Source organism: Streptomyces sp. NPDC004126 (assembly GCF_050275515.1).
Taxonomy (GTDB): Bacteria; Actinomycetota; Actinomycetes; order Streptomycetales; family Streptomycetaceae; genus Streptomyces.
Window position 1 is genome coordinate 1 of record NZ_JBNNPF010000047.1, and the last position, 53,060, is coordinate 53,060.

General features: G+C 75.2%; 49 protein-coding genes, 1 tRNA gene and 2 pseudogenes. 27 read left to right on the forward strand and 25 right to left on the reverse strand.

Annotated elements, in window-relative coordinates; translation table 11 throughout:
• Window positions 1–111 (forward strand): annotated as a pseudogene (locus ACQKM2_RS32040) (ABC transporter permease); the annotation flags it as partial.
• 7 nt (window positions 112–118) lie between these two features.
• Entirely contained in the window at window positions 119–880 is a 762-nt protein-coding gene (locus tag ACQKM2_RS32045; RefSeq protein ID WP_427715973.1) for a sirohydrochlorin chelatase, read from the forward strand.
• A gap of 35 nt (window positions 881–915) precedes the next feature.
• On the opposite strand, the gene ACQKM2_RS32050 is transcribed toward ACQKM2_RS32045, so the two are convergent.
• Window positions 916–1,917 carry a ketopantoate reductase family protein gene (locus ACQKM2_RS32050; protein WP_427715975.1) on the reverse strand — a complete coding sequence of 334 codons (1,002 nt, stop codon included), beginning with the start codon at window positions 1,915–1,917 and terminating at the stop codon, window positions 916–918.
• 44 nt (window positions 1,918–1,961) lie between these two features.
• Between ACQKM2_RS32050 and ACQKM2_RS32055 the strand changes: the two genes are divergently transcribed.
• Together ACQKM2_RS32055 and ACQKM2_RS32060 are read left to right on the forward strand one after the other, a co-directional pair.
• Complete coding sequence (locus ACQKM2_RS32055; RefSeq protein WP_427715977.1) at window positions 1,962–2,813, forward strand: aldo/keto reductase; 852 nt, start codon at window positions 1,962–1,964, stop codon at window positions 2,811–2,813.
• Between the two features lie 130 nt (window positions 2,814–2,943).
• Entirely contained in the window at window positions 2,944–4,473 is a 1,530-nt protein-coding gene (locus tag ACQKM2_RS32060; RefSeq protein WP_427715979.1) for an alpha/beta hydrolase, read from the forward strand.
• A 42-nt stretch (window positions 4,474–4,515) separates the two neighbouring features.
• Here ACQKM2_RS32060 and ACQKM2_RS32065 read toward each other — a convergent pair whose 3' ends face one another.
• On the reverse strand, window positions 4,516–5,073 hold the full coding sequence (locus ACQKM2_RS32065) for a DUF1697 domain-containing protein (protein WP_427715981.1): 558 nt from the start codon (window positions 5,071–5,073) through the stop codon (window positions 4,516–4,518).
• A 20-nt stretch (window positions 5,074–5,093) separates the two neighbouring features.
• Window positions 5,094–6,334: pseudogene (gene mgt / locus ACQKM2_RS32070) on the reverse strand (macrolide-inactivating glycosyltransferase).
• 152 nt (window positions 6,335–6,486) lie between these two features.
• Here mgt and ACQKM2_RS32075 point away from each other — a divergent pair.
• Complete coding sequence (locus tag ACQKM2_RS32075; RefSeq protein ID WP_427715983.1) at window positions 6,487–7,350, forward strand: phosphotransferase; 864 nt, start codon at window positions 6,487–6,489, stop codon at window positions 7,348–7,350.
• Between the two features lie 15 nt (window positions 7,351–7,365).
• On the opposite strand, the gene ACQKM2_RS32080 is transcribed toward ACQKM2_RS32075, so the two are convergent.
• Window positions 7,366–8,091, reverse strand: a complete 726-nt coding sequence (locus tag ACQKM2_RS32080) for an exonuclease domain-containing protein (protein ID WP_427715986.1) — start codon at window positions 8,089–8,091, stop codon at window positions 7,366–7,368.
• Between the two features lie 115 nt (window positions 8,092–8,206).
• Complete coding sequence (locus tag ACQKM2_RS32085; protein WP_427715988.1) at window positions 8,207–9,490, reverse strand: SAV2148 family HEPN domain-containing protein; 1,284 nt, start codon at window positions 9,488–9,490, stop codon at window positions 8,207–8,209.
• 317 nt (window positions 9,491–9,807) lie between these two features.
• Here ACQKM2_RS32085 and glgX point away from each other — a divergent pair, with 317 nt between their 5' ends.
• The gene (glgX, locus tag ACQKM2_RS32090) at window positions 9,808–11,922 is read left to right on the forward strand and encodes a glycogen debranching protein GlgX (RefSeq protein WP_427715991.1); all 2,115 of its coding nucleotides are present in this window, start codon (window positions 9,808–9,810) and stop codon (window positions 11,920–11,922) included.
• Here glgX and ACQKM2_RS32095 read toward each other — a convergent pair.
• Window positions 11,907–13,247 carry an MFS transporter gene (locus ACQKM2_RS32095; protein WP_427715994.1) on the reverse strand — a complete coding sequence of 447 codons (1,341 nt, stop codon included), beginning with the start codon at window positions 13,245–13,247 and terminating at the stop codon, window positions 11,907–11,909. The two genes, glgX and ACQKM2_RS32095, sit on opposite strands and share 16 nt — an antisense overlap.
• A gap of 82 nt (window positions 13,248–13,329) precedes the next feature.
• On the opposite strand from ACQKM2_RS32095, the gene treY reads away from it, so the two are divergent.
• A complete protein-coding gene (gene treY, locus ACQKM2_RS32100; protein WP_427715997.1) occupies window positions 13,330–15,597 on the forward strand; it encodes a malto-oligosyltrehalose synthase in 2,268 nt (755 codons plus the stop codon).
• 63 nt (window positions 15,598–15,660) lie between these two features.
• Here treY and ACQKM2_RS32105 read toward each other — a convergent pair whose 3' ends face one another.
• Both ACQKM2_RS32105 and ACQKM2_RS32110 read right to left on the reverse strand, forming a co-directional pair.
• Window positions 15,661–16,125 (reverse strand): RICIN domain-containing protein, encoded by a 465-nt coding sequence (locus ACQKM2_RS32105; RefSeq protein ID WP_427715998.1) that lies wholly within the window; start codon window positions 16,123–16,125, stop codon window positions 15,661–15,663.
• Between the two features lie 15 nt (window positions 16,126–16,140).
• Window positions 16,141–16,701 carry a hypothetical protein gene (locus ACQKM2_RS32110; RefSeq protein ID WP_427716001.1) on the reverse strand — a complete coding sequence of 187 codons (561 nt, stop codon included), beginning with the start codon at window positions 16,699–16,701 and terminating at the stop codon, window positions 16,141–16,143.
• Window positions 16,702–16,912: 211 nt separating this feature from the next.
• Between ACQKM2_RS32110 and ACQKM2_RS32115 the strand changes: the two genes are divergently transcribed.
• The 3 genes from ACQKM2_RS32115 to ACQKM2_RS32125 all read left to right on the forward strand — a co-directional run bounded on the left by ACQKM2_RS32115 (window position 16,913) and on the right by ACQKM2_RS32125 (window position 19,604).
• Window positions 16,913–17,698 carry an RICIN domain-containing protein gene (locus ACQKM2_RS32115; protein ID WP_427716002.1) on the forward strand — a complete coding sequence of 262 codons (786 nt, stop codon included), beginning with the start codon at window positions 16,913–16,915 and terminating at the stop codon, window positions 17,696–17,698.
• A 181-nt stretch (window positions 17,699–17,879) separates the two neighbouring features.
• Window positions 17,880–18,230, forward strand: coding sequence for a hypothetical protein (locus ACQKM2_RS32120; RefSeq protein WP_427716004.1), 351 nt, complete (start codon window positions 17,880–17,882; stop codon window positions 18,228–18,230).
• Between the two features lie 162 nt (window positions 18,231–18,392).
• Window positions 18,393–19,604, forward strand: a complete 1,212-nt coding sequence (locus ACQKM2_RS32125; RefSeq protein WP_427716005.1) for a M14 family zinc carboxypeptidase — start codon at window positions 18,393–18,395, stop codon at window positions 19,602–19,604.
• On the opposite strand, the gene ACQKM2_RS32130 is transcribed toward ACQKM2_RS32125, so the two are convergent.
• On the reverse strand, window positions 19,586–20,053 hold the full coding sequence (locus ACQKM2_RS32130; protein ID WP_427716007.1) for an N-acetyltransferase family protein: 468 nt from the start codon (window positions 20,051–20,053) through the stop codon (window positions 19,586–19,588). The two genes, ACQKM2_RS32125 and ACQKM2_RS32130, sit on opposite strands and share 19 nt — an antisense overlap.
• Before the next feature lie 58 nt (window positions 20,054–20,111).
• Window positions 20,112–20,684, reverse strand: coding sequence for an FHA domain-containing protein (locus tag ACQKM2_RS32135; protein ID WP_427716009.1), 573 nt, complete (start codon window positions 20,682–20,684; stop codon window positions 20,112–20,114).
• Between the two features lie 143 nt (window positions 20,685–20,827).
• Here ACQKM2_RS32135 and treZ point away from each other — a divergent pair, with 143 nt between their 5' ends.
• Window positions 20,828–22,579: a malto-oligosyltrehalose trehalohydrolase gene (gene treZ, locus ACQKM2_RS32140; RefSeq protein ID WP_427716011.1), complete on the forward strand. Its 1,752-nt coding sequence runs from the start codon at window positions 20,828–20,830 to the stop codon at window positions 22,577–22,579.
• A gap of 40 nt (window positions 22,580–22,619) precedes the next feature.
• Here the strand turns inward: treZ and ACQKM2_RS32145 are convergent, their stop codons facing one another.
• Window positions 22,620–23,771, reverse strand: a complete 1,152-nt coding sequence (locus ACQKM2_RS32145; protein ID WP_427716013.1) for a M24 family metallopeptidase — start codon at window positions 23,769–23,771, stop codon at window positions 22,620–22,622.
• Window positions 23,768–24,646 carry a LysR family transcriptional regulator gene (locus ACQKM2_RS32150; protein WP_427716016.1) on the reverse strand — a complete coding sequence of 293 codons (879 nt, stop codon included), beginning with the start codon at window positions 24,644–24,646 and terminating at the stop codon, window positions 23,768–23,770. Before ACQKM2_RS32150 ends, ACQKM2_RS32145 begins: the two co-directional genes overlap by 4 nt.
• Before the next feature lie 193 nt (window positions 24,647–24,839).
• On the opposite strand from ACQKM2_RS32150, the gene ACQKM2_RS32155 reads away from it, so the two are divergent.
• On the forward strand, window positions 24,840–25,604 hold the full coding sequence (locus tag ACQKM2_RS32155) for a CTP synthase C-terminal region-related (seleno)protein (RefSeq protein ID WP_427716085.1): 765 nt from the start codon (window positions 24,840–24,842) through the stop codon (window positions 25,602–25,604).
• Window positions 25,605–25,678: 74 nt separating this feature from the next.
• Window positions 25,679–25,751 (forward strand) — tRNA-His (locus ACQKM2_RS32160).
• A gap of 85 nt (window positions 25,752–25,836) precedes the next feature.
• Here the strand turns inward: ACQKM2_RS32160 and ACQKM2_RS32165 are convergent.
• The 4 genes from ACQKM2_RS32165 to ACQKM2_RS32180 all read right to left on the reverse strand — a co-directional run bounded on the left by ACQKM2_RS32165 (window position 25,837) and on the right by ACQKM2_RS32180 (window position 29,533).
• Window positions 25,837–26,592, reverse strand: a complete 756-nt coding sequence (locus ACQKM2_RS32165; protein ID WP_427716018.1) for an alpha/beta fold hydrolase — start codon at window positions 26,590–26,592, stop codon at window positions 25,837–25,839.
• 94 nt (window positions 26,593–26,686) lie between these two features.
• On the reverse strand, window positions 26,687–27,025 hold the full coding sequence (locus tag ACQKM2_RS32170) for an XRE family transcriptional regulator (RefSeq protein ID WP_427716020.1): 339 nt from the start codon (window positions 27,023–27,025) through the stop codon (window positions 26,687–26,689).
• Entirely contained in the window at window positions 27,022–27,399 is a 378-nt protein-coding gene (locus tag ACQKM2_RS32175) for a type II toxin-antitoxin system RelE/ParE family toxin (RefSeq protein WP_427716023.1), read from the reverse strand. The genes ACQKM2_RS32170 and ACQKM2_RS32175 overlap by 4 nt, the downstream gene beginning before the upstream one ends.
• A 73-nt stretch (window positions 27,400–27,472) precedes the next feature.
• Window positions 27,473–29,533: a phosphocholine-specific phospholipase C gene (locus ACQKM2_RS32180; protein WP_427716026.1), complete on the reverse strand. Its 2,061-nt coding sequence runs from the start codon at window positions 29,531–29,533 to the stop codon at window positions 27,473–27,475.
• A 331-nt stretch (window positions 29,534–29,864) separates the two neighbouring features.
• On the opposite strand from ACQKM2_RS32180, the gene ACQKM2_RS32185 reads away from it, so the two are divergent.
• A complete protein-coding gene (locus tag ACQKM2_RS32185) occupies window positions 29,865–32,102 on the forward strand; it encodes a GTPase-associated protein 1-related protein (protein WP_427716028.1) in 2,238 nt (745 codons plus the stop codon).
• Here the strand turns inward: ACQKM2_RS32185 and ACQKM2_RS32190 are convergent.
• Window positions 32,080–32,409: a hypothetical protein gene (locus ACQKM2_RS32190; protein ID WP_427716029.1), complete on the reverse strand. Its 330-nt coding sequence runs from the start codon at window positions 32,407–32,409 to the stop codon at window positions 32,080–32,082. The two genes, ACQKM2_RS32185 and ACQKM2_RS32190, sit on opposite strands and share 23 nt — an antisense overlap.
• Before the next feature lie 51 nt (window positions 32,410–32,460).
• Window positions 32,461–33,972, reverse strand: coding sequence for a hypothetical protein (locus ACQKM2_RS32195; protein WP_427716031.1), 1,512 nt, complete (start codon window positions 33,970–33,972; stop codon window positions 32,461–32,463).
• 178 nt (window positions 33,973–34,150) lie between these two features.
• Here ACQKM2_RS32195 and ACQKM2_RS32200 point away from each other — a divergent pair, with 178 nt between their 5' ends.
• The 6 genes from ACQKM2_RS32200 to ACQKM2_RS32225 are packed head-to-tail and all read left to right on the forward strand — an operon-like array spanning window position 34,151 to window position 40,136.
• Complete coding sequence (locus ACQKM2_RS32200; RefSeq protein ID WP_427716033.1) at window positions 34,151–35,173, forward strand: 3-oxoacyl-ACP synthase III family protein; 1,023 nt, start codon at window positions 34,151–34,153, stop codon at window positions 35,171–35,173.
• Window positions 35,170–35,916 (forward strand): glycosyltransferase family 2 protein, encoded by a 747-nt coding sequence (locus tag ACQKM2_RS32205; RefSeq protein ID WP_427716036.1) that lies wholly within the window; start codon window positions 35,170–35,172, stop codon window positions 35,914–35,916. Before ACQKM2_RS32200 ends, ACQKM2_RS32205 begins: the two co-directional genes overlap by 4 nt.
• Complete coding sequence (locus ACQKM2_RS32210; protein WP_427716038.1) at window positions 35,916–37,394, forward strand: AMP-binding protein; 1,479 nt, start codon at window positions 35,916–35,918, stop codon at window positions 37,392–37,394. Before ACQKM2_RS32205 ends, ACQKM2_RS32210 begins: the two co-directional genes overlap by 1 nt.
• Window positions 37,391–38,146: a glycosyltransferase family 2 protein gene (locus tag ACQKM2_RS32215; RefSeq protein ID WP_427716040.1), complete on the forward strand. Its 756-nt coding sequence runs from the start codon at window positions 37,391–37,393 to the stop codon at window positions 38,144–38,146. The genes ACQKM2_RS32210 and ACQKM2_RS32215 overlap by 4 nt, the downstream gene beginning before the upstream one ends.
• Entirely contained in the window at window positions 38,143–39,234 is a 1,092-nt protein-coding gene (locus ACQKM2_RS32220; protein WP_427716042.1) for a cytochrome P450, read from the forward strand. Before ACQKM2_RS32215 ends, ACQKM2_RS32220 begins: the two co-directional genes overlap by 4 nt.
• On the forward strand, window positions 39,231–40,136 hold the full coding sequence (locus ACQKM2_RS32225) for an NAD-dependent epimerase/dehydratase family protein (RefSeq protein WP_427716045.1): 906 nt from the start codon (window positions 39,231–39,233) through the stop codon (window positions 40,134–40,136). Before ACQKM2_RS32220 ends, ACQKM2_RS32225 begins: the two co-directional genes overlap by 4 nt.
• Here the strand turns inward: ACQKM2_RS32225 and msrB are convergent.
• From msrB to ACQKM2_RS32245, 4 genes are all read right to left on the reverse strand, one after another.
• A complete protein-coding gene (gene msrB, locus ACQKM2_RS32230) occupies window positions 40,117–40,524 on the reverse strand; it encodes a peptide-methionine (R)-S-oxide reductase MsrB (protein ID WP_427716047.1) in 408 nt (135 codons plus the stop codon). The genes ACQKM2_RS32225 and msrB overlap by 20 nt on opposite strands.
• A gap of 15 nt (window positions 40,525–40,539) precedes the next feature.
• Window positions 40,540–41,934 (reverse strand): UDP-N-acetylmuramate--L-alanine ligase, encoded by a 1,395-nt coding sequence (gene murC, locus ACQKM2_RS32235; protein WP_427716049.1) that lies wholly within the window; start codon window positions 41,932–41,934, stop codon window positions 40,540–40,542.
• Window positions 41,935–42,000: 66 nt separating this feature from the next.
• Entirely contained in the window at window positions 42,001–42,468 is a 468-nt protein-coding gene (locus ACQKM2_RS32240) for an indole-3-glycerol phosphate synthase (RefSeq protein ID WP_427716051.1), read from the reverse strand.
• A gap of 146 nt (window positions 42,469–42,614) precedes the next feature.
• Window positions 42,615–43,418 (reverse strand): pyrimidine reductase family protein, encoded by an 804-nt coding sequence (locus ACQKM2_RS32245; RefSeq protein WP_427716053.1) that lies wholly within the window; start codon window positions 43,416–43,418, stop codon window positions 42,615–42,617.
• A 36-nt stretch (window positions 43,419–43,454) separates the two neighbouring features.
• Here ACQKM2_RS32245 and zapE point away from each other — a divergent pair, with 36 nt between their 5' ends.
• The 5 genes from zapE (at window position 43,455) to ACQKM2_RS32270 (ending at window position 48,482) form a co-directional block, all read left to right on the forward strand.
• On the forward strand, window positions 43,455–44,561 hold the full coding sequence (gene zapE, locus ACQKM2_RS32250; RefSeq protein ID WP_427716055.1) for a cell division protein ZapE: 1,107 nt from the start codon (window positions 43,455–43,457) through the stop codon (window positions 44,559–44,561).
• Window positions 44,562–44,623: 62 nt separating this feature from the next.
• Window positions 44,624–45,049, forward strand: coding sequence for an OsmC family protein (locus ACQKM2_RS32255; RefSeq protein ID WP_427716058.1), 426 nt, complete (start codon window positions 44,624–44,626; stop codon window positions 45,047–45,049).
• 159 nt (window positions 45,050–45,208) lie between these two features.
• Window positions 45,209–46,549 carry an alkaline phosphatase PhoX gene (locus ACQKM2_RS32260; protein WP_427716060.1) on the forward strand — a complete coding sequence of 447 codons (1,341 nt, stop codon included), beginning with the start codon at window positions 45,209–45,211 and terminating at the stop codon, window positions 46,547–46,549.
• Between the two features lie 86 nt (window positions 46,550–46,635).
• Window positions 46,636–47,547: a polyphosphate kinase 2 family protein gene (locus ACQKM2_RS32265; RefSeq protein WP_427716061.1), complete on the forward strand. Its 912-nt coding sequence runs from the start codon at window positions 46,636–46,638 to the stop codon at window positions 47,545–47,547.
• A gap of 17 nt (window positions 47,548–47,564) precedes the next feature.
• Entirely contained in the window at window positions 47,565–48,482 is a 918-nt protein-coding gene (locus tag ACQKM2_RS32270; protein WP_427716063.1) for a polysaccharide deacetylase family protein, read from the forward strand.
• A 33-nt stretch (window positions 48,483–48,515) separates the two neighbouring features.
• On the opposite strand, the gene ACQKM2_RS32275 is transcribed toward ACQKM2_RS32270, so the two are convergent.
• The 3 genes from ACQKM2_RS32275 to ACQKM2_RS32285 are packed head-to-tail and all read right to left on the reverse strand — an operon-like array spanning window position 48,516 to window position 50,676.
• A complete protein-coding gene (locus ACQKM2_RS32275) occupies window positions 48,516–49,172 on the reverse strand; it encodes an ABC transporter (protein WP_427716066.1) in 657 nt (218 codons plus the stop codon).
• The gene (locus ACQKM2_RS32280; RefSeq protein WP_427716088.1) at window positions 49,169–50,005 is read right to left on the reverse strand and encodes an ATP-binding cassette domain-containing protein; all 837 of its coding nucleotides are present in this window, start codon (window positions 50,003–50,005) and stop codon (window positions 49,169–49,171) included. The genes ACQKM2_RS32275 and ACQKM2_RS32280 overlap by 4 nt, the downstream gene beginning before the upstream one ends.
• Window positions 50,002–50,676 (reverse strand): AIM24 family protein, encoded by a 675-nt coding sequence (locus ACQKM2_RS32285; RefSeq protein ID WP_427716068.1) that lies wholly within the window; start codon window positions 50,674–50,676, stop codon window positions 50,002–50,004. Before ACQKM2_RS32285 ends, ACQKM2_RS32280 begins: the two co-directional genes overlap by 4 nt.
• A gap of 71 nt (window positions 50,677–50,747) precedes the next feature.
• Here ACQKM2_RS32285 and ACQKM2_RS32290 point away from each other — a divergent pair, with 71 nt between their 5' ends.
• On the forward strand, window positions 50,748–51,497 hold the full coding sequence (locus ACQKM2_RS32290) for an aminoacyl-tRNA hydrolase (RefSeq protein WP_427716069.1): 750 nt from the start codon (window positions 50,748–50,750) through the stop codon (window positions 51,495–51,497).
• A gap of 154 nt (window positions 51,498–51,651) precedes the next feature.
• Entirely contained in the window at window positions 51,652–52,941 is a 1,290-nt protein-coding gene (locus tag ACQKM2_RS32295; RefSeq protein WP_427716071.1) for a DUF692 domain-containing protein, read from the forward strand.
• Window positions 52,942–53,060: the final 119 nt, after the last annotated feature.

Sequence of the window (53,060 nt, forward strand, 5' to 3'; positions counted from 1 at the left end):
TTCCTCGCGATCATCCTGATCCTGGTCGTGGGCATCGCCATCGACCTGCTGATCTTCAGCCCCGTCGAGCGCTGGGTCCTGCGCAGCCGCGGCCTCCTGGTCAAGAACTGAGCACCCGATGTCCCGCGCACTTCTGGTCATAGCCCACGGCAGCCGCGATCCGCGGCACGCGGCGACCGTGCACGCCCTCGTCGGGCGGGCCCGGTCGCTGCGGCCGGGGCTCCGGGTGGAGACGGCCTTCCTCGACTTCAACGGCCCGACCGTCTCCCAGTCCCTGGCCTCCCTGTACCTGTCGGGCGTCCGCGAGGTCGTGGCCCTGCCGCTGCTCCTCACCCGGGCCTTCCACGCGAAGGCCGACGTCCCGGCCGTCCTGGCGGAGTCGGCCGTCCGGCTCCCCGGCCTCTCGGTCCGGGTCGCGGACGTCCTGGGCCCCCACCCCCTGCTGGTGGCCTCCCTGGAGCGCCGCCTCGCCGAGGCCGGTCTCGGCCTCACCCCGGCGGACCGCGCGACGACCGGTGTCGTCCTCGCGTCCGCCGGCTCCACCGACCCGGAGGCGATCGCAGTGATCGCTGAAATCGCGCGGGAGTGGCGGCACACCGGTTGGTGCGCCGTGCGGCCTGCGTTCGCCTCCGCTGCCCTTCCCCGCACGGAGGACGCCGTACGCGCCCTGCGCGCGGAGAGCGTCCGCCGCGTGGCGGTCGCCCCGTACGTGATCGCCCCGGGCTTCCTCCCCGACCGCATCGCGGCGGGCGCCGAAGCGGCGGGCGCGGACCTGATCGCGCCCGTCCTGGGCGCCGCCCCCGAGCTGGCCCGCCTCCTGCTGCACCGCTACGACACCGCGGCCGCGGCCCGCGCCCCGCACGAGGCCCTCACGGCCTGAGGCGCCGCCCCCGCCACCGGGGACGGCGCGCCGCGTCAGCCGCGGGCCGCCGCCTCGTCGGCCAGGGAGGTCAGGTCGGCGATGGACATCGCGCCGGGCGGGAGCCCTTCGCGGGCGAAGATGTTCGCCGCGTGGCGCAGGACGTCGTTGACCGGGGTGGGCACGCCGTGGAGGCGGCCCAGCAGGGAGATCTCACCGTTGAGGTAGTCGGCCTCCACCGAGCCCGTGCCACGGGCCAGGCTCTGCCAGGAGGAGCCGCCGCGCACGCCCGCCGGCTGGTCGACCTTGCCGTCCCGGGCCGCCGCCTGCTCGGCCTCGCCGACGTAGCCGATGCCCGCCGCGTCGAAGGCGGCCTTGCCCTCGCGGACGGCCCGCAGCAGCAGGGCCGCCTTGGCCGGGTCCGGTTCGGGGCCGGTGGTCGCCTGGATGGCGTTGCCCAGGTTGCCGAGCAGCTTCGCGTACTTCCACCGCATCACGTCCTCGACGACGGGTGCCTCGAAGCCCGCACCGCCGAGGTCGGCGGCGATCGCCCGGATCCGCGCGTCGGACCCGCCGGCGGCCCGGCCCAGGTGCAGGATGCCGGTGAGCGGGGAGCACAGGGCCGAGACCACTCCCGGTTCCAGGAAGCTGGCGGGCAGCCAGACGCAGACCCCGTACACGCGCGAGAAGCGGCGGAGCGCGAGCCGTTCGCTCTCCACGCCGTTCTGCGCGCACAGCAGCGGCAGCCGCTGCGCGGCCGTGCCGCCGCCGGCGACCTCCGCGTCGCCCCACGCGTCCAGGGCGGCGATGGCGTCCTGGGTCTTGACCGTGAGCAGCAGTACGTCGTCCGGGCGCAGTTCGCCCAGCTCCGACGGGCCGGTGACCACGGGGAGCCGGTGGACGCGGGTGCCGTCGGCGGTGGTGAGCCGCAGTCCGTCCGCCTTCAGCGCCTCGGCGTGCGCGCCGCGCGCGACGAGGACGACCTCCCGGCCCGTCTCGGCGAGGCGCCCGCCGACGGTCGCGCCGATCGCTCCGGCGCCGATGATGATGTAACGCATGCCCCGAGCCTGACACACCCGTCGTGCCCGGCTACGGTCGGGCCATGACGAACTCGACGCTCCTGCTGGGCGGGGACCTGCCCGTCCACCGTCTCGGTCTCGGTACGGGCGGGCTGGTCGGTGCCGGCTACTGGGGGCCGCGCGGCAGCCGCGCCGACGCCCGGACGCTGCTGCGGGACGCGGTGGAGCGGGGCGTGACGCTGATCGACACCGCCGACAACTACGGGCCCGGCCTGGCCGAGGAGTTGGTCGCCGAGGCCCTGCACCCGTACGGGGAGCGGCTGGTGGTCGCGACGAAGGGCGGGGTGGTGCGCACCGGGCCGGACGAGTGGCACGTGGCGGGCCGTCCGGAGGAGTTGCGGCGGATGTGCGAGGCGAGCCTGCGGCGGCTGCGGCTGGAGCGGATCGACCTGTACCAGCTGCACCGCTTCGACCCGGCGGTGCCGATGGCCGAACAGCTGGGCGCGCTGGCGGAGTTGCGGGCGGAGGGGAAGATCCGGCACGTCGGCCTGGACACCGTGACGGCCGAGCAGCTGCTCCTGGCGGTGGAGTCGGTGCCGGTCGCGGCGGTGCAGAACCCGTTCAACCTGCGGGACCGGTCCTCCGCCGCCGTGCTGGCGCTGTGCGAGGCGCGGGGGATCGCCTTCCTGCCGTACTACCCGCTGGGCAGCGGGTCCCTGACCCGCGGGGGTGCGGCCGCCGTCGCGGAGGTGGCCGCCTCGCACGGGGCGACGCCGGGGCAGGTGGCGCTGGCGTGGCTGCTGCACCGCTCGCCGGTGCTGTGCCCGACGCCGGGCACCGGCTCCCCGGTGCACCTGGCGGAGAACCTGGCCGCGGCGTCGCTGTCCCTCTCGGACGGCGACCTGGCGCTGCTCGACGCGGTGGGGGCCGGGTAGGGCGTCCGCCGCCGGGTGGCACCGCCGCGGGGGCGGGCTACGCTGGAAGCGACGTGATCGCTGCGGGCTGGGTGCCGGGGGCCGGGGGCGGCAGCCCGCCGCCGGAGGCGGCCGACCCCCGGGAGGTGCCGTGCGCCCCGCCCTGTCGCTGTGCGCCGCCGCGCTCGTCGCCACCACGCTCGGGGCGGCCGGCTCGCCGCCGCCGGGTCCCGACGACCCGCGGCTCGCCCGGTTCTACGGGCAGCGGATCGCCTGGGGCCCGTGCCCCGCGTCGTTCGAGGACTCCATGCGCTGCGGGCGCCTCACGGTGCCGCTGGACTACGGGGACCCGGCCCGGGGCACGGTCGGCCTGGCGCTCACCCGCTTCCCGGCCACCGGACCGCACCGGCTCGGATCCCTGGTGCTGAACTACGGAGGGCCCGGCGGTCCCGGGGTCAGCGCCCTCGGGGAGCGGGTCCAGGACCTCGGCCGCACCGAGCGCTACCGGGACCTGGCCGAGTCGTACGACCTGGTCGCCTTCGACCCGCGCGGCGTCGGCGAGAGCGCGCCCATCAGCTGCGGCGGTGCCCTGCCGCTGAAGGACCCCGACTCCACCGACGGCGCCGCCCTGCTGCGCGGCACCGAGGCGGCCCAGCGCGCCTGCCGGGCGCGTTCGGGGCCCGTCCTGCCGTACGTGGGCACGGTCAACGTCGCCCGGGACCTGGACGTGCTGCGCCAGGCGCTCGGGGAGCGGAAGCTGAACTACCTCGGCTGGTCCTACGGCACGCGCATCGGTGTCGTGTACGCGGCGCAGTTCCCGGGGCGTACGGGGCGGATGGTGCTCGACGGGGTCGACACCCTCTCGGACTCCCTGGCCGACCAGGCGCTGGAGACGGCGCGGGGGCAGCAGCGCGCGTACGACGCCTTCCTCGACTGGTGCGCGGGCCTGCCGGGGTGCGTGTTCTCCGGGGTGACCCGGACGGAGGCGAACGAGCGGACCGCCGCGCTGGTCGCGGAGCTGGACGGCCGGCCGCTCGCGGCGAAGGGCGGTGCGAAGTTCGACGGGCAGGACCTGGCGCTGGCGCTGGAGAACAATCTGTACGGGCCCTCGCAGTGGCCCGCCCTGGCCCGGGGGCTGGGCGCGCTGGTGCGGGAGCGCGACCCCTCGGGGCTGCTGGAGTCCGCGGCTCCGGAGGAGGACAACGAGGCCGCCGCCTGGGCGGCGGTGAGCTGCGCCGACTATCCCGACCGGGGGGTCGGCGGCGACCCGGTGGCGTTCCAGCGGCAGCTGGACGCGCTGCGGCCGCGGTTCCTGGCCGCCTCGGAGGTCTTCGGGCCCGGCGAGCTGACCGAGATCGCCTACTGCCAGGGGTGGCCCGCGCCCACCGACCCCACGTCGGCGATCCACGGCGTCGAGGGGCCGCCGGTGCTGCTGGTGGGCGGCCGCGGCGATCCGGCCACCCCGTACCCGTGGACGGAGCAGACCGCGCGGGTGCTCGGCAATGCCGTCGTCCTGGACTACAAGGGCGAGGGGCACACCGGTTTCGGCCGGTCCCGGTGCGTGACCCAGTACGTGGAGCGGTACCTGCTGGAGGGCCGGCTGCCGCATTCGACGGCGGTGTGCCCGGCCGAGGGGATCGACGCCGAGGGCCACGAGGCCGTGGAGCCGTCGCGGCACTGATCCGGTCCGGGACGGTCCGGACCGGTCCGTCCCGGCCCGTGCTCACGGGCGGGTCAGCTCCACGAGTTTGACGACGGTGTTCCAGTTGCGGGTGGTGACGTCCAGGCCCTTGACGACGGCGGGCCGGGCGAGGGCCTCGCCCAGTTTGGAGCGGCCGAGGCCGTCCGGGGCGTAGAGGTAGAGGACGCGGTCCCCCAGCCGGTACTCCTCCGGGAGGTACGCGGCGCCGTCGAGCGCGGCGAAGCGCTCGGGGCCGGGCTGTTCGGAGAAGAAGGTGGCGTGGAGCTGCTTGCCCTCCAGTTCGGCCGCCGGGAAGGGGCAGGCCGCGGCGACGGCGGCGAGGTGGTCCCCGTCGACGACGAGGCAGGGCACCCGGAAGCCGAAGTGGGCCTCGATGGCCGCCTCCAGGCCCCGGGCGAGGGCGGTGGTGTCGGTCTCCGCGCTGCTGAAGACCGCGTTGCCGCTCTGCAGGTACGTCTGTACGCCGCCGTGGCCGAGGCCCTCCAGTACGGTGCGCAGCTCGGCCATCGGGACCTTCTTGTTCCCGCCGACGTTGATGCCGCGCAGGAGGGCGGCGTACTTCCTGGTGCTCTCTGTCATGGGCGCACCCTAGGCGGTGGCTATGACAGTTCGGCCTCGATGAGGTCGGCGGCCTGCCGCGTGCCGCCCTCGGCGGCCGTGCTGGCGCGGAGGGCTTCCGCGCGGACGGCTACCTCGGGGTCGGCGAGCAGGCCGAGGACGGCCTCGCGGAGGGTGGCGGCGTCGGCGTCCTCGGTGTCGACGCGGCGGGCGACGCCGAGGGCGGCGAGCATGTCGGCGTTGCCGAACTGGTCGACGGCCTGCGGTACGGCGACCATCGGGGTCGCGGTGGCCAGGCCTTCCTGGCTGCCGCCGGCGCCGGCGTGGGTGATGAAGGCGTCGGCCTGGCGCAGGATGTCCAGCTGGGGTACCCAGCGGTGGACCTCGATGTTGGCGGGTATCGGGCCCAGTTCCGCCTCGTCGGTGAACTTGCCGATCTGCAGGACGACGTGCCAGTCGGGGAGGTCGCCGAAGGCCTCGATGCAGGCACGGTAGAAGGCGGGCTGGTGGGTGAAGGCGGAGCCCAGGGAGACCAGGAGCACCTTCTTGCCCTCGGCGGCGGCCGGCCTCTCCCACGTGCCCTGTGTGGCCGAGCGGTCGCCCTGGCAGGCTCCGACGAAGGTGTGCACGGACCGGTCGACGCGGTCGGCGTTGGGCTGGAGGGCCTCGGGGATCAGGACGAGGCTGCGGCGCGGACGGCTCTGGAGGCGTTCGATCTGGCCGTCGAGGCCGTTCTCGGTGAGCCAGGCGGCGAACCTGGCGTAGTAGGCCTGCCCGCGCTCGGAGGACTTCAGCCCGGCGAACATCGGTTCTGCCACCTCCTCTTCGTACCCGTCCCAGGCGACGAGGTTCGGGGAGAGGGAGATGGCGGGCACGCCCCAGCGGTGGGCGAGGACGGGCGCCGGGTAGGAGGTGATGTCGTGGATGACGAGGTCCGGCTCGTCGCCCTCGAAGGCGGCGGCGAGCTGGGGGAGGACCTGGATGGCGTCGTTCAGGAAGGGCTCCAGGTTGTCGATGAGCTCGGTGCCCCAGGCCTCGGGCTCGTCCTCGGTGGGGAGGGTGGAGGTGTAGATCACGGGCGTGGCGCCGGTCTCCGCGACCTTCTCGGCGAAGGAGGCGGGGATGGCGTAGCTGACGCGGTGGCCCCGGGCGACGAGCTCCCGGATCACCTCGATGCTGGGGTTCACGTGCCCGTGGGCGGCGATGGAGAACATGGCGATGTGTGCGGGCTTGGCTGCCGAAGTCATGACCCGACCATAACGAGACGAGACGTCTCGTGCAATTGGAAAGCGGGCGGGCGGAGCCTCCTGCCCGGAAATCGACGACCTGGCCGATTCCCGCCCCCTCAAAGGCTGTCCAGGCCCTGGGTGCGAGACTGGGCGGACTCACGGTGATCACGAATCACGACCACCCGGCGAAGGACGAGACGAACGCATGGACGAGGCGCGGGCCAGGGACGTACTGGCGCAGGCGGGACTCTCGGGCACCGGGGCGGACCGCCCCGAGCTGCTCGCCTTCGGCGAGAACGCCGTCTTCGCGGTCGGCGGCCTGGTGGTCAAGGTGGGCCGCGAGGCGGCTCTGCTGGAACGGGCCGAACGGGAACTCGCGGTGGCCGGCTGGCTCGCGGAGGCCGGGATCCCCGCGGTCCGCGCCGCCGAACCCGAGCCGCGGCTGGTCGGCGGGCACCCGCTGACGGTCTGGCACCGGCTCCCGGACCCCCTGCGCCCGGCCGGACCCGAGGACCTCGCGGCGCTGCTGCGGCCGCTGCACGCGCTGCCCGCGCCCTCCTTCGCGCTGCCCGCGCGGGACCTGCTGGGCGGGGTCGAGCGGTGGCTCCGGCTGGCCGGCGACGCCGTCGACCCCGGGGACGCGGCGTACCTGCGCGCCCGGCGCGACGCCTACGCGGGCGAGGTCGCCGCGCTCACCCCGCACCTGGCCCCCGGCCCCGTCCACGGCGACGCCCTGCCGCGCAACGTGCACGTGGGCCCGGACGGGCCGGTCCTGGTGGACCTGGAGACCGTCTCCTCGGACCTGCGCGAACACGACCTCGTGGTGATGGCCCTGTCCCGCGACCGGTACGGGATGTCCGCCGCCGCCTACGAGGCCTTCACGGCGGCGTACGGCTGGGACGTCCGGGAGTGGGAGGGCTGCGCGGTCCTGCGCGGCGCCCGCGAGACGGCGAGCTGCGCCTGGGTCGCCCAGCACGCCCCCGCCAACCCGAAGGCCCTCGCCGAGTTCCGCCGCCGCGTGGCCTCCCTCCGCGAAGGCGACGCGGAAGCCCGCTGGCACCCCTTCTAGGCCGTGCCTCTCGGATCAGGCCGGGGCCGGGAGGAGGCCGCGCAGGGGCCAGGCCGTGTCGATCACCGCATCCGGGCTGCCCTGGCGGCGCAGGTAGGACTGGAAGTCACGGGCCCAGCGGGCGTGCCAGCCGCCCTGACGGTCGTGCAGCTCCGCCGGACTGAGCGCCGCGACCTGCGGGTGCCGGGCGGCTATCGCCCGGGCCACCTGGACCGCCGCCAGCGCGTCGGCCCCCGCGTCGTGCGCCGCGTCGAGGGTGACCCCGTACACCCCGCACACCGCCTCCAGCGTCCGCTTGCCGCGCCGGAAGCGGTCCACGGCCCGGTCTATCGTCAGCGGGTCCACCACCGGCCCGGTCTCGGGCCCGCCCAGCCGTTCGGCTAGCGAGGGCAGCCCGTACCGGGCCAGCTCGGCGGAGAGCAGCGTCAGGTCGAAGGCCGCGTTGTAGGCGACGACCACCGCGCCGCCGCGCCAGTGCTCCACCAGCGCCGCCGCGACCTCCTCGGCGACCTCCGCCGCCGGGCGGCCCTCGGCGACGGCCCGCTCGGTGCTGATCCCGTGGATCGCCGCGGCCTCCCCCGGGATCGGTATCCCCGGATCCGCGAGCCAGCCGCGCCTCGCGCGCACCTCGCCGCCCCGCACCTCGACCACCGCGGCCGTCACGATCCGCGACTCCCCCGGCTCCGTACCGGTCGTCTCCAGGTCGAACCCGACCAGCGCTCCCCCGTGCCACGCCTCCATGACGCGTCCCTCCCCCGTGTTTCCGGTCAACGCGTTTCAGCCTGCCACGCGCCACTGACACCCGGCCGGGGCACCCCCCGGGCTCCGGCCCGGACCCCGCCTGGTAGGCCCGGGGTCACGACACCGGCCGCGAGTCCTCCCACACCGACTCGAACTCCTCCCGGTACGTCTGGAACAGCCCGTGGTCGGCGTCCTTCGGCACGCCCCGCCCGCCCCCGCGCAGCACCAGCACCGGCGCCTCCATCCCCCGGGCCCGCCGCAGGTACGACTGGACCACCGCGATGCCCGAGGACTGCCCCTCCACCAGGTAGGCGGTGAAGCGCGGGGTCTCGTCGAAGACGTGGATGTCGAAGCGCGACGGGTCCTTCAGGCCCGCCCGCACCCGGCGCACGTGCAGGATGTTCATCTCCACCGACCGGCTCAGCTCGCCCTTGCGCAGCCCCAGCTCCCGCTCGCGCCGCTTGACCGCGCTGCTCGCCGGGTTCAGGAACAGCAGCCGCACCCGGCAGCCCGCCTCCGTCAGCCGGACGAGCCGGCGCCCCGAGAAGTTCTGCACCAGCAGGTTGAGGCCTATGCCGATGGCGTCCAGCCGCCGCGCACCCCCGAACAGGTCCTCCGCCGGCAGCTGCCGCTGCAGCCGCACCCGGTCCGGGTGGACCGAGATGACGTCCGCGTACCGGTCCCCCACCAGGTCCTCGACGGCGTCGATCGGCAGCCGGTCCGCCGAGGGGCTGCCCGAGCCGGCGCCCAGCACCTCCAGCAGCCGCGCCGAGGCGCGCTCCGCCTGCTCCAGCACCGCCCGCGACAGCGCCCGGTTGCGGGAGACCACGTTCCGCGTGACCTCCAGCTCGTCGAGGGCCAGCTCGATCTCGCGCCGGTCGTCGAAGTACGGCTCGAAGCACGGCCAGTGCTGGACCATCAGCTCCCGCAGCTGCGGCAGCGTCAGGAAGCTCAGCACGTTGTCGTCGGCCGGGTCGAGGAGGTAGCCCTTGCGCCGGCTGACCTCGCGCACGGCCACCGCCCGCTGCACCCACTCCTGCCCGGCGGGGCCGGCCGCGGCGACGACCCAGTCGTCACCGCCGTGCACCGGCTCGTAGACGGGCCGCAGCACGGCGCCGACCACCGACCGCAGCCGCTGCTCGATGAGATTCAGCCAGATGTACGCACGGCCCGCGCGCTGGGCCCGCGTACGGACCTCGCTCCACGCGTCCGCGCCCCAGTCCAGCTCCGCCCCGGCCCGCGCGTCGCCGGCCTCCCGCGGGGCCAGTGACACCGCCGCCCCGGCCGCCGCCGCGCCCGGCGCACCGCCGGACGTACCGCCGGGACCGCCCGCGGCGTCCACCGGGCCACCCTCGTGACCGCTGTCACCAGGGGGCAGCTCCAGACCTCCCGAGCTCACCCGTGCACCGCCTTCTGCGTCTGGACGCCCGTCTCCAGTGATCACGGAAGGGTACTCCGCGCACGCGGCCCGACGCAGCCCGAAGCCGTCCCATGTGACGTCAGGTCCCCTGGTCCGGCTGTCCGTTGACTCATTATGTGATGCCCGGACAGTCGGTTGACCCTCATATCAGCTCTCCGGTTCACCCGTCGGCAGCATTCCAAGTCCACGCGTGCGGACCCTCTTTCGGGGAAGATCTGGCAGAGACGTGAACGGGCCGGATCCAGCCGGATCGCGGACCGGACCGAGCCGGACCAGGATGGGAAGAGTCGTTAGCCATGCAAGTCTGGCCGGGGCAGGCGTATCCGCTGGGCGCCACGTACGACGGCGCGGGCACCAACTTCGCCGTCTACTCCGAGGTGGCCCGGCGCATCGAGCTGTGCCTGCTGCACGACGACGGCTCGGAGACAGCCGTCGAGCTGCGCGAGACGGACGCCTTCGTGCGCCACGCCTACCTGCCGGGGATCATGCCCGGCCAGCGGTACGGGTTCCGCGTGCACGGCCCGTACGAGCCCGAGCGCGGGCAGCGCTGCAACGCGGCGAAGCTGCTGCTGGACCCGTACGCGCGGGCCATCAGCGGGAAGGTGTCCTGGGGCGAGGAGGTGTACGGCTACCACTTCGGCCGGCCGGACTCCCGCAACGATCTGGACTCGGCGCCGCACACGATGAGTTCGGTCGTGGTGAACCCGTACTTCGACTGGGCCAACGACCGGCCGCCGCGCCACGAGTACCACCACACGGTGCTGTACGAGGCGCACGTGAAGGGCCTGACCATGCGCCACCCCGACCTCCCGGAGGAGCTGCGGGGCACGTACGGGGCGCTCGCGCACCCGGCGGTGATCGGGCACCTGGCGAAGCTCGGGGTGACGGCGCTGGAGCTGATGCCCGTCCACCAGTACGTCAACGACCACCGCCTGGTGAACGACGGGCTCAGCAACTACTGGGGCTACAACACCATCGGCTTCTTCGCCCCGCACAACGGCTACGCCTCCGGGGACCGGGGCCAGCAGGTGCTGGAGTTCAAGTCGGCGGTGCGGGCGCTGCACGAGGCCGGGATCGAGGTGATCCTCGACGTGGTCTACAACCACACCGCCGAGGGCAACCACCTGGGCCCGACGCTGTCCTTCCGGGGCCTCGACAACGCCTCGTACTACCGGCTCGCGGACGACCCCCGGCACTACACGGACACCACCGGCACCGGGAACTCGCTGCTGATGCGCTCCCCGCACGTCCTGCAGCTGATCATGGACTCGCTGCGGTACTGGGTGACCGAGATGCACGTGGACGGCTTCCGCTTCGACCTGGCGGCCACCCTGGCCCGGCAGTTCCACGAGGTGGACCGGCTGTCCTCGTTCTTCGACCTGGTGCAGCAGGACCCGGTGGTCAGCCAGGTGAAGCTGATCGCGGAGCCCTGGGACCTGGGCGAGGGCGGCTACCAGGTGGGGAACTTCCCGCCGCTGTGGACCGAGTGGAACGGCAAGTACCGCGACACGGTCCGGGACCTGTGGCGCGGGCAGCCGCGCACCCTCGCGGAGTTCGCGGGGCGGCTGACGGGCTCCTCCGACCTCTACCAGGACGACGGGCGGCGGCCGCTGGCCTCCATCAACTTCACCACCTGCCACGACGGCTTCACCCTGGGCGACCTGGTCTCGTACAACGAGAAGCACAACGAGGCCAACCGGGAGGGCAACCGGGACGGCGAGACCCACAACCGGTCCTGGAACTGCGGGGTCGAGGGGCCCACCGAGGACCCGGAGATCCGGGAGCTGCGCCGGCGGCAGATGCGGAACTTCACCGCGACCCTGATGCTGTCGCAGGGCGTGCCGATGCTCAGCCACGGCGACGAGTTCGGCCGCACCCAGGAGGGCAACAACAACGCCTACTGCCAGGACAACGAACTGTCCTGGGTGGCCTGGCCCGAGCCCGGCAAACCCCCGCCCTCGCTGCTGGAGTTCACCCGGCGGATGGTGTGGCTGCGCCGCGACCACCCGGTGTTCCGGCGGCGGCGGTTCTTCCACGGCCGGCCGGTGGAGGGCACGCACGACGAGCTCTCCGACATCGCCTGGTTCACCCCGCACGGCGAGGAGATGCGGGCGCGGGACTGGCAGGCGCAGCACGCGCGGGCGCTGACCGTGTTCCTCAACGGGGAGGCGATCTCCGAGCCGGGCACGCGCGGTGAGCGGATCACCGACGACTCGTTCCTGCTGATGTTCAACGCGGGCGCCGAACCGCAGGACTTCACCGTCCCGGCCGGCCACGGGGCGCACTGGCGGCTGGTCGTGGACACGGCGCGGGCGGAAGTACCGCCACCCGGCACCGGGCCGCAGTACGCGGCCGGGGACCGGGTGGCTCTGACGGGACGGTGTCTGGTGGTGCTTCAGCGGCCTGCGTAGCCGGTCCCCGAGCCTGCCGCCGAGTCCTCGGGGGAGCCGGTGCGCTGGGCCGGGATGAACAGCTTGGGAGCGGCCTGGGTCCGGGCCGGTTCCACGGCCCGGGCCTCCGCCCGGGCCTCGGGCCGGGCGGACGGCACCCGGGTGGCGAGGGCGATGGCCAGGCACAGCGCGGCCGCGCCCACCGCGACGGCGAAGGCGCCGGCGGGCCCGTACGACTCGGCGAGGCGGCCGGAGACGGCCAGCGCGGCGGCCTGCCCGGCCACCAGGGAGCTGGCGGCGAAGGCCATGGACTCGGCGAGCCGGGCGGGCTCGACCACCCGCTCGGTGAGCGCGAACGCGGTGATCAAGTGCGGGGCGTACGCGGCGCCGAGGACGGTGACGACCAGGTACAGCGGCCACAGGGTCTCGGTGAACAGCAGCGGCACGGAGAGGACCAGCGCGGCGCCGGTGGCCACCCGCCAGCGCAGCCGCAGTCCGAAGCGGGCGGGCAGCGCGCCGAGCGCGAGGCCGACGGCGGCGCTGACGACGCCCATGGCGGCGTACACGATGCCGGCCTGGCCGGGGACGCCCAACTGCGCGGTGAGCGAGGCGATTCCCGCCTGACAGGCGCCGAACATGGCGCCCTGGAGGGCGAGGGAGCCGCGTACGGCGTGCACCACGCGGGGCTGCCGGGCGCGCCGGGCTCCGGGGGCGCGCCGCGGGGCGGGGGCCCCGGCCGTGACGGCGGCGGTCGGGTGCAGGGCGTACGCGGTGCCGAAGGCGGCCACCAGGGCGGCGGCGCCGCCGAGGGCGACGGCGGGGTGCGCGACGAGCGCGGCGAGGCCGACGAGGGCCGGGCCGAAGACGAACGAGACCTCGTCGAGGGTGCCTTCGAGCGAGTGCACGGCGCCGACGGTCTTCTCGTCGGCCTTCGCACGGTGCGCGAGCGCGACGGAACGGGTGCGGGCGAGCGGTCCGATCAGCGGCACGGAGGCGCCGGTGACGGCGCCGATCGCGGCGAGCGGGGCGGTCGCGAGGCCGCCGAGGGCTCCGGCGACGAGGGCGGCGGTGGCGACGGCGTTGACGGCCGCCGCGGCGAGGACGACGGGCCGCTGGCCGTGGCGGTCGGCGAGCCGGCCGAGGAGGGGTCCGAAGACCACCTGGCCGGCGGAGAGGGTGCCGCCGACGATTCCGGCGGTGGCGAGCGAGCCGCTGGTCTCGGCGACCAGCAGGACGCTCCCGAACTGGGACATCGCGACGGGCAGTCGGGCGAAGAAGGAGACGAGCGGGAGTAGGGGCCCGGTCAGGGCGATGACGTGACGATAGGTGCTGACGGTTCCAACCACTTGATCGACACTAACGCGGCGCAGTCACCCGGATGCATTGGGTAATGGCACGGAATCGCGCGGGCTGGGTACGTACGTTCTCATGAGCCTGGGGTATTCAATCAGCCAATCGGAATCCGGTGTTCAGACGCCGGTCGTTCCGGCGTCGACCTACCGTGTCCAGCTGGGCCCGCGCTTCACGTTCGCGGCGGCCGGGGCAGCCGTACCGTACCTCTCCTCGCTCGGCGTGTCACACCTGCACCTGTCCCCCGTGCTGGAGGCGGTGCCGGGCTCGGAGCACGGGTACGACGTCACCGACCACGCGAGGGTACGGGCCGAGCTGGGCGGCGAGCGGGGCCTGCGCGCGCTCGCGGCGGCCGGCCGGGCGCACGGGCTCGGGCTGGTCCTGGACATCGTCCCGAACCACATGGCGGTCCCGGCGCCGCTGCGGCTCAACCGGCCCCTGTGGGAGGTGCTGCGGGAGGGGCCGCACTCGCCGTACGCGCGGTGGTTCGACATCGACTGGGAGGGCGGCGGGGGGCAGGTCCTGCTGCCGGTGCTGGGCGCGCGGGAGGAGGCGGGGAAGGGCCGGGTGGACCACGGGGCGGGGGTGCTGCGGTACGGGGCCCACGAGTTCCCGCTGCGGGCGGGCACCGCCTCGCTGCCGATGCCGGAGCTGCTGGCCGCGCAGTGGTACCGGGCTGCGTGGTGGCGCGAGGCCCGCACGGGGCTCAACTACCGCCGCTTCTTCACCATCTCCGACCTGATCGGGGTGCGGGTGGAGGACCCCGCCGTGTTCGCCGCGAGCCACGCGAAGGTGCTCCAGCTGGTGCGGGACGGGGTGGTGTCCGGCCTGCGGATCGACCACGTCGACGGGCTGGCGGACCCGGAGCAGTACCTGCGCCGGCTGCGGGCCGCGGCCGGGGACGGCTGCTGGGTGGTCGTGGAGAAGATCCTGGCCCGCCGGGAGCGGCTGCCGCAGTCCTGGCCGGTGGCCGGCACCACCGGGTACGACGCCCTGCACCGGATCGACGGGGTGTTCACCGACCCCGCGGGGGCGGGCCGGCTGGCCCGCGCGTACGGGGAGTCCGGCGGCGGCCCCGCTTCGTGGGAGGAGACCGCCGCGGCCGCGACGCGGGAGGTGCTGACCGTCGACCTGGCCGCCGAGCTGGCCCTGCTGGAACGCCGTGCCGGGCCGGAACTGGCCGGTGGTGTGCGGGAGTTGCTGATCGCCTCGCCGGAGTACCGGACGTACCCGGGCGGGCCGGGGCCGTCGGCGGACACCCTGGAGCGGGCCGCCGGGCGGGCGGGGGCGCGGGCGGTGGACGGCGTACGGGCGCTGCTGCTGCGGGACCCCGCCTTCGCGGCGCGCTTCGCCCAGACCTCGGCGGCCCTGCGCGCCAAGTCCCTGGAGGACCGGGCCTTCTACCGGTGGGCGCCCCTGCTGTCGGCCACCGAGGTGGGCGGGGAACCCGGGGACCCGGCGGTGTCGGCCGCCGAGTTCCACGCGTACTGCGCGGAGCTGGAACGGGACTGGCCCGCCTCCGGGACGGTGCTGTCCACGCACGACACGAAGCGCAGCGCGGACGTACGGGCCCGGATCGCGGTGCTGTCGCAGGCCCCGGAGGCGATGGGGGTGCCGGCCGTCCCGTCCGGGGCGGATCCGCGGCTGGCGTGGGCGGCCCGGCAGAGCGCGCTGGGGCTGGGCGGGGCGCCCGAGCGGGAGCCGCGGCTGGCGGCGGCCCTGCTGAAGGCCGCGCGGGAGGCGGGGGTGCACACCTCCTGGACCGACCCCGACGAGGCGTACGAGGCGCGGATCGCGGACCTGGTGCCCCGGGAGGCGGTGGAGCTCCCGCCGGACCTGGCGGAGGCGGCCCGCGCCAACGTGCTGGGGATGACCCTGCTGCACCTGGCGATGCCGGGGGTGCCGGAGGTGTACCAGGGCACCGAGTACGAGTACAGGGCGCTGGTCGACCCCGACAACCGCCGCCCGGCCGAGTTCCCCCGGGAGGCGCTGGCCGCCCTGGACGCCGGCGCCGCCCCGGCGGACCTCGCGCGGGAGAAGCTCGCGCTGACGGCGTCCCTGCTGCGGCTGCGCCGCGACCGGCCCGGGCTGTTCACCGGCTACGCCCCCCTGACGGCCCGGGGCCCGGCGGCCGGCCACTGCCTGGCCTTCACCCGCCCGCCCGGCCTGATCGCGGTGGCCACCCGCCTCTCCCACCGCCTGGCGACGACGGGCGGCTGGCGCGACACCGCCCTGGACCTGCCCCCGGGACGGTGGGGGCTGGTGGGGGGTGCCGCGTACGAGGGGCGGGTGGCGCTGGCGGAGCTGCTGGAGGGGCTGCCGGTGGCGGTGCTGGTGCGGGAGTAGACGACGGTCGGGCGCTCCGGCGGAGGGCCTGACCTCCGCCGGGGGAGGCCAGGCCCTTCGAGATCAGTGCCAGGTCTGGTAGGGGCTCTTCTGGGTGTGGGTACCGCACGGGAAGGTCCGCAGGTGGTGCTGGGGGCTGTCGTCCAGGCACAGGCCGGTCGCCTGGTTCCTGAACTCGACGGCGCCGTCCGGGTAGCGGTGGACGATCCAGCTCTCGTCCTTGGCCTTGTCACACGGCTGGGCCGAGGCGGTGCCGCGCGGGTGGTCGGTGAGGCAGAGGCCGGTCTTTCGGTTCCTCAGCTCGCGGGTGCCGTCGGCCCACTGGTGGACGTTCCACTTCTGGTGGTCGTTGCCGAGGCAGGCGTACGTGCGGACACCGGCGTCGCTGTCGTCCAGGCAGGCCGAGGTCGCGCCGTTGCGGAAGGTCTGGACGCTGTCGAGGGACGTGGCCCCGGCGGTGGTCGTCGCCGTGGACAGGGCGGTGGCGAGCAGGACGCCCGCCAGGAGGGTCGTACGGATGCGGCTCATGTCTGTGCTCCTCGGTCAGCCGGTGATGTTGACGGGGCGGTAGGCGTGGTAGCCGTCGCGGCCGTTCACGCCGTAGGAGTGCTGCTTCCAGCGCGTGCCGACGCCGCCCGCCTGCTCGTAGGACTTGTAGGCGGTGTGCGCGCCGTTGGCCCAGCCGTCGAAGATGACGACGTGGCGGAAGTCGGCGCTGTCGCTGTCGGCCTTGATGACCAGGTCGCCGGGGGCCAGGTCCTTCATCGCGATGCGGCGGGTGAAGCCGTCCTTCTTGAGGGAGACGGTGTTGGGGCCGGGCTTGCGCAGGCCGAGGGTCATGGAGACGTAGCCCGAGCAGTCCTGCCGGTAGCCGCCCTTCCAGTACTTCGTCTGGCTGTAGGGCACCGGGCGGCCGTTGTCGGCGGTCAGCCAGGTCTTGGCCCGGGCGATGACCTGTGCCCGGGTGACGCGGGGGGCGGCCTCCGCGGGGGCCTGGGTGGTGGTGGCCGCCGGGACCGCCGGCGCGGTCAGGGCGAGGGAGCCCAGGGAGAGGATGGTGGTCAACGCGGCGGTGGCCGCGCGGCGGGTGAGGTTCGCAAACATGCCCGTTCTCCGTTTTCTGGCAGGGGAATGCAGGGGAATGCGCCGGTCGGGCGCTGATGGGGTTCGCCGCTCACTCGACTGGGAGCCGGCTGGTGCCGAGTCTGCGGGGGGCCGGCGGGGCCTCGCAACGGTGTCCCGTTTGCTTCGCCGGAGTCGGGATCCCTAACCTTCTGACCTGCTGGGACATGACCATCCCGGGACAGGGGCGAGCATGGCGGACGTCGACGGGCGCAGCCCCGGGCAGCAACTGGGTGGTGCGCTGAGGGCTCTGCAGCAGCGGTCCGGGCGTACGCTGCGCTCGCTGGAGTCCGAGGTGATGATCAGCGACTCCTCGCTCTCCCGCTACCTGCGCGGCAGCACCGTCCCGCCGTGGAACACCGTCCGGGACCTGTGCCGGGCGCTGGGCGCCGACCCGGCGGAGTACCGGGCCCTGTGGGAGGCGGCCGACCGCAGCCAGCCCGCCCCGCCACCGACGCCCCCGCCCCCGGCCGCCCCGTGGTGGCGGGGCCGCTGGACCTGGCCGGCCGGTGCCGCCCTGGCCGGGCTGCTCCTGGGCGCCGGACTGTGCCGCCTCCTCCTGGTGCCGTCCGGGCAGACCCCGGCGGAGCCGCAGCCAGGGGCCGCGGCCGCCTCGCACGATGTGGTCCGGATCTTCGTCAACCGCTCCACGGGCAGCTGCCTGGACCACAGCCTCGACCAGGGCCTGCGCGCCTTCCCGCCCAACGGCATGAGCTACCAGCGCTGGACCTTCCACCCCCTCCAGGACGGCACCGGCACCCTCAGGAACCACGCCACCGGTGCCTGCCTGGAGGGCGACGACACGGGCCTCACCGCCCGCGCGTGCGGCAAGTCCCCGTCCCAGAAGTGGACGCTCACCGCCTGGCCCGACGCATCGGTGGAGCTCAAGAGCGCCGACACCGGCCAGTGCCTGGACGACAGCCCCGCCGGCCTCCACGCCCGCCCCTGCGACCGCTCGAACCGCCAGAAGTGGGGCTGACTTCCGCCTTGCCCGCACCCGCCCGCCGACCGGTGGCCGAGTGCCGGGAGGGGGACAGGGCCGTCCTGATCGGGTGCGCGCCGGCTTCCATGCGGCTGCTGCGGGCCGCCCTGGCTGGGGCCGACGGCTGAGGGTGTCCGGAAAGCGACCACACCCCAGCGGACTTCGTTAGGTTCGTTGCATGCCTTCTACACTTCTGATCGGTTATGAACCCCAGGCGATCCCCGGTATCGACGGATCAGCCCTCCAGGCGGCACTCGACGCGGAGATGGCCCGGTTCGGGGAGCACGGCATCGACGCCCACATGGAACTGGTCGTCCACGACGAGCAGGTCGAGTCCAACCTCGTCGCCGCGCTGACCAGGAAGCCGTGGGACGTGGTCATCGTCGGCGGCGGAATCCGCAAGTCCGAGCACCTGCTGCCGCTGTTCGAGCTCATCGTGAACCTGATCCCCCGCCACGCCCCGCAGGCCGCCATCGCGTTCAACTCCACGGTGGGGGAACTCCTGGAAGCAGCCCAGCGGCGGCTGTGAGCCCCCACAACGTCCAGGTGCGGACATCGGCCCCGGACAACGGCCGGCCGCCGAACCAGGACAAGCACGCGGCGATCCGACGCGGCACACACATTCGACCCCCGCGGAGAAGTAGCGGCCCGGTGTGGCGGGCATGGGCACCATGTGACCCTCCTCCCTGACATGCGCTACCCCACCCCGCACGAACTCGCCCTGGCAGGCCGGGCGCTGGCGGACGAGCACCCCGGGCGGGTGCGGATGCGGCAGGCCGGTGTCTCCCGGGGCGGGAGGCCGCTCTGGCTGCTCTCCGTCGACGGCCGGTGCGGCGGGCCCGGGGAGGTGCTCGTCGTCGCCGGAGCCCATGCCAACGAGCCCGTCGGCGGGGCGACCGCGCTGGACCTCGCCCGGCGGCTGGTCCGGGACGGGGACGGGGGCGGCGGGGCGGGCTGGCACTTCCTGCTCTGCGCCGACCCCGACGGCGCCGAGCTGCACCGCGCGCCGCTCCCCCGCTCACTGCTGGACTACCACCGCGGCTTCTACCGCCCGCCCGGGCCGGAGCAGCCCGAGTGGGCGCCGTCCTTACTGCCCCCGGACCGGCTCCCGCCCGAGACGCGCACCCTGACCGCGCTCCTGGACGAACTCCGGCCCGCCCTGCAGGTCTCCCTGCACGGTACGGACCTCGGCGGGTCCTGGGTGCAGCTGACGCGTGACGTGCCCGGGCTCGCCGAGCCCTTCGGGAAGTCGGCCGCCGAGCTGCGGATCCCGGTGGAGACCGGGGCCTCCGACGCGGCCGGCTGGGGTTCCCCCGGGCCCGGGATCTTCGTGATGCCGCGGGACGGGAGCGAGGACACCCGGCGCAGCACCTGGTGCCACCGCCACCACGGGACCACCGCGATCGTCGAGGTGCCCATGTGGGCCTCCGACCTGGTGGACGACCCCGCCCCGCACCCCGACCCGCGGGGCGCCCTGCGCGTGCTGGCGGAGCGGCTGACGGGTGAGGCGGCGCGGGTGGCGGGGCTGCGGGAGGGGATCCCGGGCGAGGGGCCCGGCGCCGCCGCGCTGCTGCGGGCGGTGGACTGGACGCTCGGGCTGATCCCGGACGTCGCCGCCGCGTGGACGGGACCCGGGGTGCCGGCCGGGGCCACCACGGCCTCCCTCGGCAGCCTCGACGCCTTCGGGCGGCGCCTGACGCTGCGCGCGGCGGCGATGCTGCTGCGCGTACTGCGGTGCCAGGCGCATCCGGCGGCGCCCGGCCTGGACCGCCTGACAACGCAATGGTGCGAGGAGTTCTCGGCCCGCTTCCGGGCGCGCTGGGTGCCGGTGGCCACGCAGGTGGAACACCAGTCCCGGACGGTCCTGGCCGCGTACCGCTGTCTTCAGACCGGCCAGGCGTAGCGGCGCTTGGGGCGGCCGGTGGCGCCGAGGCGGTCGTAGAAGCGGATCGCGCCCTCGTTCCAGTCGGGGGTCTGCCACTCGACGTGTTCGAGGCCGAGTTCGCGGGCGAGGCCGGCCACGGCGTCCATCAGGGCGGCGCCGAGGCCGTGGCCCCTGGCTTCCTCGGCGAGGTAGAGGCAGTCCATGTGGAGGTGGTGACGGGCGTCCCAGAACGCGAACTCCTCGGAGCAGGCGGCGTACCCGGCCACCGTGCCGTCGGGCGTCTCGGCGAGCAGCACCCACAGCCGGGCGTCCTCGGCGAACAGCAGGGGGCCGAGGCGGTCGGCCAGGCCGGCCGGGCGGGCGGCCGACTTCTCGTACGCGACGTGCTCGTGGATGAGCTCGACGAGGCGCGGGAGGTCTTCGGGGCGGGCGGGACGGACAGTGCGCACGATGCCGGTGTGATCCATGAGGCGCATCCTGCCGTGCCCCCGTCCGGGGCCGAAGGGCACCCCGCCCGGCCGCCGGTCAGTCCTGCGAGAGCCGGAAGCTCATCCGCCCGAACCCCACCTGGTCGCCCGGCCGTACGACCGCCGCGCCCGTCACCCGGCGCCCGTTGACGGTGGTGCCGTTGGTGGAGCCGAGATCCCGCAGCAGCCAGGTCCCGTCCCGCATGCTCAGCTCGGCGTGCGCCCGCGAGACGGTCTCGTGGCTGAGGCGCAGCCCGTTGCCCGGGTCGCGGCCGATCCGCAGGGGGCCGGCGGCCGGGTGGGGGAAGAGCAGCTTGGGCAGGCGCTCCACCTGCCAGGCCCGGCGCACCCCGGCGGAGACCGCCGACGCGCGGCCGACCCAGCCGAACAGCCGGTTGGTCCAGGGGGCTTCGGGTCCGAGCGGGCCCGGGCGCGTCTGGAGGTCTGCGAGGAGGGGTGCGAGGTCCTCCGAGCGGCGGGCGACCAGCGCGAGCTCCATGCGCCGCAGGAAGGTGTCGTGCGACAGCTTCCCGAGGGCCGCACCCTCCCTGAGCTGGCCCAGCGCCCGGTCCCGCTCCGCGTCGGTGAGCCGCGGGGCGGGGTAGGCGGGGAACTCGAAACTCGACGTCACAGGGTGATTGTCGGCCCGTCGGGTGCGGGGTGTCCAGAACTCCCCCGCCCGGCCCGGAATGATGGGCACGATACGGGCACCGTACGGGCACGATCACGCATGCTGGACACCGCCGGAGACGACCGGAGACGAGGGGACCGTCCGTGCAGTTCGAGGTGTGGGCACCGCTGACAGGTCGGGTCGCCATGCGACTGAACGACACCACCTACGACATGGCCCCCGATCCGGCCCCCGGCCGCTCCGGCTGGTGGGTCGTCGAGGCCCCGGCGGCCGACGGCGACCGGTACGGGTTCCGGCTCGGCGACGATCCGTCGGTGCGGCCAGATCCGCGCGGGCGGCGGCTGCCGGACGGTACGGAGGGCCTGTCGGCGGTGGTCGACCTCACGGCCCTCGCCCCCCACGTGCCCCCGCCGCACGTGCCGCTGCAGGACGCGGTCCTGTACGAGCTGCACGTCGGCACCTTCACCCCCGAGGGCACCTTCGAGGCCGCGGCGGCCCGCCTGGAGTACCTGGCCGGGCTGGGCGTGACGCACGTGGAGCTGATGCCGGTGTGCCCCTTCCCGGGCCGGCACGGCTGGGGGTACGACGGGGTGGCGCCGTGGGCGGTGCACGAGCCGTACGGGGGACCGGCGGGTCTGGCGGCGTTCGTGGAGGCCGCGCACACGGCCGGGCTCGGGGTGGTGCTGGACGTGGTCCTCAACCACCTCGGCCCCTCCGGCAACCACCTCCCGGACTTCGGGCCGTACTTCACCGACACGCACCACACGCCCTGGGGCGCGGCGGTGAACCTGGACGCGCCCGGCTCGGACGAGGTCCGGGCGTACCTGATCGGGAGCGCACTGGCCTGGCTGCGGGACTACCGGATCGACGGGCTGCGGCTGGACGCGGTGCACGCGCTGGCCGACGGGCGGGCGCTGTCCTTCCTGGAGGAGCTGTCGGCCGCCGTGGACGGGCTGGCGGCGGAGACCACGCGGCCGCTGTTCCTGATCGCCGAGTCCGACCAGTGCGACCCGCGGCTGACGACCCCGTGCGCGGCCGGCGGGCTGGGGATGCACGCGCAGTGGAACGACGACTTCCACCATGCGCTGCACTGTGCGCTGACCGGTGAATCGCAGGGCTACTACGCCGACTTCGCCGAGGCGCCGATCGGCGCCCTCGCCAAGACCCTGACGCGGGCGTTCTTCCACGACGGCACCTGGTCGTCCTTCCGGGGACGCACCCACGGCCGGCCCGTGGACCGCCGCCGCACCCCCGCGCACCGCTTCCTCGGCTACACGCAGACCCACGACCAGGTCGGCAACCGGGCGCTGGGCGACCGGCTGTCGGCCTCCTGCTCCCCCGGGCTGCTGGCGTGCGCGGCGACGCTGGCGTTGACGGGGCCGTTCGTGCCGATGCTGTTCATGGGCGAGGAGTGGGGGGCCGGCACGCCCTGGCAGTACTTCACCGACCACCCCGACCCGGAGCTGGCCGAGGAGGTGCGCAGCGGCCGGCGCCGGGAGTTCGCCGCGCACGGCTGGAAGGCCGAGGAGGTCCCCGATCCGCAGGACCCGGCGACGCGGGACCGGTCCTGCCTGGACTGGGCGGAACCGGAACGGGAGTCGCACGCCTGGCTGCTGGAGTGGTACCGGACCCTGATCCGGCTGCGCCGCACCCACCCGGACCTGCGTGACCCGGACCTGGCCGCGGTCCGGGTCGCGTACGACGAGGAGCGCCGCTGGCTGACGTTCCGGCGCGGGGAGGTGCGGGTGGTGGTGAACCTGTCGACGGAGTCGGTGACGGTGGCGCTGGGCCGCAACGGGGTGCGGGTGCTGGCGTCCTGGGAGCCGGTGGAGCATCCGGGTCCGGACGGGCGGATCCACGTACCGGGCGAGTCGGCGGTGGTACTCGGCCCGTAGCCGCGGCGGCCCGCCCGGCGACGGCCTACCCGACGACGGCCTACCCGACGATCGCCATCTCGCGCGGCGCGTTGTTCAGGCGGCGGCCCCCGTCCGCGGTGACGGTGACGATGTCCTCGATCCGGACGCCGAACCGGCCGGGCAGGTAGACGCCCGGCTCCACGGAGAAGCACATGCCGGGGACGAGGGGCTGTTCCTCGCCCTCGACCATGTACGGCGGTTCGTGGGTGGTGACGCCGATGCCGTGGCCGGTGCGGTGGATGAAGCGTTCGCCGTAGCCGAACTCGGTGATGACGGCGCGGGCGGCCCGGTCGACGTCCTGGCAGGTCGCGCCGGGCCTGACGGCGGCGAAGCCGGCCTGCTGGGCCTCGCGGACGATGTCGTGGATGCGCCGTTCCTCGGGGGTGGGCTCGCCGACGTGGACGGTGCGGGAGATGTCGGAGCCGTAGCCGTGCTTGAGGCCGCCGAAGTCGAGGACGACCATGTCGCCGTGCCGGATGACGCGTTCGCCGGCCTCGTGGTGCGGGTTGGCGCCGTTGGGGCCGGATCCGACGACGGTGAAGTCGACCTGGGAGTGGCCGTGTACGCGCAGCAGCCCGGCCAGGTCGGCGGCGACCTCGCTCTCGCGGCGCCCGGCGAAGGGGACGTGGAGGATCTGCGCGTAGGCGGCGTCGGCGGCGGCTCCGGCGGCCGCGAGGCGGGCCAGTTCCCGTTCGTCCTTGACGGCGCGGAGCATGGGCAGGGCGTCGGTGAGCGGGCTGTAGGTGGTGGCGGGCAACTCCCTCTGCAGGCCGAGCAGGTGCAGTGCCCAGGTGTTGTCGCTGACGCCGAAGCGGCCGCTGACGTCGAGGAGCGGCGCGGCCGCCCGGTAGGGGTCGTCGCCGTCGGTCCAGTCGCGCAGGGTCAGGGCGTCCGCGCCGGGTGCCTTCGCCGCGTCGGGGGCCTCCAGGGCGGGCACGACCAGCACGGGGTCCTGTCCGGCGGCGAGGACGAGCAGGGTGAGCCGTTCGGTCTCGGCGGTCGGGCGGTAGCCGGTGAGGTGGGTGAGGTCGGGGCCGGGGGCGATGAGGAGTCCGGCGAGTCCGGCGTCGGCGGCGCTCTGCGCGGCGGCGGCCATCCGGGCGGCGTAGTCGGCGGTGGTGAAGGCCTCGGGCTCGGCGTGGGCGGCCGGGTCGGGAGTCGGTGTGGTCATGAGGGGGATCCTGCCGTGAGGCGTGCGGCGAGCGCAGCGGCCGCGCCGGACGGTCCGGCGGGCGCGACCAGCTCCGTCCGGTGTACGAGGCGGGGCGCGGCGAGCGGTACGGCGGTCCCGGCGCGGGCGGCGTCGGCGACGGGGCGGGGCAGCAGGACGAGGCCGTGGCCGGCGGCGGCGAGGGCGCACAGGGCGTGCAGGTCGGTGCCGTCGTAGCGCAGGGCGCGGCGTCCTGTGGTGAGCGGCAGCCCCACGTCGGGGGCGTCGAGCCAGCGCGCGTCGGCGAGGTCGTCGAGCCGGACGGAGTCGCGTGCGGCGAAGGGGTGTCCGGCGGGGAAGAGGACGGCGAGTTCCTCCTCGGCGACGCCGGTGACCTGCAGCGGGGCCACGTCGGGCAGCCGCAGCGGGTCGCTCGGGGCGGCGAGCCCGTCGACGAGCCCGAGGTCGCATTCCCCGGCGGCGACGGCGGCGGGGACCCGGGCCGGGGGCAGGACGCGCAGGGTGACCCCGGTGGCGGGCAGGGCGGCGAGCAGCCGGGGTCCGGCGGCGGCGAGCGGGGAGGCGGCGAGGGTGATCCGGCCGGGCGGGGCGGCGGCGAGGCGCAGTACGTCGGCGCGGGCGGCGTCGAGGCGCAGTACGTCGGCGCGGGCGGCGTCGAGGCGCAGCAGCAGCGGCCGGGCGTGTTCCAGGAGGCGGGCGCCGGCCGGGGTGGGGGCGACGGGCCGCCGGGTGAGCAGTTCGGTGCGCAGGTCGGCTTCGAGGGCGGCGATGTGCTGGGAGACGGCGGACTGGGTGTAGCCGAGTTCGCGTGCGGCGGCGGAGAAGGAGGCGAGCCGGGCGACGGCGGTGAAGGTGCGCAGGAGGTGCGGGTCCATGCCCGGCAGGATGCCAGCGCCGCCGGGCGGCACCACCCGGCAGCACCGTCCATCAGCGTTGCTTATCGAGCGTCCCGGAACAATCGTTGGCGCTGAAGCGGGACCGGGTCGCAGGATGATCCGCATGACCACCGCACAGGCGCCTCACGCCGCGTCCGCTGCCGCTGCCGCTGCTGCTGCCGCCGCCGCCCCGATGACCGTCGCCCGGATCGCCCTCGTCGGCGACCGCTCCCCGCACGTGGAGTCCCATTCCCGGATCCCGCTCCTCCTCGACGCGCTGGCCTCGCGCGAGGGGCTGGTGCTGGACGCCTGCTGGATCCCGACCGCGGAGGCGGAGGCCGCGGCCGCGGCGGGGACCCTGGCCGGGTTCGACGCCCTGTGGGTGCTGCCGGGCAGCCCGTACGCGAGCGAGGCGGGGGTGCTGGCGGCGATCCGGGTGGCCCGGGAGGAGGGCGTCCCCTTCCTCGGGACGTGCGGCGGCTTCCAGCACGCGCTGCTGGAGTACGCCCGCCACGTGTGCGGGTTGGCGGGGGCGGCGCACGCCGAGAACGACCCCGGGGCGGACGACCCGCTGATCGCGCCGCTGGCCTGTTCGCTGGCGGGGCACGAGGCGCCCGTACGGGCGGAGCCGGGTTCGCTGGCGGAGTCCGCGCTCGGGGCGGACCGGTCGACGGAGCGCTACCACTGCCACTGCGGCCCGGTCGCCCGCCACCTGCCGGTGCTGGCCGCGCACGGGCTGCGGCTGTCGGGGCACGACGAGGACGGCGCGGTGCGGATGGCGGAGCTGCCGGGGCACCCGTTCTTCCTGGCCACGCTCTTCCAGCCGGAGCTGTCGGGGGACGGCTCTCGGCCGCATCCGGTGATCCGGGCGCTGGCGGTCGCGGCGGTCGCCCGCGCGGTACGCCGCGACGGACGCCGCGCGGCGACGCCCACGGCCGGGGCCCGGGCCGCCGGATAACCCGTCGCGGAAGCACCCCCCGCATCGGCTATGCTGTGCATGCACAACGAACGGGCGGTCCGCCGCCCTTCGTGGTGGGTGTAGCTCAGCTGGTAGAGCACCTGGTTGTGGTCCAGGTGGCCGCGGGTTCAAGTCCCGTCACTCACCCTTTCGGTCCCGTAGGGGGTACGAGGTTCGCCTCGTACCCCCTACGGGCTTTTCCGGGTCCGGCCAGGTCCGGGCCGCGTCGGGGTCAGCCGCGCAGGAAGGCCTCCACCTCCGTGGCGAAGGCCACCGGCGTCTCGTGGGGCGGGTAGTGGCCGGCGCCGGGGATCGTGACGATCCTGCAGTTCGGGTACGAGGCCTGCCAGGTGGCGCGCATCACCTCGGCCGTCAGGGCCAGGTCGTACTCGCCGACCAGGACGAGCACCGGCACGGTGCTGCCCTTGATCGCGGAGGAGAGGTCCCGGGTCTGCCAGTCGGCGAGGTAGGCGGCGAAGGCCTCGGGGCGGGAGACGTCGAGGGAGTGGGCGACCATGCGCTCCAGCCAGTGGCGGCTGACCCGGTTGCCGGTGACCAGGTCGAGGATGGTCCGCCGCTTGTCCGGGTCCCCGGCGGCGCCGTAGAAGAGGGCGTGGGTGGCGTCGTCCATCGGGTACGGCCCGGCGGGGACGGGGGTGAGCCCGATCAGCTTCTCGACGCGCTCGGGGGCGCGGGCCAGGACCTGCTGGGCGGCCTTGCCGCCCATGGAGTGGCCGACGAGGGAGAAGGTGTCCCAGCCCAGCTCGTCGGCGAGCGCGAGGACGTCGTCGGCGATCTCGGGAAGGGTGTGGCGGCCGGGGACGTCCCGGCGCTCGCCGTAGCCCCGGTAGTCGGGGAAGGCGTACGAGAACCCCTGCGGGTCGAGGTGGTCGAGCACGGAGCCCCAGTTGGCGGAGGTCCCGAACCAGTCGTGCAGCACGATGACGCGGACGGGTCCGGTGCCGATCCGGCGATGGGCGATGGCCATGCGTTCTCCCTCGGTGACGGGGGTGGTGGAAGCCGACGCCGTACGTTCTGCCCGTCCGGCCTACGATCACACCGCACCCGCACCCGCAGCCGCGTCAGGCCACGGTGTACTCCGTGTCCCCGAAGTCGGCCACGACCCTCAGGCGGCCTCCGAGCGCCTCGACGTAGGAGCGCAGGGTGGCTACCTCCGTCCGGTCGGTCTCGCCGTTCTCGATGGCCGACACCCTGGGGGCGGAGACGCCCATCGTCTCGGCGACGTCCTTCTGGGTCAGCGCCTGCTCCTGGCGGATCTCGGCCAGCCGATAGGCCCGCACCTCGGCCATGAGCCGGTCCATGGCGGCCCGCTTCTCCGCCGGGGACCGCACCGGCAGGCCCGCGGCCGCCCGGCGCTCGCGCACCTGGCGCTTGGCCTCCTCCCAACCGACACCGCTCATTCGTACTCCCTCGAGTCCAGCTCCCCGATGTGGTCCTGGTAACGCTTCTCCGCGAGCGGAATGTTGACCTCGTACCACCGCTGCCAGTTTCCGGCCTTGTCGCCGGCCACAAGCAGCACCGCCCGGCGGACCGGGTCGAACGCGAACAGGATCCGGATCTCACTGCCGCCCGAAGAGCCCGGTCGCAGCTCCTTCATGTGGTGCTGTTCGGCTCCCTTGATGCGGTCGACCAGCGGCCGCCCGAGCGTGGGCCCGAACATCGCGAGCGCGTCGACCGCGTCCTCCACCTGTTCGGCACTGTTCCAGTCCGTCTCGGCCAGCGCCTCGAACCACTCCGCCACCTCGCCGACGAGGATCACTTCCCATTGGGCCACGCCCGCGAAGTTAACGCAAGTGTTAACTTCGCGGGCGTGAACCCATCCCGGTTCGCCCGTACGGGAACGGGTGTCAGACGGTCTTGAGCGCCGGGTCCGAGACGCCCGGCGCGCCCGTCTCCACGTGCCCCGCGAAGCGGCGCAGGAAGGTCGCGTCGGCGTCCGAGACCACGGAGACGTCGTACCAGCGGCCGGAGGCGCGCAGGTCGACGGTGTGGGAGACGGTGGCGCCCGGGTTGACCTTGAAGGTCTGGGCGGCGCCGCCGTAGGAGTTGGTCACCGTGAGGTTCACCGCGGCGGTGCCCCCGTTGACCAGGGTCAGGGCCAGGTTGCCGGTGGCGTCCGCGTGGCGGGCCGTGACCTCGGGTCCGGCCTTCTTCGCCGGGCCCTTCCAGGTGCGCAGGAAGCCGTTGGGCCCCCAGACCGTGAGGTCGATCTTGTTGCCGGTGGAGCTGCTGGTGCTCCAGGTGTCCGAGAGGGTCTTGCCCGCCTCGACCGTGTAGGGCCAGGGGCCGTCCGTCCGGTTGCCCGAGGTGCTGTGGAAGTGGGCGCCGAGCTTCGGGCCGGAGGAGAAGGTGAGCGTGAACTTGCCCGTGGAGACGGCCCGGGAGCCGTCCACGTACGGGCTGTAGCCGAGCGCGCGGGCCGGCTTGGAGCCCGCCTCCTGCTTCGGCAGGGCGCCGGTCGCCGGCGGCACCGGGTGGTAGGAGGGGTGCGCGTTGTGGTCGGGCGGGAGGTAGCCGGCCGTGGACGGCAGCGCGGCCGGGGTGGCGTCGGCCTGGGTGAAGTCGAAGGCCGAGGTCAGGTCGCCGCAGACGGCGCGGCGCCACGCCGAGATGTTGGGCTCCTGCACCCCGAACCGCTTCTCCATGAAGCGGATCACCGAGGTGTGGTCGAAGGTCTCGGAGCAGACGTAGCCGCCCTTGCTCCACGGGGAGACCACGATCATCGGGACGCGCGGGCCGAGGCCGTACGGGCCGGCCGCGTAGCCGCCGCCCCCGGCGTACAGGTCGCGGGTGACGTCGGCCGTGGACAGGCCCCAGGCGGACGACGCCGGCGGGTACGGCGGCACGACGTGGTCGAAGAAGCCGTCGTTCTCGTCGTAGGTGATGAAGAAGGCCGTCTTCGCCCACACCGCCGGGTTCGCGGTCAGCGCGTCCAGGACCTGGGAGATGTACCAGGCGCCGAAGTTCACCGGCCAGTTCGGGTGCTCGCTGAAGGCCTCGGGCGCCGCGATCCAGGAGACCTGGGGCAGGGTGCCGTTCAGCACGTCCGCGCGCAGCCGGTCGAAGTAGCCGTCGCCCGCCTTCGCGTTCGTGCCCGTACGGGCCTTCTCGTAGAGGGCGCTGCCCGGCTGGGCGTTGCGGTAGTTGTTGAAGTACAGCAGCGAGTTGTCGCCGTAGTTGCCGCGGAAGGCGTCGCCGATCCAGCCCCAGGAGCCGGCCGCGTTCAGGCCGTCGCCTATGTCCTGGTAGATCTTCCAGGAGACCCCGGCGGACTCCAGCCGCTCCGGGTAGGTCTTCCAGCCGTAGCCGGCCTCCTGGTTGCCGAGGACCGGGCCGCCGCCGGTGCCGTCGTTGCCCGTGTGGCCCGTCCACATGTAGTAGCGGTTGGGGTCGGTGGCCCCGATGAACGAGCAGTGGTAGGCGTCGCAGACGGTGAAGGCGTCGGCGAGGGCGTAGTGGAACGGGATGTCGTCCCGGGTCATGTACGACATGGTGGTGGCGGTCTTCGCCGGGATCCACTTGTCGTACTTGCCGTTGTTGTAGGCCTGGTGGCCGCCGGCCCAGTCGTGGTTCAGGCCCTCGACGAACTGCATGCCCAGGTCGTTGACCTGCGGGTGGAAGGGGAGGATGTCCTTCGTCCCGTTGGACTGGAAGAAGACCGACTTCCCGTTGTCCTGGAGCACCGGCCGCGGGTCTCCGAAGCCGCGGACACCCTTCATCGTGCCGAAGTACTGGTCGAAGGACCGGTTCTCCTGCATGAGGACGACGATGTGCTCGATGTCCTGGATGGTTCCGGTGCTGCCCTGCGCCGGGATGGCGGCGGCGCGCGCGATGCTCTCGTTGAGCATCGTGGCGGCCGCCGTGCCGCCGGCGATCTGGAGGAACCTGCGTCGGTTGAGTTCAGCCATGGGTGACGACCTCTAGGGGGGTGAGGGGGGGATCGAGGGGCGCCCCAAGGACAGCGGTCCCGGGGTACCGGCCGGAGATCCCCGTCTGACGTCGGGCCGTACAGCGGGCGAACGGAAGCCCCTGCGGACGGAACTCCCGGACGGCCGCGATGTCTGCTGGAATGGCCTCCACACACTGCAACAGGGGGCGCAGCAGGATGGCGGGGAACGTGAGGGGGCATGCCGCGCGCTCCGCTGCCGGTACGGTACGGGCAACCACGCCCCGCACAACAGACCCTGACGCCTCATCAGTTCGGGTCCCGGCGGGATCCGGCCGGACGGGGGGCCCGGCGTGAACCTCCCCCAGCTGCACTACTCGGGCGGCCCCGAGGGCTCCGGCTTCACCTCCGTCACCCCGGGGGTGGGCGGGGAGCTGCTGCGCGAGGCGGAGCCGCTCCTGCGGTACGAGCCGCCGCTGCGGGCGCCGTCCGCCGGGTTCCCCGAGGCGCTGTCGCTGAGCGTGCTGTCCGACGGGAGCCGGCTGCTCTCGCGCGCCGTGCACACCGGTGCCGGCTTCGACTTCGACTCCGGGTACGGGGACGGCGGCTCCTGGTCCCGGGCCGGGGACGGCTTCCACGCGCACGCCGTGCACCTGCCCGAGCCCGCCGGGGCGGGGCCCGCGCGGCTGCTGCCGGTCACCGCCTGGGGCTCCGCGCAGTGGGAGGAGCGGACCCCGATGGGCGGGCCGCCCCCGCCGCTGGACCGGATACCCGCGCCCGGGCGGCACGACCGGGCGGCGCTGGCCGCCTTCGTCGCCGCCCGGGGTCCGTGGCTGGCGGGGTTCTTCGCCGATGTGCGGCGGGCCGTGGAGGAGCCGGACGCCCCGCGCCTGCTGCTGGTGGAGGAGGACAGCGCGGCCGTGGCCCGCTGGGTGATGCTGGCCTGCGGGGTGCTGCCGCACGAGCGGGGACAGTGGCTGACCTTCACCACGTACGCCCGGCGGCCGCTGCTCGCCCCGCAGCGGCTGGTCGGGGTGCAGCCCGGCGACGAGCCGGCGGAGCCGGGGCCGTGGCGGGTGTACGGGGCCTCGGGGGCGGGCGCTCCCGGCGAGTGCGGGGACCTGTGGGCGCGGACCGCCTCGGCGGTGTGGCTGGCAGCGCGGCCCGAGCTGTTCGCGCAGGTCAGGCAGCTGCCGGCGGAGCCGTACGCGGCGGGCCCGCTGGCCTCGCTGGCACTGGCCGCCGGAATCCCCCTGGAACCCGCGGCCCGACAGGCGGCCGCCGAATGGGCCGGCACGACCGGGCCGGGGCCGGCCGCAGCCGCCACGACCGGGCGCCCCCGGGCCGGGGCCGGGACGGAGACCGGCAGCACCGCGACTGCCGGCCCGGGGTCCGGGGACACCCGGACCGGAACCGGAACCGGGACCGAAACCGGGACAGGGGGCGCCGGGGAGCGCGTACGCGTGTCCGTGCCGGAGGCGGGCGGCGGGGAGCCGCTGCCCGACGTGGCGCGGCGGCTGGCGCACGCGCTGATCAGCGACCCGGACCGGGCGTACGGGGAGCGGGAGCGGGACTCGCTGGCGGAGCTGCCCGTGCTGCGGGCCCTCGTGCTGGACCGGCTGGACGCGCTCGCCGCGGGCGATCCGGCCGCCGGCGCCCGGCTGTTCGAGCGGACCGGGCTCCGGCTGGGCGCGGCGGAGGCGCTGCCGCACCTGCGGATGTGCGCCCGGGCGGCGCAGGCGGGCCCGGACACCGACGCGGACCCGGTCCTCCTGCTGGAGGCCCTGCTGCGGGAGTCCGGGGTCTCCCTGTACGCCGAGCCGCTCGTGCTGCGCACCGGGATGCGGCTGGTCTGGCCCGGGCGGCCGCCCGAGGCGGCCGAGGCCGGGCTGGTGCTGGCGACGACGGGTGCCGCCGTGCACCGGGACGCCGGGACCTGGGAGCCGCTGGCCCGGGCCGCCGCGGTGGCACCCGCCGGGGACGGGGCGGCGGCGGACCTGGCGGCGGAGCTGCTGCGGCACTTCGGGGCGGAGCTGCCGGACGGGCAGCGTCCCGCGCTGCTGCTGTGGGAACTGGTCCGGGACCTGCGCGCCGGCGGCCCGGCCGGGGACGGCCTGCGCCGGGCCCTGGAGCTGGGGGCCCTGTCCCCGGAGCCGGGCGCGCGCGAGGCGGCGTACGCGGCGGTGGCCGGGCGGCTGCTCGCGCCGGACGGGCCCGACGAGGCGGGGCTGCGGGCCCTGGCGGGCAGCGAGCACCCCGAACTGCTGGCCGCGTACCGGGAGGCGGCCCGCTCCGCCCCGGTGGCGGTGGGGCTGCGGGGCGACCCGGGGTACCTCGCCTCCTGCTACGCCGCCTGGTCGGCGCAGCCGCAGGCCGGGCCGCTGTGGCGGGAAACCCGTACGGAGCTGCTCGAAGGGGTGCTGCGGCCGCTCGTACGGGAGCTGCCGGCCGCGCACCGGGCGGCGGCGGGCCGGGAGCTGGCCCGCCACGACGCCCACCGGGCGCGGGAGTTCCACGCCTGGCGGCGGCCGTCCGCCGCCGACCGGCTGCGCGGCGCCCTGCGGGGGGTCATCCCCCGAGCAGGGCGCTGATCTGCTGCGCGAGGGCCAGGCCGGCGCTGCCGGCGCCCAGGCCGAGGGTGATGGTCTCCAGGCTGCGCCGGACCAGGCCCGGTTCGGGGGCGCGCCGCTCCCGGCCGGCCTCTTCCAGTTCGCCGCGCAGGGCGTGCGCCGCTTCGACGCGTTCCGGGCCGGCGTCCCGGTCGGTGAGCCACCGGGCGAGTTCGGCGGCCAGCCGCAGGACCCGGGCGGCGTCCTCCTCGGGCCCGATGTTGATCACGCCGTGGTCGCCGTAGTTCCCGGGGCCGTTGACGTTCCCGTGGAAGTTGTACGTGCCCATGCGGGGCTCCTCGTCCGGTGCGGGGGGGGGCAGGGGTGGTGGGCCGGGGGTTCAGGACTTGGGCGCCGGGGAGGGGCGGGGGCCGCCGGCGGCGGGGGACGGGCCCGGGCCGCCGCGGCCGGACAGGTTCAGCGTGCCTCTCGCCCCGAAGTTGCCCGGCCCGTTGATGGGTCCATGGAACGTGTAGTTGTGCTGGTTGATGACCTGCCGGGCATCCTCCAACGACCTGGTGTCGATGTTGTGGTCCTTGAGGAACCGCGTGGTCGCGGTGAGCACGCCCCACTCGAGGCGCTGGAAGAAGTCCACCGCGTCCGTCTCCTCGGTGAACCCCATCCGATCTCGGTCGCCGGCCCGTTCGCGGATACCTCCGGTGGCCCCGTAGTCGAACTCGATGTGCCGCCTGCCGATGACCCAGCGCCAGTACCGCAGCCGCCCCCAGCGCAGGCCCCGCGCCCAGCCCCTGCGCAGCAGCCGGGCCGGGGCCTTGAACAGCAGGGCCGGGAAGCGGCGGGTGCCGGAGACGAGGAGGGTGACCCAGCGGCCGAAGGGGTCCACTCGGAGCGTGCGCACCGCCTCGAACTCCTTCCGCAGGGGCGGGATGACGTAGGCGGCCAGCTCCCAGGTGAGGCTCGGGCGCTGGAGCCGGGCCCTCAGGTGCATGGAGACGATGACCCGGCCGCCCTCGCCGGCGCGTTCCATGCAGAGGTACGTGCGCCTGCCCTCGCCGGGCCGGGCCAGGGTCGCCCGCACCAGCTCCTCCGGGACGACGGGGCGCGGCGGCCGCAGCGGGTCGGGCAGCAGCTCCGGACCCGCGTAGCCGACGTGGGTGCCGAGCACGTACAGCCGGTCCTGGGTGCGCAGCCCCTCCAGACCGGCGATGGTGCCCATCTGCTCGGCGACGAACGCGTGCAGCTCGACCACGTCGAAGGGAATGACCTCCAGCGCCGGCCCGCCCTCGGGGTCGTCGGCGGGGGTGCTGACGTCCAGGGGCGGCCAGACCACCTCCAGGACGGCCCGGCCGCTGCCGACGAACGGGGTGTCGTGCCCCGCCACCTCGTGGTACGGCAGGGCGTTGGCCCGCTCCTGCTCGCGCAGCGCCTCCTCGACCGCCGGGGCGAGCGGCGGGACCAGCCCGCCGTGGTACCCCTTGGTCCCGAACGCCCGCAGGGCCATGGTCCGCGCCCGGTGTTCGGCGGCCAGCACCAGCAGCCAGGCGCCGAAGAAGCCGCCCACGAGCGCGAAGCGGGAAAGGTCCCACAGATCGGTCCGGTCGGTGGCGACCGCGACGACCCGCAGCACGACGCCGCCCGCCAGCAGAGCGAGGAGGCCCGTCAGCAGTGCGTCGCGCAGGGCGGTGCGGCGGGTCGCGGCCCGGGCGTGCCGGGCGACGGCCACCAGGTCGACGCCCAGTGCGGGGCCGAGGGCCACCAGCCGGTCCCCGGTCAGTTCCACCGCCGTCCCCTGTGCGAACTCCTCGTCCAGGTGCGCGGCCGCGCTCAGCAGCCTGCTGGTGGCGTCGTCCCCGTAGGTGACGAGGCCGGGTAAGGCCGTGCCGTCCGCCATATTCCCTCCCCCGTGGGTGTGGCCGGTCGGACCACGATACGGGGAGCCGTGCCCGGTGTCCCGGGGTCGGACGGCGCGTTCTCCGGGTAGCCGGACGGGGGTCCTACTCAGCGTCCCCACAAGGGAACTGAGCATCCGTACTCAGGCCGGGGCGCGGGCGGGCCGCCATCGTGGGGGCATGCCCATACAGTCTTGTGATCCGCGGCCGCGCGTCGGCATAACCGCCGTCGGCAGCCTGCTGCCCGAGGACGTGCTGTCCTCCGACGAGCTCCAGCGTGAGGTGGCCCGGCGCAGCGGCCTGGCGCTGCCCGCGCGGCTCCTGACGCAGGCCACCGGGATCGTCTCGCGCAGGGTCGCCGCCGCGGGGGTGTACGCGTCGACGCTCGCGGTGGGTGCGGCGCGCCGGGCGCTGGACTCGGCCGGGCTCGGGCCGCTGGACGTGGACCTGCTGGTCTTCGCCTCCGCGTCGCGGGACCTGGTGGAGCCGGCGACCGCGCACATCGTGCAGGCCGAACTGGGCTCCAGGGCGCACGCGGTGGACGTGACCAACGCCTGCAACAGCTTCGTCAACGGGATCGACCTGGCCCGCAGCGCGGTCCTCGCCGGGCGGGCCCGGCGGGCGCTGGTGGTCACCGGGGAGACGCCGAGCCGGGCGGTGCGCCTGGACCCGGCGGACTTCGCGGAGTTCCGCAGCGGTTTCGCCGGCTACACGTTCGGCGACGCGGGGGCGGCCGTCCTGCTGGAGGAGGTGGGGCGCGGCGGGATCCTGGACGTGGACAGCGAGACGCATTCCGAGCACTGGGAGGTCGGGGGCATACCGGGCGGCGGTTCGCGGCACCCGCGCGGGGACGCGTACACGTACTTCCAGGGGGACGGGCACGAGCTGCGCGGGGTGTTCGAGAAGGTGGGGACGGCGGTCATCGACCGGACGCTGCACCGGACGGGCATGGACTGGGAGGGGTTCGCGAAGGTGCTGGTGCACCAGGTGACGGTGCCGTACCTGGAGCGGTTCGCGGAGCTGACCGGGGTGCCGGCGGAGAAGCTGGTGGTGACGGTGCCCGAGCTGGGGAACGTGGCGAGCGCGAGCATCGGGGTGCAGCTGGAGCGGGTCTTCCCGGAGCTGGCGGCCGGGGAGCGGGTGCTGTTCGTGGGGCTGGGCGGCGGGATCAGCATCATGACGATGGTCTGGGAGAAGTCGTGAACACGCCGATGTGGGTGGTGGTGCCCGCGCACGAGGAGGCGGCGCGGCTCGCCGGGACCCTCGGGGCGCTGGCCGCGCAGCGGGACCGGGACTTCACGCTGCTGGTGGTGGACAACGCCTCGGCGGACGGTACGGGCTCCATCGCGCGGGAGTTCGCGGCGCGGGCGCCGTTCCCGGTGGAGGTGATCGAGGAGCCGGAGAAGGGGGTCGGCTCGGCGGTGGACACCGGCTTCCGGTACGCGATCGCGCGCGGCGCGACCCTGCTGGCGCGGACGGACGCGGACTGCCTGCCCCGGCCCGGCTGGACGGGTGCGGCGCGGGCCGCGCTGCGGGAGCGGCCGGGGCTGGTGTGCGGGCGGGTCACGGCCCGGCGCGACGAGCACGGGCCGCTGGGACGGGCCGGCTTCGCGGGGCTGGTGGGGGTGGCCGCGCTGTTCGGGCGGCTGCGGCCGGAGCACGCCCGGCGCCGCGGCTTCCGGGCGCCGTACCGGATGCACGCGGGGAACAACATGGCGATCACCGCCGAGCTGTACCTGGCCGTGGGCGGGATGCCGCGGCGGCCCTCGCCGACGGACCGGCTGTTCCTGAACGCGGTCCGCCGCCACACCGACCGGATCTCCCGCTGCCGGGGCATGGTCGTGGAGAACTCCACGCGCCGGCTGCGCGCGTACGGCCTCGCCGGGACCGCCCGCTGGTACCTCGACCAGGGCAGCGGCACGCACGGAACGGACGACCCCCGCTGATGCTGGACCGACTCGACAAGGCGCTGCGGGCCCGGCCCGAGCAGCCCGCCGTGCTCTCCGCGACCCGTTCGGGCGGCACCCGGGTGCGCGCCACCCGGGGTGAACTCGCCGGGCTGGCCGACGACTTCGCCGCCGCGCTGCACGCGCGGGGGCTGCGCGCCGGGGACACCGTCGGGGTCGCCGTGCGGCCCGGGCCGCGCGCCCTGGCGGTGCTGCTGGCGCTGTGGCGGCTGGGGCTGCGCGGTGCGGTGCTGGATCCGGGCGCGGGGGCGGAGGTGCTGCGGGCCCGGCTGGCGCTGGCGCGGCCGGCGCTGGTGCTGGCGGACGGCGCGGCGCAGGCGGTGGCGGGGTGGGCCCGGCCGCTGGCCCGGCGGGCGGAGCTGGAGCTGCCGGAGCTGGCTTCGCTGGGGCCGGTGGCCACGGTGGGGCCCCGGCTGCCGGGGTGCGCGCCCGCGCTGGAGCGGGGGGCGTCGCGGGCGGGGGTGCCGTCCGGGTACGAGGGCGACGGCGACGCGGTGATCGTGTTCACGTCCGGGACCACCTCGCGGCCGCGGGCCGTGGTGCACACCCGGGCGGGGCTGGCCGCCGGGATGGAGACGGTGTCGGCACTGTTCGAGGGGGGTGCGGACGGGCCGGTGCTGGGCGGGACCTTCTTCGTGCTGGTGCCCTCGCTGGCGCACGGGGCGCCGGTCGCGCTGCCGGCCCGCTCCCCCGCGACGCTGGCCCGGCAGCTGGCGCGGCTGCGGCCGCGGGACACCTATCTGACGCCGCCGCAGCTGCGGGACGCGCTCGGCGCGGGGGCCCGGTTCGGGGGCCGGGTGTGGACGGGTTCGGCTCCGGCGGGCGCCGGCCTGCTGGGCCGGGTCCGGGAGGCGGGCGCGGAGCAGGCGTGGGGGGTGTACGCGCTGACGGAGCTGTTCCCGGCCGCGGCGGTGGAGTCGCGGGAGAAGGCCGCCTTCGAGGGGGCGGGGGACCTGGTGGGCGCCCCGCTGCCCGGGGTGCGGACGGCCGTGGACGCGGACGGGCAGCTGCTGCTGACGGGGCCCGCGGCCCGGGACCGCTACCTGGGCGAGGAGCCCGATCCGTGGGTGGCGACCGGGGACCGGGCACGCCTGGACGGGGCCGGCCGGATCGTGCTGGAGGGCCGCTGCAAGGACATGGTGCTGCGCCGGGCGGAGAACATCTACCCGGGCCTGTACGAGCCGGCCCTGCACGTGCCGGGGGTGGAGCTGGGCGTGCTGGTCGGGATCCCGGCGGGCGACGGGGACGAGCGGCTGGTGGCGGTGGTCCAGCCGGAGCCCGGTGTCGCCGAACCGGCCTTGCGGGCCGCGCTGTCGGAGCCGCTGCGGCGGATGGGCACGGCCCGGCCGGACGCGCTGCTGTTCGCGCGGATCCCGCTGTCGGGGCGCTCGCGCAAACCGGACCGGGCGGCGGTGTCGGCGCTGGCGGCGGCCCGGCTGGGCAGGGGGGCGCGGTGAGCCTGTGGGTGGTGGTCCCCGCGTACGACGAGGCGGCCTCGATCGGGGGGACCCTGTCCGCGCTGGCCGCGCAGGAGGACACCGGTTTCCGGCTGGTGGTGGTCGACAACGCCTCCACCGACGGGACGGCCGAGGTCGTACGGGAGTTCGCGCGCTCGGCGCCCTTCCCCGTCGAGCTGGTCCACGAGCCGGAGCCGGGCGCGGGGACCGCCGCCGACACCGGCTTCCGGCACGCCGTGCGCGGCGGTGCGCGGCTGCTGCTGCGCACGGACGCGGACTGCCTGCCCGCCCGGGACTGGACGGCCGTGGCCCGGGCGGAGTTCGGCCGGGGGGCGGAGGTGCTGTGCGGGCGGAGCGTGCCGCGCCGCGACGAGCGGCCGACGTTCGCGGAGGCCCGGCTGCTGCCCGCGCTGGTGCGGCTGTCGGCGCTGTACGGGCGGTGGCGGCCCGCGCACCGGGACCCCCGCTACCTCGCCCCGTACGTGCTGTGCCACGGCCACAACCTCGGCATCACCGCCGAGCTGTACGTGCGCTGCGGCGGGGCGCCGCGGGAGCGGCTGGAGGAGGGCTCGGAGGACGTCACCCTGCTCAACCGGGCCCGCGAGCACAGCGCGCGCGTGGTGCGCGCCGAGCACCTGGTGGTGCAGAGCAGCCTGCGGCGGCTGCGTTCCTGGGGTGCGCGGCGCACCCTGCTCTGGTACTGGGACCGGCGTTACCGGCCCGCCGACACGAAAGAGGTCCACGTCCGATGACCAGCACCGCCCAGGCCCGGGCCCGCCGGCGCGACCGCCGGGTCTACCTGCGCAGCCACCCGCTGCTGTTCGGGCTGCTCGCCGCCACCCGGGGGCGGGCCGCGCGCCGGATCGGGGGCACGGTGCTGGTGCACGACGCCGCCGCCTACCGGGAGGCGCTGACCGGGATCCCGCTGGACCGGACGGCGGCGGGGACCACGGGCGGGGCTGCGCGGGAGGCGCTGAGCGGGGCCGGCGGGGTGCTGTTCGACCAGGAGGGCGGCGGGCACCGGGCGGGCCGTCGTTCGCTCGCCGAGGGCCTCGGCGCGGCCGGGGTGGAGGAGCTGCGCGCGCTGTGGCGGCCGCTGCTGGTGCGGGGGTCGGCGCCGCTGGGCCGGGGTGCGGAGGTGGACGTGGTGGCGCTGGCGCGGGAGCTGGCCGGGTCGGTGGCGGGGGCGCTGCTGGGCTGTCCGGCCGGGCCGCTGGTGCTGGCGGAGGCGGCTTCGGAGGCCGCGGCGGCCTCGGTGCGCGGTCACCTGCCGGGCCCGCCGAGGCCCGGGGCGGCGGCAGCAGCGGCCGGGGCGGCGGAGCGGCTGCGGGGGGTGCTGGGCGGCGGGGACGCCCTGGACGCGATGGTGGCGGTGGCCGCGGTGAACACCACCGTGGCGGCGGTGCCGCGGGCGGTCGCCTGGTGCGCGGACGCGGGGCTGTGGGGGCAGGCCGCGGACGCGGGGCTGCGGCCCCGGCTGGCGCTGGAGCTGCTGCGGGTGACGGCGGCCTCGCCGGTGCTGCCCCGGGTCGCGGCGGGTGCGGGATCGGTGGGGGGCTGTCCGGTGCGGGGCGGGGACCGGCTGCTGCTGGTGGCCCGGCACGCGGCGGGGGCGCACCGGCGCGACCCGGACGGGCGGGATCCGGCGGGGGCGGGGGTGGCGCGGCTGGTGTTCGGGGCGGGGCCGCACGTGTGCCCGGGGGCCCGGCTGGCGACCGTGCTGCTGGAGGACGTGCTGGAGGCGCTGGCGGGGTACCGGCCGGTGGTGGTGCGGTCCCGGGTGGACCGTCGCGCGGCCCTGCCGGGCTGGCGGGTGCTGACGGTGGGAGCGGGCTCGTGACGACGGTCGCGGTGACGGGTGCGAGCGGGTTCTGCGGCGGGCACGTGGCCCGGGCGGCGGCCGCGGCCGGGCACCGGGTCGTCAGCCTGGGCCGCCGTCCGGGCCCGCTGGGCGGGCACCGGTTCTGGGACGCGGCGGCGGCCGGGCCGGACCTGTCGGGGGTGGACCTGGTCGTCCACTGCGCGGCGGCGGTGGGCGATCCGGCGCCGGGCTCGCGTGCGGAGGCGGCGATGCGCGCGGTCAACGTGGACGGGACGGCCCGGCTGCTGGACGCGGCCGCCGGGCGGCCGGTGGTGTGGGTGAGCAGCGCGAGCGTCTACGACCCGCGCCGGGACCGGGCCGGGGTCACGGAGGAGCATCCGCGCGCGCACCACCTCAACGCCTACGGCCGTACGAAGGCGGCGGGCGAGGCCCTGGCCCTGGCGGCGGGCGCGGTGGTGCTGCGGCCGAGGGCGGTCTACGGCCCGGGCGACACCCAGCTGCTTCCCCGCCTGCTGTCGCGGGTGCGGGCCGGCACCCTGCTGCTGCCGGGCCCGGACGTGGAGCTGAGCCTGACGGCGGTGGAGAACCTGGCGGACGCCTGCCTGGCGGCGCCGGCCTGGGCGCCGGGCGCGTACAACGTGGCGGACGCGGCCCCGTACGGCCGGGACGCGGCGGTAGCGGCGGTGCTGCGCGCCCACGGGGTCCGGGCGCGGATCCGCCACCTCCCCCTCGGCCTGGCGGTCACGGCGGCCCGCGTGGCGGAGTCGCTGTCCCGGCTGACCGGCACCGAGCCGGCGCTGAGCCGCTACGCGGTGGACCAGCTGGCACACCCGGTGGTCCTGGACCTGACCAGGGCCCGCGCACAGGGCTGGACCCCGCGGCGGACCCTGGAGGACTACCTCAGCCCTCGGCCGGCGTGAGCCGCAGGGAGATGCTGTTGATGCAGTACCGCTGGTCGGTGGGGGTCGGGTAGCCCTCGCCCTCGAAGACGTGTCCGAGGTGGGAGCCGCACGTCGCGCAGAGGACCTCGGTGCGGACCATGCCGTGCGAGGTGTCTGCCTTGAGCTCCACCGCCTCGGTGTCCTTCGGGTCGAAGAAGGACGGCCAGCCGCAGTGCGACTCGAACTTCTCCGAGGAGCGGAAGAGCTCGGCGCCGCAGCCGCGGCAGGAGTAGACGCCCTCCGTCTTGGTGTCGGTGTACTCGCCGCGGAAGGCGGGCTCGGTGCCGGCGAGGCGCAGCACCTGGTACTCGGACGGGGTCAGCTCCGCCTGCCACTGCTCGTCCGTCTTCTGGACCTCGTACGCCATGACGCTCCCGCTCCCTCAGTTCGACAGGCGGGCGAGGATCTGCGGTCCCAGATCCGTGACGTCGCCGGCGCCCATCGTGAGAACGAGATCGCCGGGCTTGGCCATTCCCGCGATGACGTCGGCGACGGCGGCCTTGTCGTGCTCGGCGGCGACGTCGGCGCCCGCGGTGCGGGCGGCGGAGATGATCAGCTCGCTGGTGACGCCGGGGATCGGGTCCTCGCGGGCCGGGTAGATGTCGAGGACCACGGAGGCGTCGGCCAGGGCGAGGGCCTGGCCCATCTCCTTGCCCAGTTCCTGGGTGCGGGAGAAGAGGTGGGGCTGGAAGACGACCAGGATGCGGGAGTCCCCGGCGGCGCCGCGGATGGCCTCCAGGTCGGCGTTCATCTCGGTGGGGTGGTGCGCGTAGGAGTCGATGACCTGGACGCCGGCGGCCTCGCCCTTGAGCTGGAGGCGGCGCTTGACGCCGGTGTACTTGCCGAGGGCGGCGGCGAGGTCGTCGGCCGGGATGCCGAGGGCGGCGCCGGCGGTGAGGGCGGCGACGGCGTTGTGGGCGTAGTGGCGGCCGGGGACGGAGACGGTGAAGACGATCTCGCGGCCGTCCATCACGACGGCGACCTCGCTGGTCAGGCCGCGGGGGGTGATCTTGAGGATCCGGACGTCGGCGCCCTCGTCCTCGCCGTAGGTCTTGACGGTCAGCTCGGGGTTGCCGCTGACGCGGCCGGCGATCTCGGCGGCGCCTTCCTGGCCGTGGGCGACGACGAGTGTGCCGCCGGGGACGATCTTGCCGACGAAGGTCTCGAAGGACTCGTAGATCTCGTCCATCGACGCGTAGTTCGCGTGGTGGTCGAGCTCGGCGTTGAGGATGATCGCGACCTGCGGGGTGTACTTGTGGAAGCTGCGGTCGCTCTCGTCCGCCTCGGCGACGAAGACGTCGCCCTCGCCGTGGTGGGCGTTGGAGCCGGGGGCGTCCAGGTCGCCGCCGATGGCGTAGGAGGGGTCCAGGCCCAGGGCGCTGAGCGCGACGGCCAGCATCGAGGTGGTGGTGGTCTTGCCGTGGGTGCCGGCGACGGCGATCGGGCGCAGGCCGTCCATGACGGAGGCGAGGGCGTCCGAGCGGTGCACGACGGGGATGCCGAGCTCGGCGGCGCGGGCCAGCTCGGGGTTGTCGGCGCGGATGGCGCTGGAGACGACGACGCAGGTGGCGTCGGTGGCGAGGTGGCCGGCGGCGTGCCCGATGTGGACCGTGGCCCCGTGGGCGCGCAGCGCCTGGGCGGTCTCGGAGTCACGGGAGTCGCTGCCGGCCACCTGCGCGCCGCGCTGGGCGAGGATCTTCGCGATGCCGGACATGCCGGCGCCGCCGATGCCGATGAAGTGGGGCCGTTCCATCGCGGTCGGCAGGCCGGGCTTCATTCAGGTCGCTCCAGGATCGAGTGCGGGGGCCCGCCGGGGTGGGCCCGGGGGTGTGTCCGCCCCAGCCTATTCGTTGTGGGCGAAGAGCTTGAGCACCGGAACCTCCACTTTGTGCCGGGCGCGGGAGGCCCAGTCGCGGTGGAAGAACTCCTCGACCAGGTGGGGGGCGGTCAGGACGATCACCTCGTCGGCCGCGGTCTCGTCGACGACGGCCTTCAGTTTGTCGAGCGGGTGGTCCTCGACGATCTGGCCGACGGCCTTGGCGCCCTTGGCGCGCAGGGCGGCGAGCGAGTGTTCGAGCGCCTGTGCGGCGGGCCCGCGGGCGGCCTCGCCCTCGGGCACGTCGGCCTCGTGGAGGGCCTCGGGCAGCTCGCCGAGCGCCACGTCGTCGATGGCGCGGAGCAGCCGGTCCTGGTCACCCCTGGGTTGCATGAGGACGAAGAAGGAGACCGGGTCGTCTCCGTGCAGGGTGGTGACGAAGTCCACGTCCACCGTGGTCAGCGGCTGCTCGATCATCAATACGCTCGTGAACACGGACGCCCTCTCCTTCATGGGCCGAGGCCGGTCGGCCGGCCCCTGCGGAAACCATCCTGCCCCGCCGGCGCGCGGGGCCTCGCGAGTATGTGTGCCCAGGTATGTGCCCGTCGGAAGCTAAGCGGAACGAGAAATTCCGCTCCTTGTCAGATCCGACGGTAGCTGGTGAACAGGAACCCGGCCTCCTCCAGTACACAGGCGGGCGCGAGCCGGTGCGGCACCGCGACGGAGGGCCCGCCGGAGATCCGCTGGGCGCCGCCCGCCGTGAGCGTCGGGGAGATCGTCAGGCACAGCTCGTCCAGGACGTCGGCCGCCACGAACTGCCCCAGCAGCCGGGGCCCGCCCTCGGTCAGCTGCCGCCGCAGCCCCCGGGCGGCCAGCTCGCGCACCGCCCGCTCCGGGTCCGCGCCGGCCCCCTCGCCCGCCACCACGACCTCCGCTCCGGCCGCGGCGGCCGCGGCCACCCGGTCGGAGGGGGCCCCGGCCCCGGTGACCACCAGGGTGGGGACCAGCGGCGAGGTGAACAGGGGCAGGGTGAAGTCCAGGTCCAGGCTCGCGGTCACCACCGCGATGGCCGGGGCGGGACCCTGCCCCGCGGCCGCGCGCCGGGCCGCGAAGGCCTCCCGGGCCCGCGCCGGGCGGTACCCCTCCTGGCGAACCGTTTCCGCCCCCACGACCACCACGTCGGCCAGGGCCCGCAGGGTCCCGAAGATCCGCATGTCGGTCTCGCCCGAGATGGGCTGGGAGCGCCCGTCGTGCTGGGCCGCGCCGTCGAGGGTGGACACCATGTTGGCCCGCAGCCAGTGGGCGCCCGGGGCCAGCTCCGGGTACGCGTAGGCGTCGGCGAGTTCGTCGAGCGACCACTCCCGGTCGCCGGACGGCCACACACCGTCGGCCGGGCCCCCGGGAGCGGCGGATGTCTGATCGGTCACAGGGAACAGGCGTCGCATCGGTGCAGTGTGACACGCCCCGTAGAGTTGAGAGCTGTGTCGACATCTCTCTCCACCTCCGGTCCTGCCTCCGGGCAGCCCCCCATAGCCGACGCGGGCCCACTCGCCCTGTGCGCCCGCGAGCCGCGCGTGCCGGCCGAACGGCTGGTGGCCGAGATGGTCCCGCCGCCCCGCTTCGACTCGGTGCGCTTCGACACCTACAACCCCGACCCGACGCAGCCGAGCCAGGCCGAGGCGGTCCAGGTGCTCAGCGGCTTCGCCGCCGGTCTGGGCGGCGCCCACGCCAGCGGCGCCGGCAAGCGCGGGTGGTTCCGGAAGAAGGCACCCGCCCCGGCCGCCGGCCCGCGCGGGGTCTACCTCGACGGCGGCTACGGCGTCGGCAAGACCCACCTCCTCGCCTCCCTCTGGCACGCCACCCCGGCCGAGCCCGCGCTCAAGGCCTTCGGCACCTTCGTGGAGCTCACGAACCTGGTCGGCGCGCTCGGCTTCCAGCAGACCGTGCAGACCCTGGGCGGGCACCGGCTGCTGTGCATCGACGAGTTCGAGCTCGACGACCCGGGCGACACCGTGCTGGTCTCCTCCCTGCTCAGCCGCCTCGTCGAGCAGGGCGTGGCGCTGGCCGCCACCTCCAACACGCTGCCCGGCAAGCTCGGCGAGGGCCGCTTCGCCGCCGCCGACTTCCTGCGCGAGATCCAGGGGCTCTCCGCCCACTTCCGGCCGCTGCGCATCGACGGCCAGGACTACCGCCACCGCGGCCTGCCCGAAGCCCCCGCGCCCTTCTCCGACGAGCAGGTCGCCAAGGCCGCGTACGCGACCCCGGGCGCGAGCCTCGACGACTTCCCGGGCCTGCTGGACCACCTGGCGAAGGTCCACCCGAGCCGCTACGGGGCGCTGACGGACGGAATAGCGGCCGTCTGCCTGACCGACGTCGTCCCCGTGCCGGACCAGTCGACGGCGCTGCGCCTGGTGGTGCTCGCCGACCGGCTGTACGACCGCGAGGTCCCGGTGCTGGCCTCCGGGGTGCCCTTCGACCGGCTGTTCAGTGACGACATGCTCAACGGCGGTTATCGGAAGAAGTACTTCCGAGCCATATCGCGGCTCACCGCGCTCGCGCGTGACGCGAAACCCCTGGTCTCCCAGTAGGTTTGGCACGGCCGGGTCGCTTCTCGCGGCCCGGCCGTTTCCACTTCTGCGAAGGGACCACCATGGCCACCACGCGTCACGCGCACACCGTCTGGGAAGGCAACCTGCTCGAGGGCAAGGGTCAGGTGACCCTCGACTCCTCCGGCAAGGGCACCTTCGACGTCTCCTGGCCCTCCCGCGCCGAGGCCGCCAACGGCAAGACCAGCCCCGAGGAGCTGATCGCAGCCGCCCACTCCAGCTGCTTCTCGATGGCCCTCTCCCACGGCCTCGCCGGCGCCGGCACCCCTCCCACCCGCCTGGAGACCAAGGCCGACGTCACCTTCCAGCCCGGTGAGGGCATCACCGGCATCCACCTGACCGTGGAGGGCGAGGTGCCGGGCATCGACAACGACGCCTTCGTCGCCGCCGCCGAGGGCGCCAAGAAGAACTGCCCGGTCAGCCAGGCCCTGACGGGTACGACGATCACCCTGAGCGCCAAGCTCGCCTGATCCCCTCCCTTCTCGTCACCGCCGGGCCCCGCGCGCACGCCGCGCCGGGGCCCGGTGGGGTGACGGGGGCGAGTGCCCGCACGCGTCGCGCGGAACCCGGACGCCCGGCGTGGTACCACGGGCCGGTCACATCTCCATTGGCCCAGCGGGGAGTTGCCGATGTCCGTCACCCGACGCAGCCTGCTCGCGGCCGGCGCGGTCGCCTTCAGCGGAGCCCTCGGAGCTCTGTTCGCCCCCGGCGGGGCACGCGCCTCCGCCCGCGGGTACGGGCCGCTGCTGCCCGACCCGGCCGGACTGCTGGACCTGCCCGCGGGTTTCTCGTACCGGGTCCTCTCGCGCGCCGGGGACCCGCTGCGCTCGGGCGAGGGCACGGTGCCGGCCAACTGCGACGGCATGGCCGCCTTCGGCGCGGGCGGCGGCCGGCTCCGCCTGGTCCGCAACCACGAGAACCGCGCCACCGCCGCACTGCGCGTCCCCGCCGTGGACGGGCTCACGTACGACCCCGGGGCGCTGGGCGGCTGCACGGTGCTGGAGCTGGACGGGGCGGGCGCGGTGCGCGCCGAGCGGGTCGGCCTCGCCGGGACCGCGGTCAACTGCGCGGGCGGGCGCACCCCCTGGAACACCTGGCTGAGCTGCGAGGAGACCGAGGACCGGGCCGGCGACTCCGGGTACTCCCGGGACCACGGGTACGTCTTCGAGGTGGACCCGGCCGACCCGCACCGGCTCGGTGCCGTCCCGCTGACCGCGCTGGGCCGCTTCGCGCACGAGGCCGTCGCCGTGGACCCGTACCGGGGGGTGGTCTACGAGACCGAGGACGCGTTCGTGAAGCCCTTCGGGCTCTTCTGCCGGTTCCTGCCCGCGCGGCCGCTCGGCGGGCCCGGCTCCCTGCGGGCGGGCGGCCTGCTGGAGGCGATGCGGGTGCCCGGGGTGGCGGACCTGTCGGCGGTGGACGAGCCGGGGGCGGAGTTCCCGGTCGAGTGGGTCCCCGTACCGGACCCCGCGGCGGCCGTGACGCCGGTCCGCTTCCAGGACTTCGGGCCGCGCGGCATCACCCACGCGCAGAAGCTGGAGGGCTGCTACTGGGGAGGCACCGGCGTGTACTTCGTCTCCAGCTACGCCCGCGGCCGCGAGGGGGCCGCCGCCGACCACCACGGGCAGGTGTGGTTCCACGACCCGGTGCGCGGCCGGCTCCGGCTGGAGGTGCTCTTCGGCCCGTCGGCGGACACCGCCCTGCCCGGGGACTCCCCCGACAACATCTGCCTGGCCCCCGACGGGGGGCTGATGGTGTGCGAGGACGGCGGCGGCGACCAGTACGTCTTCGGGGTCACCCCGGGCGGGGAGGTCTACCCGGTGGCCCGCAACGCGGACGACATCGGCACCGCCGGGGCTCCGGAGTGGGGGGAGTTCGCCGGGGTCACCTTCTCCCCCGACGCGCGGACGATGTACGTCAACGCCTACGCGCCGGGCACCACGTTCGCGGTCACCGGCCCCTGGCGGTGACCCGCCGGCCGGGCAGCGGCCGTCTCGCGCCGCCGTCCGATGTGCTGCACGATCGTACGGAACCGAGCGGATCGGGGTGGACGGCAGTGGCCGGGAAGCGGAAGAAGGACGGCGGCGCCCGGGGTGCCGGTGCCGGGGAGCCCCGCGAGGGAGCGGACGGCCCGGCGCTCGCGCCGCTGCTGCGGGTGCCGCCCGGGGAGCGGGTCCCCCTCGCGGAGCGGGACACCTCCGCCACCCCGGGCGGGCCGTCCGGCAAGGCGGCCGGGGCCGAGGCCGTCGCCCGGATGGCCCAGCCGCTGGCCTCCCTCCAGGAGCGGCTGTACGCGGCCAGCACCGCCGGGGACCGGCGCAGGCTGCTGCTCGTCCTCCAGGGCATGGACACCAGCGGCAAGGGCGGCACGGTCAAGCACGTGATCGGCCAGTTCAACCCGTCCGGCTGCCGGATCAGGGCCTTCAAGGCCCCCACCCGCGAGGAGCGCGCCCACTCCTTCCTCTGGCGGATCGAGAAGGCCCTCCCCGAGCCCGGCGAGATCGGCATCTTCGACCGTTCGCACTACGAGGACGTGCTCGTGGCCCGGGTGCGCGAGCTGGTGCCGGCCGACCGGGTGGAGCGGCGGTACGCGCAGATCAACTCCTTCGAGAAGGCCCTCGCCGACGACGGCGTGACCCTGGTGAAGGTCTTCCTGCACATCGGCCGGGAGGAGCAGCGCGAGCGGCTCCTCGCGCGGCTCGACGACCCGCGCAAGCACTGGAAGTTCAGCCCGGGCGACCTGGAGGACCGCGAGCTGTGGCCCGCGTACCGGGAGGCGTACGAGCTGGCGCTGGAGCGCTGCTCCACGGAGGCGGCGCCCTGGTACGTGGTCCCCGCGGACCGCAAGTGGTACCGGAACTGGGCCGTCGGAAAGCTGCTGCTGGAACATCTGGAGGCGATCGGGCCGCAGTACCCGCCGGGTGACTTCGACGTCCAGGAGTGCCGCAAACGCCTGCTTGCCACATAGTCATATATTTTGCGTACGTGACCCTTTCTGTACGCAAAGTAGCGGCAGTGGCCGTGCTCGGCGCCGCCCTGGCGGGATGCGGGAGCGGCGCCTCGGGCCCCCCGCAGGGCGCCGGGCAGGCCCGCCTGGCCAGTCCCGCGGCCTCCGGCCCGGCCACCGCGTCCGCCCAGGCCTCCCCCTCCGCCCCCGCGTCCCCCTCCGCCTCCGCCTCCCCGCTGCCCGGCGCGCCCGCCAAGGTCCCGGTCCTGACCCCCGGCGCGAACGGCCTGACCCCCGTCTTCGAGCGGACCCGGCAGCGCTCCGAGAAGACGGTGGCACTCACCTTCGACGCCGACATGACCTCCGACCAGGGACCGCGCGCCGCCTCGGGGGAACGCTTCGACAACCCCGACCTGATCGACACCCTGCGCCGGCTGAAGGTGCCGTCGACCGTCTTCATGACCGGACGCTGGGCCGAGGAGTACCCCGACCAGGCCAAGGCCATCGGCACGGACCCGAACTTCGAGATCGCCAACCACTCGTACAGCCACCACGCCTTCAAGTCCCCCTGCTACGGGCTCCCCGCACTCGACGGCGACGCCGCGCGGGCCGACGTGGAGCGGGCCTTCGCGGCGTTCGGGAAGGCGGGCGCGGTCAACACCGTCCCGTACTTCCGCTTCCCCGGCGGCTGCTACGACGACCGGGCGCTGAGGGCCCTGGCCCCGGCGAAGGTCACGGCCGTGCAGTGGGACGTGGTCAGCGGGGACGCCTTCGCCAAGGACCCCGACGCGGTGGCGGAGCAGGTGCTGGCCGGGGTGAAGCCCGGGTCGGTGGTGGTCATGCACTGCACGCGCAGCGCGGCCCCGGTGACCGAGCAGGCGATCCAGAAGATCGTCCCGGAGCTGCGAAAGCGGGGATTCCGCTTCGTCAAGGTGTCGGAGCTGATGGGGAAGTAACGTTCCTCCACCCGGGGGCTCCAGCCCGCCCGGTCAGCTCCGCCGCGTGCTGACCAGGCAGGCCACCGCGCCCGCCGCCCCGGCCAGCAGCACCGCCCCCGCCAGCGCGCCGAGCGGCAGCGGCGCGGTGCCCGCGCGGGCCGACCCGACCAGGGCGGACACCGCGCTGCGGGCCGGGGAGAAGGCCGCCACCCAGGCCAGCAGCGAGCCCACGCCCCCGGCCAGGACGGCGCGGCCCCGCCCGCGGAGCAGCGGCCGGCTGCACACCGCGCCCACGGCCGTCCCCGTCAGGGCGCACACCGCCAGCGCCACCGCTCCGGCGAGGGCCGTACCGGCCGCGGGCTGGTACGTGAGGTCGCAGGCCAGCAGGGCGTAGGCCGCGCCCGCCGCCCCGGCGAGCAGCGTCCCGGCCAGCGCGGTCAGCAGGGCCGCGGCGTGCACCCGTACCGGACCGGCCGCGGCGGCGGACACGGCGCGGGCCGCCGGGGGTTCGGCGGTGACGCAGACCCGGACCAGCCAGGCGCTCATCGGCACCAGGCCGGCCGCCGTGTAGCCGAGGGCGTCGAGCGCCGGGTCGCCGGAGCGGACGCCGACCGCGACGAACGCCGCGTACAGGACGAGCGGGCCGATCCAGTGCTGGGAGCGCAGCAGCAGGGCGCCCTGGTAGCGCAGCAGGGCGGGGACGGTCACGGGAGTTCCTCCACGGCGCGGATGTGCCAGGGCGGGCCGGCGGTGAGCAGCTCGCGCAGAACGGCGTCGGAGCGGGCGGCGTCCACGGTCAGCAGGACGCCGCCGTCGGGGGCGGGTGCGGCCGCGGCGGCCAGGCCCGGGGGCGGGGCGGCGCCGGGCGGGCCGGCCGCGTGGATCCGTACGGCGTGCGGGCGCGGGCCCGGGTGCGCGGCCGCGGCCGCGGCCGCGTCCTCCAGGGCGCCGCCGCGCACCCGGTAGTGGGCGTCGGGCAGGCCGGCCAGCCGGGCCGGGTCGTGGTCGACGAAGACGACCGTGGCCCCGGCGGCGGTGCGTTCGGCGACGGCCCGGTCCAGTTCCGCCCGGGCGGGCGCGTCCAGCCCGGTCCAGGCCTCGTCGAGGACGAGCAGGCCCGGCCCGGCGAGCAGTGCCTGGGCGACGGCCACCTTCTGGCTGGTGCCCTTGGACAGTTCGGCCATCGGGGTGCGGGCGTACGCGGCGGCGCCGAACCGCTCCAGCCCCTCGGCCGCCCGCCGGGCCGCCTGGGCGCCCGTCAGGCCGTGCACCCGGCCGAGGTGGGTCAAGTAGGCGCCGGCCGTGAGCGGCAGGGCCGCCGGGAAGCGTTCGGGGACGTAGGCGGTGCGGGCCGGGCGGCCCTCGATCCGGCCCTCGGTCGGCGTGTCGATGCCCGCGACGATCCGCAGCAGGGTGGACTTGCCGCCGCCGTTGCCGCCCTCGACGCGGACCAGGGCGCCGGCCGGCAGCTCGGCCGTGACCCCGCGCAGTACCCAGGGCCGCCGCCTTCCGTAGCGGCGGCCCACACCGGTGAGCTTCAGTGCGCCGCCGCCGTCTCGGTGAGCTCGCTGGGCCGGACGATGACGAAGCCCTCGCCGCTCAGCTTCAGCTGGACGGCCTCGCCGGAGCCGCCGCGGATCATGGAGCCGACGGACTGGGAGCGGTGCAGCCCGGTCTCCAGCGCCGCGCTCCAGCCGACGACCGCGTCCGTGTCCACGTACACCGGCGCCCGGCCGGTGACCGGGATGATGATCGGGTTGCCGTCGCAGACCACGGCGAGCTTGCCGGTACCGGTGAAGAGGCTGTTGAAGAGCCCGCCGCCGGTCATCCCGGCGCCCTTGACCATCCGGATCTCGTAGGACAGCGTCGGGTCGAAGCACAGCACGTTGCGCCCGTTGATCGTCAGGGCGTCGCCGGGCTCGAAGTCGATGATGAAGCAGTTGCCGGCCTGGTGCGCGAACCACGCCTCGCCCTGGCCGCGTACGGACATCAGCGCGAGCCCCTCGCCGGTGACGGCCCGCTTGAGCATCCCGCCTATGCCCTGGCCCTTGCGCTCGAACTGGAGGTTGCCGCGGAAGGCGACCATCGACCCCTGGCGGGCGAGCATCTCCCCGTTCACCGCGTACTTCACGGACTTGGCGTTCTGCAGGGTCATACCCGGTGCGGTGGCGGGCTGTACGAGGTTCTCACTCGCGAAAAGGTCGCTCTTCATGGACCCGATCCTCACCCGCTCCGCCCACCCGGGACATCATCCTGAAGGCGGAGGCTGGCATGCTTGGCAGGATGAGCAGCCAGCACGTGAACGAGACCACAGACGTACCCGCGGTCGGCGCGGACAGCCCCTTCCGGCGCGAGCACGCGCTGCGCGACGAGGCCCCGCAGTTCGTCCTGCCGCTGGTGGTGCGGATCGAGAAGGACGGACCGCCGGCGCGGACCGACGCGCTGGAGACGGCGGCCCGTGCGGTGCTGGTGCTGCTGACGGACGAACGGTCGCACGGCGAGGGCGAGTGGGCGCGGGCGGTGCGCGACTGGCAGGACGCGCGGATCCGCAAGGTGGTCCGGCGGGCGCGCGGGGCGGAGTGGCGCAAGGCCGGGACCCTCCCCGGTGTCACGGTCGAGGGGCGGGCCGCGGAGGTCCGGGTCTTCCCGCCGGTCCCCCTGGACGGCTGGCCCAAGGAGCTGGCCAAGCTCCAGGTGTCGGGCACCGACCTCGACGACCCGGAGCCGGCGGGCCCGGTCGAGCCGGGGATCCCGGTGCTGTGGCTCAACCCGGACCTGGACATGTCGGCCGGCAAGGCGATGGCCCAGGCGGGCCACGCGGCGCAGCTGGCCTGGTGGGAGCTGACGGCGGCCGAGCGCGCCCTGTGGCAGGCCTCCGGCTTCCGGCTGGCGGTGCGCACGGCCCCGCGCGAGCGGTGGGCGCGGCTGAGCGGCAGCGGGCTGCCGGTGGTCCGCGACGCCGGCTTCACGGAGATCGCCCCGGGCTCCTGCACGGTGGTCTCGGACCACCCGGCCCTGCGCGCCCGGCTCTGAACCGGCGGGGCGGATCCGCCTGGTGGGGCGGGAGGTCCTGACCGCGGCCCCGGAACCTCAAATGTTGCTCTGAACGTCCCCCACTGGTGGTTGGCCGGCCCGTGCCGGGGCCATCACTTCGGCATACGGTCCGCATAAAGGGGGCGAGGGGGACATGAAGCCCATGGAACGCCTGGGGGTGGGCATCGGCTGGCGGCCGGAGATCGCGGACGCGGTCGAGCGGCTGGACGGCCTGGACTGGGTCGAGGTGGTGGCGGAGAACGTCTGTCCGGGCCACCTGCCCGAGTCCCTGGTGCGGTTGCGCGAGCGGGGGGTCCGCGTCGTCCCGCACGGGGTCTCGCTGGGCCTGGGCGGTGCCGACCGGCCCGACCCGGCGAAGCTGGCGGCGCTCGGGGAGCGGGCGGTGGAGCTGGGGGCGCCGCTGGTCACCGAGCACATCGCCTTCGTGCGCACGTCCTCGCCGCTGCTGGAGGCCGGGCACCTGCTGCCGGTGCCCCGGACCCGGGACGCGCTGGCCGTGCTCTGCGAGAACGTGCGGATCGCGCAGGACGCGCTGCCCGTGCCGCTGGCGCTGGAGAACATCGCCGCTCTGGTGTCGTGGCCCGGGGAGGAGCTGACAGAGGGGCAGTTCCTGACGGAGCTCGTCGAGCGGACCGGGGTGCGGCTGCTCATCGACGTGGCGAACCTGCACACCAACCGCGTCAACCGCGGCGAGGACCCGGCCGCCGTGCTGGACTCGGTCCCGCTGGAGGCGCTGGCGTACGTGCACGTGGCCGGGGGCGTGGAGCGCGACGGCGTCTGGCACGACACCCACGCGCACCCCGTGCCGCCGGTGGTGCTCGACGTACTGGCCCGGCTGCGCGAGCGGGTGGACCCGCCCGGGGTCCTGCTGGAGCGGGACGACGACTTCCCGCCCGAGGCGGAGCTGGCCGCCGAAGTGGCGCGGATCCGGGCGGTGGTGGACGCGGGCGGGCCGCCGGGGGCGGTGCGGGAGCGGGTGGTCCTGCGCGAGGAGGGCCCCGGCCCGGCCGGTGAGGCCGCGCGGACCCGGCTGGCTCTGGAGCAGGCGGCCCTGCTGTCGGCGCTGGTCGCCGGGACGCCCGTACCGGAGGGCTTCGACCGGCAGCGCGTCCGGGTGCAGGCGCGGGCGCTGGCCGCCAAACGGGCCTCGGTGGTCGCGAAGGTCGCGCCGGAGCTGCCCGGGATCCTGGGCGGTCCGGCCGCGTTCCGCACCGCGTTCCTCGGCTACGCCCGCGGCCGCCCGATGACGGCCGGGTACCGCCGCGACGCGCTGGACTTCGCCGAGCACCTCCTCGTACGGGACCTGCCCGCCGACCCGGCCGCGCGGCGCCGGCTCACCGCCTGGTGGCGGGAGCGGGCGGGGGCGCGGCCGCGGGGCCGGTTCGCGCGCTGGGCCCGCTTCCTGACCGGGCGGACGCCGTGAACGCGCTCGCCGTCGCCGTCTGGGCGGCCGTCGCCCTCTCCACCGTCCTGCTGCTGCTCGCCGTGCGCCGTGCCCGGCCGCCGGCGGCCGGGCACGCGCCGGAGGCGCCAAATGAGCGC

Bases quoted from the DNA above. Each gene is read 5' to 3' on its own strand.
- treY (WP_427715997.1), top strand. From the start codon at position 13,330: ATGAGCCTGGGGTATTCAATCAGCCAATCGGAATCCGGTGTTCAGACG.
- ACQKM2_RS32190 (WP_427716029.1), bottom strand. From the start codon at position 32,409: ATGGGCACGTACAACTTCCACGGGAACGTCAACGGCCCCGGGAACTAC.
- ACQKM2_RS32115 (WP_427716002.1), top strand. From the start codon at position 16,913: ATGGCGGACGTCGACGGGCGCAGCCCCGGGCAGCAACTGGGTGGTGCG.
- ACQKM2_RS32295 (WP_427716071.1), top strand. From the start codon at position 51,652: ATGAAGCCCATGGAACGCCTGGGGGTGGGCATCGGCTGGCGGCCGGAG.
- ACQKM2_RS32285 (WP_427716068.1), bottom strand. From the start codon at position 50,676: ATGAAGAGCGACCTTTTCGCGAGTGAGAACCTCGTACAGCCCGCCACC.
- ACQKM2_RS32145 (WP_427716013.1), bottom strand. From the start codon at position 23,771: ATGACCACACCGACTCCCGACCCGGCCGCCCACGCCGAGCCCGAGGCC.
- ACQKM2_RS32105 (WP_427715998.1), bottom strand. From the start codon at position 16,125: ATGAGCCGCATCCGTACGACCCTCCTGGCGGGCGTCCTGCTCGCCACC.
- ACQKM2_RS32180 (WP_427716026.1), bottom strand. From the start codon at position 29,533: ATGGCTGAACTCAACCGACGCAGGTTCCTCCAGATCGCCGGCGGCACG.
- ACQKM2_RS32055 (WP_427715977.1), top strand. From the start codon at position 1,962: ATGACGAACTCGACGCTCCTGCTGGGCGGGGACCTGCCCGTCCACCGT.
- ACQKM2_RS32045 (WP_427715973.1), top strand. From the start codon at position 119: ATGTCCCGCGCACTTCTGGTCATAGCCCACGGCAGCCGCGATCCGCGG.
- murC (WP_427716049.1), bottom strand. From the start codon at position 41,934: ATGAAGCCCGGCCTGCCGACCGCGATGGAACGGCCCCACTTCATCGGC.
- ACQKM2_RS32155 (WP_427716085.1), top strand. From the start codon at position 24,840: ATGACCGTCGCCCGGATCGCCCTCGTCGGCGACCGCTCCCCGCACGTG.
- ACQKM2_RS32290 (WP_427716069.1), top strand. From the start codon at position 50,748: ATGAGCAGCCAGCACGTGAACGAGACCACAGACGTACCCGCGGTCGGC.
- ACQKM2_RS32050 (WP_427715975.1), bottom strand. From the start codon at position 1,917: ATGCGTTACATCATCATCGGCGCCGGAGCGATCGGCGCGACCGTCGGC.
- ACQKM2_RS32195 (WP_427716031.1), bottom strand. From the start codon at position 33,972: ATGGCGGACGGCACGGCCTTACCCGGCCTCGTCACCTACGGGGACGAC.
- ACQKM2_RS32260 (WP_427716060.1), top strand. From the start codon at position 45,209: ATGTCCGTCACCCGACGCAGCCTGCTCGCGGCCGGCGCGGTCGCCTTC.
- ACQKM2_RS32170 (WP_427716020.1), bottom strand. From the start codon at position 27,025: ATGAGCGGTGTCGGTTGGGAGGAGGCCAAGCGCCAGGTGCGCGAGCGC.
- ACQKM2_RS32245 (WP_427716053.1), bottom strand. From the start codon at position 43,418: ATGCGACGCCTGTTCCCTGTGACCGATCAGACATCCGCCGCTCCCGGG.
- ACQKM2_RS32130 (WP_427716007.1), bottom strand. From the start codon at position 20,053: ATGGATCACACCGGCATCGTGCGCACTGTCCGTCCCGCCCGCCCCGAA.
- ACQKM2_RS32210 (WP_427716038.1), top strand. From the start codon at position 35,916: ATGCTGGACCGACTCGACAAGGCGCTGCGGGCCCGGCCCGAGCAGCCC.
- ACQKM2_RS32120 (WP_427716004.1), top strand. From the start codon at position 17,880: ATGCCTTCTACACTTCTGATCGGTTATGAACCCCAGGCGATCCCCGGT.
- ACQKM2_RS32075 (WP_427715983.1), top strand. From the start codon at position 6,487: ATGGACGAGGCGCGGGCCAGGGACGTACTGGCGCAGGCGGGACTCTCG.
- glgX (WP_427715991.1), top strand. From the start codon at position 9,808: ATGCAAGTCTGGCCGGGGCAGGCGTATCCGCTGGGCGCCACGTACGAC.
- ACQKM2_RS32255 (WP_427716058.1), top strand. From the start codon at position 44,624: ATGGCCACCACGCGTCACGCGCACACCGTCTGGGAAGGCAACCTGCTC.
- ACQKM2_RS32110 (WP_427716001.1), bottom strand. From the start codon at position 16,701: ATGTTTGCGAACCTCACCCGCCGCGCGGCCACCGCCGCGTTGACCACC.
- ACQKM2_RS32150 (WP_427716016.1), bottom strand. From the start codon at position 24,646: ATGGACCCGCACCTCCTGCGCACCTTCACCGCCGTCGCCCGGCTCGCC.
- msrB (WP_427716047.1), bottom strand. From the start codon at position 40,524: ATGGCGTACGAGGTCCAGAAGACGGACGAGCAGTGGCAGGCGGAGCTG.
- ACQKM2_RS32065 (WP_427715981.1), bottom strand. From the start codon at position 5,073: ATGACAGAGAGCACCAGGAAGTACGCCGCCCTCCTGCGCGGCATCAAC.
- ACQKM2_RS32200 (WP_427716033.1), top strand. From the start codon at position 34,151: ATGCCCATACAGTCTTGTGATCCGCGGCCGCGCGTCGGCATAACCGCC.
- ACQKM2_RS32080 (WP_427715986.1), bottom strand. From the start codon at position 8,091: ATGGAGGCGTGGCACGGGGGAGCGCTGGTCGGGTTCGACCTGGAGACG.
- ACQKM2_RS32125 (WP_427716005.1), top strand. From the start codon at position 18,393: ATGCGCTACCCCACCCCGCACGAACTCGCCCTGGCAGGCCGGGCGCTG.
- ACQKM2_RS32220 (WP_427716042.1), top strand. From the start codon at position 38,143: ATGACCAGCACCGCCCAGGCCCGGGCCCGCCGGCGCGACCGCCGGGTC.
- ACQKM2_RS32165 (WP_427716018.1), bottom strand. From the start codon at position 26,592: ATGGCCATCGCCCATCGCCGGATCGGCACCGGACCCGTCCGCGTCATC.